Raw genomic sequence first — 57671 nt, 5'->3', positions numbered from 1 at the left:
GGAAGGACAGCGGGACCTCGCCAGGCTACGCGCCAATAATGCGCAAATCGCCCTCGGCAGCCGTATCCGGTCTACGGTCATCCGCCTCATTGATATCGCCCTGGCGTTGTTGGTCGGCGCGCTATAATCAGGACTGCGGCAACTGCTTGCGTTTATCTTCCGGCAGCGCATTTACCGCCTGTTGATAAGAGGCATCGACCAGATAATAGAGTTGTGAATCCGGCAGCGATCCGTCCAGATAGACCGTGCTCCAGTGCGCTTTATTAAGGTGCCGACTCGGTCGTACATCGCTGTGCTGCTGGCGTAACAACTCTGCCAGTTCCGGGCTGGTTTTGAGAGAGGCTGCCGGGCGTCCTTCAACTTCTTTTACCATCGCGAAAAGTACATCTTCCACTTTAATTTGCGTCGCTTTCCAGTCGCTGTGGACGCTCTGCTCTGCGCCAGGTTTTGCCATGCAGTATTGCAGTAATTCCGAAATGGTCATTATCATTCCCCTTGTAGTGTCGCGATGATTTTACGTGGACCGCCGTGAATACGGTGCTCTCCCAACCAGATACCTTGCCATGTTCCTAACTGTAAACGCCCCTGGCGTACAGGCAGCAGCAACGAAACGCCCAATACTGACGACTTAATATGCGAAGGCATGTCATCCGCGCCTTCGTAATCATGTTCATACGCCGCATTATCGGGAACGGTTTTCAGGAAATGGCGCTCCATATCAGCGCGCACGGTGGGATCGCAGTTTTCGTTTAACGTCAGCGAGGCCGAGGTATGTAGCAACAACAGATGCAGCAAACCCGTTTCGACAGGCGGTAAGCCAGACAATTTATCGGTAATTTCATCTGTTATCAGATGAAACCCGCGCGGCTTCTCGCTCAGTGTAATGGTGCGCTGATACCACATAGGCTGCTCCTTCCTAAAAACAAACGTCTCCTGAATAGTGTGCAGCAAGTCTGGAAAAGGTAAAAGCCAGCGGGGCAAGTTTGTGCAAAAATCATGCAAAAAAGGAGAGCCTGTCGCTCTCCTGATTTTTAGTACTCCGAGTTGACAATGACTTCCTCGCCAAACGCTCCTGCCTGCGGCAGCGGTTTGTAGGTGGAATTAGCCGCGCGCAGGATGCGAATACCGCGGATACCACAATCACGGGCCGCGGTAATATCGTTATCCGAATCGCCGTAGAAGATACGCATGTTCTTCTCCTGCAGCCACTGTACTTTCGTATTTTGTTCCGGTTTATCGCCGGCGAAAATCACCGGATTCATATTCGCCGCCGGAATATGGAAGTTATCCGCCAGCGTTTTCGACACGGTTTCCGTTTTCGTCTGACTACGACCAGTGACAAAGTAAATACTGTCGCCACGACGAACATGCATATCAATGAGCTGTCGGGCCACTTCTTTTGGAATACTGAACTCATCCCAGCCGTTGTTCATTTTTTCCCAAAAGGCCGGATTTTTCAGATAATCGTCGCTGTCCGGGGAGTAGGTTTTCTTTCCGCGCCAGAATCCGGGGCTGGAAAATAACACGGTGTCGTCAATATCAAAGCCGACCGCCATCGGCGGGCGTCCGGTGAGGCTGTTTTCAATCTGGGCGACAGAGACCCAATGGACAGGCGCTTGTTCCGCGAGTTTTGCAACATTAGTGCCCGGATTGAGCGTCGAAGGGGAAGATACTAACGCATTCGCGGAATGGTTTAGCGTAAACAATAAACAGACGGCACTCAGCGCCAGGGTTATTTTTTTCATGCTTTTCCCTTAAAATTCAAAATATTATAATTATTAAGATGAGTCTTTGCTCAAAAAACTATCTGACCATAACGCCAGTAACGGTCAAAAGGAAGGATTATCTGCGGTTTTGTTACGAAAAAAGAGGATGATCACAACAGCTATTGTCAGACCGGAGGGCACTGTTATCGCCGTCCGGCCTGAATATTACATGACAGCGGCAAATGCCTTCGCCACGCGGTGTACATTTGAAGCATTAAGCCCGGCGACACACATGCGGCCACTGGCAATCAGGTAAACGCCAAACTCATCGCGCAACCGCTCGACCTGCTCCTCGCTTAACCCGGTATAGCTGAACATACCGCGCTGCTGTAACAAGTAATCAAAGTTGCGGTCAGGCATCTCCGCCTTCAGCTCCTTCACCAGCGTCTGGCGCATCGATATAATGCGGTTACGCATCGCGTCGACTTCCGCCAGCCAGCTCGCTTTTAACGCCTCATCGCCCAGGACCGTAGCGACCACCTGAGCGCCGAAACACGGCGGACTGGAGTAAATTCGGCGCACCGTCGCTTTTAGCTGTCCCAGAACCCGCGCGGCGATTTCAGCATCTTCACACACCACGGACAGGCCGCCGACGCGCTCGCCGTACAGCGAGAAAATCTTCGAAAAAGAATTACTGACTAACGCAGGTAACCCGGCGCTGGCAATGGCGCGAATAGCGTAAGCATCCTCGTCCATGCCTGCGCCAAACCCCTGATAGGCAATATCAAGGAACGGAATCAGATCGCGCGCTTTCACTATTTCAATCACCGCATCCCATTGCGAAGGCGTTAAATCCGCCCCGGTCGGGTTGTGACAACAGGGGTGCAGCAGCACGATACTGCGCGCAGGTAACGTATTCAGCGTGGCCAGCAGATCGTTAAAACGGATGCCGTTAGTCGCGTCGTCATACCAGGGGTAAGTACTCACTTCAAATCCTGCCCCGGCAAATATCGCAATATGGTTTTCCCAGGTGGGGTCGCTCACCCATACGCCTGCGTCGGGGAAATAACGCTTAAGGAAATCCGCGCCCACTTTCAGCGCGCCGGAACCGCCTAATGTCTGGATAGTAGCCACGCGCTGTTGCTGAAGAACCGGGTGATCGGCGCCAAAGAGCAAAGGCGCGATAGTATGGCGATAAGTATTGAGTCCTTCCATCGGCAGGTACAGCGAAGCGCCATGCGGCTGCGCGTTAAGCCGGGCTTCGGCTTCGGCCACCGTTTTAAGCTGTGGGATAATCCCGTCTTCGTTGTAATACAGGCCAATGCTCAGATTTACTTTGTCGTGACGGGAGTCGTCTTTAAAACGCTCCATCAGTGAAAGAATCGGATCGCCGGCATAGGCGTCAACTTTTTGAAACACGCGATGGTTCTCCAGGTTTACAGAGGGCAGGAAATAACACAATAAACCGGAAGGACGAGAAGATCGAGAGGATGTTGTGGTGGATGCGCATATTACCGGATAGCGGCATGAACGTCTTATCCGGCCTACAGCCAATGCGCGATACAAGCCGGATAAGCGCAAGCGCCACCCGGCCCGCCGCGTATTTAATCAATATACTTCATCGCCACCCTTGAGGTCAGGCGCGTGATAAGTTCGTAAGCACTTACTTTTGTCATTTCAGCGATACGTTCAACCGGCAGACCTTCACCCCATAAGACCACCGGATCGCCCGCGTTATCCTGCGCGTTTGGCCCCAAATCTACGCAAATCATATCCATCGCCACCCGCCCGACAATCGGAACTTCACGACCATTGACCAGTACTGGCGTACCGGAAGGCGCCGCTCGTGGGTAGCCATCGCCATAACCCATCGCCACCACGCCCAGGCGCGTGTCGCGCTCACTCACCCATGTCCCGCCGTAGCCCACCGGTTCGCCCGCTTTGTGGTCACGCACCGCGATCAAACTGGAGGTTAAGGACATCACCGGCTGAAAACCAAAATCCGGCCCCCAGGGTTTGTGTTCCAGCGGCGATACGCCATACAAAATGATGCCCGGACGCGCCCAGTCAAAGTGAGACTGCGGCCACAGCAGGATACCGCCAGACGCGGCAATAGAGCGCTGACCGGGTTTACCCTGACAGAAGGCATTAAAAATGTCGAGCTGATGTTCGGTAGCGCCGCATTCCGGCTCATCCGCACGGGCAAAATGGCTGACGATATTCACCGGCTGGCGTACATTTTTACAGTGCGTCAGACGCTGGTAGAACGCCTCCGCCTCTTCGGGACGCACGCCGAGACGATGCATACCGGTATCCAGTTTCATCCAGACCGTTACCGGCTCCGCCAGCTCCACCGCCTCCAGGGCGGCAAGCTGCTCTTGATTATGTACGGCGGTATGCAGACATTGCGCGGAAATGGTCGGCAGATCGGCGGCGTCGAAAAAACCCTCCAGCAGCAGGATAGGCTGCGTGATCCCGCCCGCTCGCAGACGTAGAGCCTCTTCAAGACGCGCCACGCCAAAAGCGTCAGCATCAGGGAGCGTTCGCGCGGTCTCCAGAAGACCGTGTCCATAAGCGTTCGCTTTCACCACCGCAACCAGCTTACTGGCAGGCGCCAGTTCACGCAGACGTTGCAGGTTGTGTCGCAGAGCGCGGCGGTTAATGACGACTGTTGCCGCTTGCATTTGAATTCCTTGTTAAAAGAATGACGGAGAGTTACTCATCATCGTATTGCGGTCCCGCATAGTTATCGAAGCGCGACCACTGACCATTGAACGTCAGACGAACCGTACCGATAGGACCGTTACGTTGCTTACCAATAATAATTTCAGCAATGCCTTTTAAGTCGCTGTTCTCGTGATAAACCTCATCACGGTAGATAAACATAATTAAGTCGGCATCCTGTTCAATAGAGCCGGATTCACGCAGGTCGGAGTTCACCGGACGTTTATCCGCGCGTTGTTCCAGGGAGCGGTTAAGCTGCGATAGCGCCACGACCGGCACCTGTAGTTCCTTCGCCAGCGCTTTCAACGAGCGAGAAATTTCGGCGATTTCCAGAGTACGGTTATCAGAAAGCGACGGCACACGCATCAATTGCAGGTAGTCGATCATAATCAGACTTAACCCGCCATGTTCGCGGAAAATACGCCGCGCGCGCGAACGGACTTCTGTCGGCGTAAGACCTGAGGAGTCGTCAATATACATATTGCGTTTCTCCAGCAGAATGCCCATCGTGCCGGAGATTCGCGCCCAGTCTTCATCATCGAGTTGACCGGTACGAATACGTGTCTGATCGACGCGGGACAGCGAGGCCAGCATACGCATCATGATCTGTTCGCCGGGCATCTCCAGACTAAAGATCAGTACCGGTTTATCCTGCAACATCGCCGCATTTTCGCAGAGGTTCATCGCAAAAGTGGTTTTACCCATGGAGGGGCGCGCCGCAACGATAATCAAATCCGAACGCTGTAACCCTGCCGTCTTTTTATTGAGATCCTGATAGCCGGTATCCACGCCTGTAACGCCATCGTGCGGTTGCTGGAACAACTGCTCAATACGCGCCACGGTAGCGTCGAGGATCTGGTCGATGCTTTTCGGACCTTCGTCTTTGTTGGCCCGGTTTTCCGCGATCTGGAAGACGCGCGACTCCGCCAGATCCAGCAGTTCGTCGCTATTGCGCCCCTGTGGATCGTAACCGGCATCCGCAATTTCATGCGCCACCGCGATCATATCGCGGACCACGGCGCGTTCGCGCACAATGTCCGCATAAGCACTGATGTTCGCCGCGCTTGGCGTATTTTTAGACAACTCCGCCAGATAGGCGAAGCCGCCGACGCTGTCCAGTTGGCCCTGCCGCTCCAGCGATTCCGCGAGCGTAATCAGGTCGATAGGACTGCCGCTTTCCTGCAAGCGCCCCATCTCCGTAAAGATATGGCGATGCGGGCGGGTATAGAAATCTTCCGCCACCACGCGCTCGGCCACATCGTCCCAGCGCTCGTTATCCAGCATTAAACCGCCCAACACCGACTGTTCCGCTTCAATCGAGTGCGGCGGCACTTTTATCCCGGCAACCTGCGGATCGCGGTCGCGGGCATCAGTCTGTGGTTTGTTGAAGGGTTTATTTCCTGCCATAGTGAATGGAGTTACCGAGATAGTGATTGGGTCGAAAGATTACCACATTTCTTTTGGAGGAAGCATGGCAACGCGTATTGAATTTCACAAGCATGGTGGTCCGGAAGTGCTTCAGACCGTGGAGTTTACGCCAACGGAACCGGCGGAACACGAAATCCAGGTTGAGAACAAAGCCATTGGTATCAACTTCATCGACACCTATATCCGTAGCGGACTCTATCCGCCCCCGTCGTTGCCTGCGGGCCTGGGAACCGAAGCTGCGGGTGTGGTCAGTAAAGTCGGCAACGGCGTGGAGCACATTCGCGTGGGCGATCGCGTCGTCTACGCGCAGTCAACGCTCGGCGCTTACAGTTCCGTCCATAACGTCCCCGCAGATAAAGCCGCGATTTTACCTGACGCCATTTCCTTCGAACAGGCGGCAGCCTCTTTTCTCAAGGGGTTGACCGTTTTTTACCTGTTGCGCAAAACCTATGAAGTGAAACCCGACGAACCCTTCCTGTTTCATGCCGCTGCGGGCGGCGTCGGTCTGATCGCCTGCCAGTGGGCGAAAGCGCTGGGCGCGAAGCTTATCGGTACCGTCGGTAGCGCGCAAAAAGCGCAGCGGGCGCTGGACGCTGGCGCCTGGCAGGTAATTAATTACCGTGAGGAGAGTATTGTCGAACGGGTAAAAGAGATCACCGGCGGCAAAAAAGTCCGCGTGGTCTATGACTCCGTGGGGAAAGATACCTGGGAAGCCTCACTGGACTGCCTGCAACGTCGGGGACTGATGGTCAGTTTCGGCAATGCGTCCGGCCCCGTCACTGGCGTGAATTTAGGTATTCTGAATCAGAAAGGTTCCCTGTATGCCACGCGACCTTCACTACAGGGGTATATTACGACACGTGAAGAACTGACCGAAGCCAGCAATGAATTGTTCTCACTGATCGCCAGCGGCGTGATTAAAGTTGATGTGGCTGAAAATCAACGCTATGCGTTAAAAGATGCCCGTCGCGCGCATGAGGTGCTGGAAAGCCGGGCCACACAGGGCTCAAGCCTGCTGATTCCGTAATAGCTCTGCAAAGAAATTGGGCTTCCACCCGGGAAGCCCTTTCTTTTTTTGTTCGGCTGTATGTAGGGTACAGCGCGATGAATTCGTTACCTGCGCAATCATGACAGATTTAATAATCGATTCCTATTTGCCTGTGAGGGCAAAGTTCCAGGTTGTGACGAACCGCTCAATACCTTAGTAAAACCGACGGTTATTGCGCTGATACTGTGGGATTTTTGGCGTTTTTACTGCTTTGATCACCCACACCACAGCCACCGCCAGCAGTAGCCACGGTAACAGCTTGATCATCAGGGCGAACATTCCGCCCAGGAACATGACGGCAGTCGCTACAACCAGCGCGGCCAGAATGCCCAGCAAGGAGACGCCCGTCACCATTAACATCAGAAAAAAGCCAAGCACAAAAAGTAGTTCCAGCATAGTCGCTCCCCATAAAGATGGCATTGCCCGGCGGCACGGCGCTTACCGGGTTTGGTCAGGTAAGCTATTACAAAAATCATGCCAATATTTATGTTTTTGATATATAAAGAAAACGCCCTGCAAGACTGCACAGGGCGTGGTGAGATTGACTAATTTTTGGCGAACTTTTAACGCTTGTCTGCCACCAGTTTTAGCGCCTGCTCCAGTACAGCAACATCCGCGCCAGCTTTATGGGCGTTTTCGCTCAGATAGCGACGCCACTGTCGCGCGCCGGGGATACCCTGGAACAACCCCAGCATATGGCGAGTGATATGCCCCAGATACGCTCCCTGGCTCAATTCACGCTCAATATAGGGATACATCGCGCGAACCACCGCAACCGGGTCGGTATCGGTGGTATCGGCGCCAAAGATCTCCCGATCCACCGAGGCCAGTATACCCGGATTCTGATAAGCTTCGCGGCCAACCATGACGCCATCCATATGGCGCAGGTGCTCCTTCGCCTCTTCCAGAGATTTGATGCCGCCGTTAATGGACATGGTCAGGTGCGGAAAATCCCGCTTTAGCTGATAGACGCGCGGGTAATCCAGCGGCGGGATCTCACGATTTTCTTTCGGGCTTAAGCCAGAAAGCCAGGCTTTGCGCGCATGGATAATAAACATCTCGCATTCGCCCTGACCGGAAACCGTATTAATGAAATCACACAGGAACGCATAACTGTCCTGATCGTCAATACCAATGCGGGTTTTTACCGTCACCGGAATCGAGACGACATCACGCATGGCTTTAACACAATCGGCGACCAGTTGCGCATTGCCCATCAAACAGGCGCCAAACATACCATTTTGCACGCGATCGGAAGGGCACCCCACGTTGAGGTTAATTTCATCGTAGCCACGCGCTTCCGCCAGCTTTGCACAATGCGCAAGCTGAGCCGGATCGCTTCCACCAAGCTGTAGAGCGACCGGATGCTCTTCTTCGCTATAAGCCAGATAGTCACCCTTACCGTGAATAATCGCGCCCGTGGTCACCATTTCGGTGTAGAGCAGCGTCTGGCGAGACAGCAAACGCAGGAAATAGCGGCAATGTCTGTCCGTCCAGTCGAGCATAGGCGCGATGGAGAAGCGATAAGCAGGTAAAGCGGAGGACTGGGTTTCAGGCTGCATGGCGAATAAATAAGCATCCGGTTAAAAAAGGGGCGTTACTATAGCATAACGCTAAACCGGAGGCGTAGCGCCTCCGGTGAAAGCACCTCAGAATGTCATTGTAAGCTGCGCGCCTGCCCCCCAGGTTTCATCTTCGCCGTACAGTCCCATTAAATCGAAATGCACACGGTTAAAGGGCGCAAAGCCAAGACCGCCAGTAACCACATTGCTATCGTTATTTTTCACATCCGCACGATACCCTGCGCGCACCGCCAGCCATGACAACGGTCGAACTTCAGCGCCGACACCCACGTACTGTGAATTGTCTTCGCTCTTAAAGCCTTTCGTTTCCGTCAGATCGCCATCGGCGCTTACGGTCAGCAAATCGTTATGCCATGCGATGCCCGCGGTAACCAGGGGGCGGATTTGGTATGTATCTTTGTAGTTGGTGGTTTCTCCCGTCATACCATTAGTGATGTAAATATCTTTCGTATCGATATCGCGAGATACCAGATTTTGCCCGCTCAGCCCCAACGTCCAGTTTTCACCGATATCGGCAGCAAGCCCCGCATCAATGTTAAAACCCGTATCGTCATTGCGATAACGGCTGCTATTCCAGTCGCTACTGTCGTAGTTATAAATTGAGGTGGTGTAGTTATAGAGCCAGGTTTTTTGCAGTTTTGGCGTAACGCCAATGGAAACAGGCACCTCGCCCACCACAAACTGCTTCGCCAGCGCAATACCGTAGTCAGACACAATCGCTACCCGCCCCGACGCGGTAGAGTTTAAATGCTTTGTAATTTCGTCAGACCCCAGCAAAGCAGCGCGTCCTGCTTCACGAAGCGCAACACGTTCATCATGCTGGATATCGCGCAGATACTGAATATCGTTCTGATCAATGGACGAACTCACGCGCCCATGCGCATAACCTTTGGCGATAAACGCCACGGAAAGCGTTTGCCCTGGAATACTTACCGCCAACCCGGCGCCGGCATTGGCGCGGGCGGTTTTTCCGTTGAGATATTCCAGCTCATCGGCCAGGTCGCGCGCGGCGCCCTGAAATTGATTCAGCACGCCTCGCGGATTGAGCAGAATTTGCCCCAGCGTAAGGTTATCGACGACCTCATCGTAGTAATCCACTTTATCGCTGATATCGTCAATTTCATCCTGGAGATTGTCTTTATCCGTAATCTGGACGCCGACCGCAGGAAGGACAACAGTGATATTGTCTTCCGGTTTGGCTTTTGCCAGTAACGCCGGATTTAATAGTACTCCGCTGCCATAATTCGCGGACGCGACGCCCGTCCCGCCCATTGCGTCATTACGCGCTTCCGTCCAGGTATTGGCGGCGCTCGCCTGCTTTGCCATAAAAAGCGAGACCGCGATAGCAATCAGTGAAAGTTTGACGTTTTTGTTCACAGTTAGCCCATCTTATTATCAGGTGAAGTAATCCCTCCGCCACGCTTTACCGGACAGAGGCGAACTATTGCTGTGAAATAGTGATGTTAAATCCTGTTGTTATAATATCGACCCTCATTAGGTATAGATGAGAATACTGGCGCGGAAAAGCTTAGCAGGCGATATATTGTCGCGGGGTAATTTCAGAGTTTTAAGCAGCTCGTGGTAAAGTAACGGATTAGACTTTCATGCCATTCGAGGTGCTACATGGAAAAGACCACAACGCAAGAGTTACTGGCGCAAGCTGAAAAACTCTGCGCGCAGCGCAACGTGCGCCTGACGCCTCAGCGCCTCGAAGTGCTGCGCCTGATGAGTCTGCAACAGGGTGCCATCAGCGCATACGATTTGCTCGATTTGCTGCGCGAAACGGAACCACAGGCCAAACCGCCCACCATCTACCGCGCGCTGGATTTTTTGCTCGAACAGGGTTTTGTCCATAAAGTGGAATCCACCAATAGTTATGTGGTTTGCCACCTGTTCGATCAGCCGACGCACAGCTCGGCCATGTTTATCTGCGATCGTTGCGGCGTGGTGAAGGAAGAGTGTGCCGAGGGCGTGGAAGACATCATGCATACGCTGGCGGCTAAAATGGGCTTTGCGCTACGACATAACGTTATTGAGGCGCACGGTCTGTGCCCTGCGTGCGTAGAAGTGGAAGCGTGTCGCCATCCGGGCGACTGTGGTCACGATCACTCGGTGCTGGTGAAGAAAAAACCGCGTTAGCCTGAACGGAAAAACGGGCGGCAGTAGAGAGGGGCACGCCCGCATTCATAAGCAAACAGTGGGAAGCACATCCATGTACTCCTGGTAGGGGAAAACATATTACCAGCGATAGTTGTTACGGGTTTCCCAGTCAACAACCTCTTTTTCCGCCTGATCTTTCTGGTAACCGTAACGCTCCTGGATTTTACCTACCAGTTGGTCGCGTTTACCTTCGATAACGGTCATATCGTCATCGGTCAGTTTGCCCCATTGTTCTTTCATTTTACCTTTAAACTGTTTCCAGTTACCGCCGGCTTCGTCTTTATTCATCATCTTGTCCTCATCATTCGGTTAGGAATAGCAGGTGTTATTCGCCCAAATGCACTGCAATTTCTGCTGGACGTGATAATAATTGTAGGCAGGAATTCGGCCTTCGGTTTTATATTCAGAATTTTTAACCGTCACGATCTGGCAAACCATGTACCCTCGCGCCAGTGACGACGCCAGATAAGGCTCAACGACAGACCGCGAAGCGCCAGGAACACGGTTAATGCCAGCCATAAACCATGATTTCCTAATACCGGCAGGGCGAAGAGCGTCAGCGCGAATCCTCCCGCGGCGACTGCCATGCTATTGCGCATTTCGGCGGCGCGCGTCGCGCCAATAAACATACCGTCGAGCAGATAGCACCATACGCCCACCAGCGGTAATACCACCTGCCAGATAAGATACCGATCCGCCAGTAGCTGTATTTGCGGCAATGAGGTCAGTAACGCGACAATATGTTCGCCTGCCAGGGCATAGACTGTGGAAAACAATAAGGCCACAATCCCTGACTGACGACACGCTGCTCGCCAGACGTCCAGTAGCTTGCTACCGTCACGCGCGCCGTAAGCCTGACCGGAGTGCGCCTCCACCGCATAAGCAAAACCGTCCAGCGCATAGGCCGTAAAGGTGAGTAAGGTCATCAGGACTGCATTTACCGCGATAATATCGCTGCCCAGCCGCGCGCCTGACACCGTGATTGCGCCAAAACAAAGCTGAAGGAGCAATGAGCGCAGCATGATATCGCGATTGAGCGCCAAAAGGCGGCGCACGTTGCCGCGCCAGGCCTGTTTTAGCATATCCAGCGACACACCGCGGAGATGGAGAACTTTACGTACCATCATGAGGCCGATCAGTAACGTGGCATATTCTGCGATGACCGTCGCCAGGGCGGCGCCCTGCACGTTCATATGAAGTCCCATCACCAGCCACAGGTCGAGCGCGATGTTGAGAATATTGCCCACGACCAACAAGATAACCGGCGCCCGCGCATACTGAACGCCTAACAGCCAACCGAGCAGTACCAGATTCGCCAGTGACGCGGGAGCGCTTAGCCAACGAATTTCAAGGAAGCGTCTCGCCTGCACCAGGACAGCGTCGTTCCCGCCGACAATATGTAAAGCCAGCTCGATAAGCGGCGTGCGAAATAGCACAATCATCACGCCAGCGCCCAGTGCCAGCAATAACGGTTGAATGAGCGCCCGGGCTAACGCCTGCGGATTTTTGGCGCCAAATGCCTGCGCCGTTAGTCCAGTGGTGCTCATACGTAGAAATAGCAGCAGCATGAAAAGAAAGCTGGTGGCAGTCGCGCCCACCGCCACGCCGCCCAGGAAAACAGGGCTGTCCAGATGACCAATCACCGCCGTATCGACCAGCCCCAGTAAGGGGACGGTGATGTTAGAAAAAATCATCGGCAGCGCGAGACGCCAGAGAGCTTTATCAGAGGAGGTAAAAAGCGGCATGGAGAAAAGCCTGACAAGGAGTTAAACGAAACGAGCGCATTGCCGGATGGCGACGTAACGCCTTATCCGGCCTACAAATTAATCATCTCAGGAACTGCATTCCCGTAGGCCTGATAAGCGCAGCGCCATCAGGCTGCACGATTGCCGGATGACGGCTTACAAGGAGATTAAAAAGAGATTACAACCATTCCCCGTTGCGAATGACGCCTACCGCCAGCCCTTCAATCGTAAAGCTTTGTTCGCGCAGATCCACCACTATCGGTGTAAACTCGCTGTTTTCCGGCAGCAGCTCCACTTTATTGCCCTGCTTTTTCAGGCGTTTTACTGTCACTTCATCGTCAATGCGAGCGACAACCACCTGGCCATTACGGACGTCCTGCGTTTTATGTACCGCCAGCAAATCCCCATCCATAATACCGATGTCTTTCATCGACATACCGCTCACGCGCAGCAGGAAATCGGCGCTGGGTTTGAACAGTGAAGGATCGACCTGGTAATGGCCTTCAATATGCTGCTGCGCCAGAAGCGGTTCACCCGCCGCGACACGCCCGACAAGTGGTAATCCGTCCTCTTCTTCCTGTAACAGACGGATACCTCGCGATGCGCCGGAAACGATTTCAAGCACCCCTTTGCGCGCCAGCGCTTTAAGGTGTTCTTCCGCCGCGTTTGGGGAACGGAACCCCAAACGCTGCGCGATTTCCGCACGCGTCGGTGGCATACCTGTCTGGCTGATGTGATCCCGGATGAGATCAAACACCTCTTGTTGCCTGGCCGTTAACGCTTTCATTCCGCCCCCTGGGTGTATATACAGTCATGCTGTGAGTATATACAGTTAAAGGTGATTTTGGAACCACAAACGGCGCAAAAAACAAGAGATTTATAAAATTTGGAACCTTTATCGAAAATGTGACCATAACAGGATGCCCCAGGTCATCAGGGCAACGAAAATAGACAGTAGCACCGCAGCCGATCCCATATCTTTCGCACGGCCGGAAAGCTCATGGTATTCAGAACCGATGCGGTCCACGACCGCTTCAATAGCGCTGTTGAGGATTTCAACAATCATGATAAGTAAAACGGAACCTATCAATAATACACGGGTAATCGCATCCACATCCAGCCAGCAGGCGATGATGACGCCCAGCAATACCGCGAGGCTTTCCTGGCGAAACGCCGCTTCGTGAGTCCATGCGGCGCGAAATCCTTTCCAGGAATATCCTGCCGCTTTGATAATTCTGGTGAATCCAGTGGTATTATTGGCCATCAAAAGAACCTTTTTACATTATTAACGTCAATGACATTATACGGTTGCCCTGCACGATTCGGACTGCTGTAACGCAGCGCGAAGTATGACGGGATACAACAGAAATTCGCTAAACTTTCTGATATCCTTGCACCGCATTTGCATTATTAACCAGAGGCTTTACATCGTTTATGTCCGGCTGGCCACGAATTTACTACAAATTACTGAATTTACCATTAAGCATACTGGTAAAAAGCAAGTCTATTCCGGCGGAACCCGCCCAGGAATTGGGGCTCGATACTTCTCGCCCCATTATGTATGTCTTGCCATACAACTCAAAAGCGGACTTACTGACGCTGCGGGCTCAATGTCTGGCGCACGATCTCCCGGATCCGCTGGAGCCGCTGGAGATCGACGGCGCGCTGCTGCCACGCTATGTATTTATTCACGGCGGACCGCGTGTCTTTACCTATTACACGCCAAAAGAAGAGTCGGTGAAACTTTTTCACGATTATCTCGATCTGCATCGGAGTAATCCGGCTTTGGACGTGCAGATGGTGCCCGTTTCCGTGATGTTTGGCCGCGCGCCGGGTCGTGAAAAGGGAGAAGATAACCCGCCTTTACGTATGCTGAACGGTGTACAGAAATTCTTTGCCATCTCCTGGCTGGGTCGCGATAGCTTTGTCCGATTCTCGCCGTCCGTCTCATTGCGTCGCATGGCTGATGAACACGGCACCGATAAAATCATCGCGCAGAAGCTGGCTCGCGTGGCGCGTATGCACTTTGCTCGCCAGCGCCTGGCGGCGGTTGGCCCACGCCTGCCCGCCCGTCAGGATCTGTTTAACAAACTGCTGGCCTCGAAAGCGATCGCCCGCGCGGTAGAAGACGAAGCGCGCAGTAAAAAAATCTCTCATGAAAAAGCGCAGCAAAACGCCATTGCGCTGATGGAAGAGATCGCGGCGAACTTCTCTTACGAGATGATTCGTTTGACCGACAGGATTTTGGGGTTTACCTGGAACCGACTGTACCAGGGGATTAACGTGCATAACGCCGAGCGCGTACGCCAACTGGCGCACGACGGGCATGAAATCGTCTATGTGCCCTGTCACCGCAGCCATATGGACTATTTGCTCCTTTCTTATGTGCTGTACCATCAGGGGCTGGTTCCGCCGCACATTGCCGCCGGTATTAACCTTAATTTCTGGCCCGCTGGCCCGATTTTCCGTCGTCTGGGCGCGTTCTTTATTCGTCGCACCTTTAAGGGGAATAAACTCTATTCCACCGTCTTTCGCGAATACCTGGGCGAGCTGTTCAGCCGCGGTTACTCGGTTGAGTATTTTGTCGAAGGAGGACGTTCGCGTACCGGACGTTTGTTAGACCCGAAAACCGGCACCCTGTCGATGACTATCCAGGCGATGCTGCGCGGCGGTACCCGTCCAATTACGTTAGTGCCTATTTACATCGGCTATGAGCACGTCATGGAAGTGGGCACCTATGCGAAAGAACTGCGCGGCGCGACAAAAGAGAAAGAGAGCCTGCCGCAGATGCTGAAAGGCTTGAGCAAGCTGCGCAATCTGGGTCAGGGCTACGTTAACTTTGGCGAACCGATGCCGCTCATGACGTACCTGAACCAGCATGTGCCGGAGTGGCGCGAATCTATCGACCCTATAGAGGCCATACGCCCAGCCTGGCTGACGCCGACGGTAAATAGTATCGCCGCCGATCTGATGGTGCGTATTAACAACGCTGGCGCGGCAAACGCGATGAACCTGTGTTGTACCGCGCTGTTAGCGTCGCGTCAGCGCTCGCTCACCCGCGAGCAGCTCACCGAGCAGCTTGATTGCTATCTCGATCTGATGCGCAATGTCCCTTATTCCACAGACTCAACCGTTCCTGCCGCCAGCGCTGGCGAGCTCATCGCTCACGCGCTGCAGATGAATAAGTTTGAGGTCGAGAAAGACACCATTGGCGATATCATCATTCTGCCGCGCGAGCAGGCGGTGTTGATGACCTACTATCGTAACAATATCGCGCATATGTTGATTATGCCTTCGCTGATGGCGGCGATTATCACCCAGCATCGTCGCATTTCGCGTGATGCGTTGCAGCAGCATGTTGAAGCGCTCTATCCGATGTTAAAAGCGGAGCTGTTCCTGCGCTGGGAGCGCGAGGAGTTAGCCTCGGTCATTGACGCGCTGGCCAGTGAAATGCAGCGTCAGGGGCTAATTACCCTGCAGGATGATGAACTGCATATCAACCCGACGCATTCCCGTACGCTGCAGCTGCTGGCGGCAGGCGCGCGCGAAACGCTACAGCGTTATGCCATTACGTTCTGGCTGTTGAGCGCCAATCCGTCCATCAACCGCAGTACGCTGGAGAAAGAAAGCCGTACCGTGGCGCAACGTCTGTCTGTCCTGCACGGTATTAACGCGCCGGAGTTTTTCGACAAAGCGGTGTTCAGTTCACTCGTGTTGACGCTACGGGATGAGGGTTATATCAGCGATACGGGCGATGCCGAACCGGCAGAAACGATGAAGATATATCAGATGCTTGCCGATCTGATTACCTCTGATGTCCGTCTGACGATTGAAAGCGCGACGCAGGGCGAGTAAGCCAGTGCCTGAAATGCCCGATGGCGTAAGCTTATCGGGCAACTGATATGACGTATTGAAAATTTTGGCTTTGCAGGCCGGGTTCGCCCGGCATGACATCAGAAGTGCCAGTAACTCATCGCCAGCCCTAAAAATAGCACCAGGCCAACGTAGTTATTGTTCATAAAGGCTTTAAAGCAGGCTTCACGTTCACGGTTCGCAATCAGTTTTTGCTGGTAGACAAACAGCGCGCCCGCCACCAGCACAGCCCAGTAATATCCCCATCCCAGACCATTCAACCAGCCGATCAGCGCCATTAACGCCATGACGCCAAGCTGCAGAATCCCGATAATCAATGTGTCATAACGACCAAACAGGATCGCCGTCGATTTAATGCCTATCTTGATATCATCATCTCTGTCGACCATCGCATATTGCGTATCGTAAGCCACTGCCCAGAGAATATTGGCGAGGAACATCAGCCAGCAGCTCAACGGCAGGGATTCGCTCACCGCGGCGAACGCCATGGGGATTGACCAGCCGAAAGCGGCCCCCAGCACGACCTGCGGCAGGTGGGTGTAGCGTTTCATAAAGGGATAAACCCAGGCCAACGCCAGCGCCGCCACGGAAAGCAGAATCGTCATGGCGTTCAGCGTCAGCACCAACAGAAACGCCAGCAGCACCAGCACCACAAACAGGTTGCGCGCTTCTTTCTCTGTCACGGCGCCGCTGGGTAAAGGCCGGTTGACCGTACGTTTTACATGTCCGTCAAATTTACGATCGGCGTAATCATTCACCACGCAGCCCGCCGCGCGCATTAACCACACGCCAGCGACAAAAACCGCCAAAATCCACAGCTGAGGCATACCCGGCGTCGCCACCCATAGCGCCCAAAGCGTCGGCCAGAGCAGCAGCAACGCGCCAATAGGCTTATCTGTACGCATCAAACGGTGAAACGCCAGCAGCTTACTCTGCGTCAGACTCCACTCCATCTTTATCTTCCTCTCAGTACAGCGGCGATGCAGGTAAAAAAAGCTCGGTAAGCAACAGCGGTTTTCCGCTCAACCGCAGTCGAGAGCGGCGCCCCCACAGCGTTGCATCGCGTCCAATTTCAATAAAATCGCGGGTCAGTGTCGATGATGTAAATAGATAACGTCCAAGCGGGGTTTTACCCAGATGTTGTAAGACCTGTTCAGGTCCGCACAGCGTGGATTCCGGTACCACGGTACGTCCGGCAAGCCAGGGCTCGCCGTCAGCGCAAAGCAGTATCTCACGTAACCAGTAGCGGGATTCGGATGGCAGTAAACCTGATGCTTCCTCGACCTCACTTTGGCCGACAAACGCTTCCCGAATCAGCGTCACGCTTACCCGCTTTCCCTGCTGCTCAAAACGTTTAGTCATAGAATCTTCCAGCAACAGCCAGTCCAGCAAATGGGGTTCAAGCGCAGGAATCGCATCAAAATAGCGCAGCGCACGCAGTTGCGTTAACGCAGGGTGTGACATGCCTTACTCTCCGATTCATAACCTAAAGTCATTGTATCTCAGAAAAGACATTACGGGGGGCGCAATCACAATTAAGTGATCTGTTGCGCAACAAAAAAATAACAATTCGCATGAAATGACAAAAAAAGGTGCGCCAGGAGACGCACCAGTTGCTGCAAAATCAGCACTGTGGGGAAACAATTACCCCTTGCCTTTTACACTGCTGATAAAGGTGGAACGGGCAGATGTCGATCCCAGACGTTCGGCCTCATCAAGCAGTTTCAGCGCTTTATCGACGTCGCCTTTCGCTACGGCATCCTTAATCGCTTTATTAAAGTAGCTTTCCGTATCGTTCAACATCGGTTCGCTTTTCTTCGGCGCGACTGGCGCTGGCGCCGCGACCGGCGCTGCGGTATTGCCTACCGTTACCGGCCCGGTACCGGACGAGCCAAACAACGGCCCGACCAATACGCTGGAGCTGCTGTTGGTTTTTACCTTCAGTTTCACCACGCCGTCAGTGGTATGGCGAGCAACTGGATCGGGAATATCCGGGATAGAGTTACCGACGCCTTTGGCATAGGCTTTTGCCGGATCGAGCAGCGTAGTGGTTTGCTGAAGATCTTTTTCGGTCGTAAACACCAGAACATAGAGTTTCTGCTGCCCCAACGCAGGCGTCAGGCGCATCACGCCTTCCAGCCGGTCTGCGCTCATGACGCCCGGCTGCTGATAAGTAAAGTAACTGCTGGGGAAGAACGCCGAAGGCGTCATATTTTGGTCAAGAATCAACACGTTTGGCGCAAAAACGCTGGCTTGCTTATTGACCTCGCTGGTCAGAGTTAATGTCAGCTCGCCGATATTCGCCGGAACGCTATAAGCGGCGACCGGGCCGGTAATGCCGGCGACGTCAAGGCGCTGGCCGCCCGTCGCCAGTTGGGTAGACTGCGTTTTTGACTGATCTACAGGCGTCCAGGTTAATTGCTGTAGCGCAGCAGCAGGAATAGCGGGCGCGGCGCTGGTATTTTGCGGTACATAGTTCACTTCCGCCAGGCTGATACCCGGCACGCTGGCGAACAGCCCTGCGGTTAAACAGAGGGCGACGAGACTTTTCTTCATTTTCATTATTCTCACCTCAATAAGGCGGGTTCAGCGGTAGCCAGGCAATAGCGCGCCAACCCAAACATATCGCCGAATGGCGGCTGGCGCCTTATTCGGCTTACAAGCATCATCAGACCTGATGTTTCAGAGGGGCTTGCGCCCCTCGTTACGTCAGATGACCATCGTATTACCACCAGATTTCCATCTGGGCGCCGAAGGTCCACTCATCGCTATCGCCACGGCTGTTGGTGGAAATGCCGGAGTTAGTCGCTGCGGCATAACGGGAAATGTTATCGCCGTCTTTGATATAGCCCCATTTCTCATCCCATTTCGCGTAGGTAGCGAAAATACGGATAGCCGGACGCGACCAGATGCTGTCGCCCGCCTGCCACTGTTGCGCCAGGGTGATTTTATATTGATTGTTACGATCGCCGGTCTGCTGAGATTTCACGTTGTCGTAGCCGACTTCCAGCAGGGTACTCATGATTGGCGTCCACTTGTACATTGGACGTACGCCCACGGTCCACCACTCAGTACCCAGGTTATTATCCCAATCGATATTCTGGTACATACCGACGTACATCAAATCCCATTTATCACCAAGCGAGATGGCGCCATGATCCAAAATACGCCACATATTGCCATTATTATTGATGACCTTATTGGCATAATTAATTTTGGTTCCATCAGGCAATTCTTCAGTGAAAGATGAAGAACCGTCGGAACCGCGCGCCTGGCCTTTACCCTGCGTGGTCATGGCATCGGTGGCATATTGCACGACAAACTTGTTATAGCCTTTCAACATGCTTTGCGTGTGTTCGGCGGTGAACATCCAGCCGTCTTTCGATGCCCCATCAGCCAGCTTATAACCATCGGTCGTATTGGCGCGGCCGTAATCAACGCCCAGCTCCAGTACGCCGTCCGGGTTCGTTTGCAGACCAGCCAGACGTACGTCAAAGACGTCGTTAGCGGTATCTTTTACTTCATCATAAATATTCTGGCTGCTGAAGGTGTAAGAGCCGCCCGCTTCAGTAGACCGGGTCGCCGCCAGCGAAAGCTTACCGAAGCCCAGATCGATATTTTCGATACCTGCGCCAGGACCTGAAATATCCCAGTAGTAGAAGTCGATCATGTGTACGTCATGACGCTGATAGAAGCGCTTACCGGCCCAGATGGTAGAGCCCGGCAGCCATTCAATCAGGTTTTTACCCTGCACGTTCGCTTCGCGGAAGGCGGGATCGGTCGATTCCCAGTCGTTCTGCTGGTTAACCGAATAGGCGACGTTGGTGTCGAAATAGAAGCTCTTATCGCCCTCTTTCCACACTTCCTGGCCCAGTTTCAGTTCCGCATAGGTTTCACATTCGTTACCAAGACGGTATTTACTTTGGGCCCCCGTTGCCTGGAAACACTGTTGTTCGCCGCCGCTTCCCGTCCAGCCAATACCGGAACGGGCGTAACCGTGGAAATCGACAGCCATTGCCTGAGCGGACATTACGCCCGCTGCGACAGCAACCGCCAGTGGGAGTTTGCGCAGAGTAATCATCATTCTATCTCCTGAGATCATTGCTTTTCTTTAAACGCTGCCACCTTCTAAAACTGCGAATGGTTTTGCGTTTCGTTTTTTTATGGAGGCCTTAAACACCCGGCTCTTGATGCAGACGACGACATGCGCTGCCATCCTCGCGGAACAGATGACAGCGCTCTGGCGGCAGGCCGATAGCGAATGTGGCGCCCTCTTCTACCAACACCACGTCATTCTGGCGATAAACCAGGTTTTGACGGATGGCGGGGATCTGGATATGAATTTGTGTTTCGTGCCCTAACTGCTCGACCACCTGGACTTCGCCTTCCAGGGTGACATCGGCGATATCGCTCGGCAGCAGGTGTTCCGGCCGAATGCCTAAAGACATATTGGCGCCGACCTGCACGCCGCGACTTTCGACCGGCAGCCAGATTTGCTGGCGATTCGGCAGTTCGACCTGGACTTGTTCAATCGCGGTGGCGGTCACTTTCACCGGCAGGAAGTTCATCTTCGGCGAGCCGATGAAGCCCGCGACAAAGCGGTCCGCCGGATAGTGGTACAGCTCCAGCGGCTTACCGACCTGAGCGACGCGACCGGCGTCCAGCACCACGATTTTGTCGGCCAGGGTCATCGCTTCGACCTGATCGTGGGTGACGTAAATCATCGTGCGGCCCAGACGTTTATGCAGGCGAGAAATTTCAATACGCATCTGCACGCGCAGCGCGGCGTCCAGGTTAGAGAGCGGTTCATCCAGCAAAAACACACGCGGCTCCGCCACCAGCGTGCGGCCAATCGCTACGCGCTGACGCTGCCCGCCGGAAAGCGCTTTTGGCTTACGTTCCAGCAGATGCGCCAGTTGCAGCACTTCCGCCACCTGGTTGACGCGTTGATTCATTACCTCTTTTTTGGCGCCCGCCAGCTTGAGGCCGAAAGACATGTTTTCTGCAACGGAGAGATGGGGATAGAGCGCATAAGACTGGAATACCATGCCCACGCCGCGCTCGGCAGGCGGGATATCATTCATACGGGTTTCCCCGATAAACAGGTCGCCACTGGTGATGGTTTCAAGCCCGGCGATCATACGCAGCAAGGTCGATTTACCACAGCCTGACGGTCCGACAAACACCACGAACTCCCCGTCATGGATATCGAGGTTAATATCTTTCGATACCACCACGTCACCCCAGGCTTTCGTTACATTTCGTAGCTGTACGCTCGCCATGCCTTTCTCCCTTCGTTACAACCTGTCATTGACAGCAACATTCATGATGGCCTGACTATGCGCGATCCCTGACTGGGGTAAATCCTCCACCCCCCGGCTTTTTTATGGGGGAGGAGGCGGGAGGATGAGGACACAGCGCCTGAGACCACGGGCGCGGACAGAAAAGGAATTTCGTGATGCCGCCCGCAAAAATCGGCGTGTTTTTGTGTGCGCCAGCACGCATTACTCACATTTATGCAACACAGATCACATAAAGCCGGGGTGGGGCGTAGGGGTAGGGAGGATGGAAAGAGGTTGTCGTATAAAGAAACTAGAGACCGTTAAACCACCTCTGTGTACATCACCAAAAAGGATGGGAGATATGAAGATTAAAACTGGCGTAGGCATCCTCGCATTATCCGCACTTACGACGATGATGATTTCCGCCCCGGCTCTCGCCAAAATTGAAGAAGGTAAACTGGTTATCTGGATCAACGGCGACAAGGGCTATAACGGTCTGGCCGAGGTCGGTAAAAAATTTGAGCAAGACACCGGCATTAAAGTGACCGTTGAGCACCCGGATAAGCTGGAAGAGAAATTCCCGCAGGTGGCAGCCACCGGCGACGGCCCTGACATTATCTTCTGGGCGCACGACCGTTTTGGCGGCTACGCGCAGTCTGGTCTGCTGGCGGAGGTTACTCCGGATAAAGCGTTTCAGGACAAACTCTATCCGTTCACCTGGGATGCGGTACGCTATAACGGCAAGCTGATCGCCTACCCCATCGCCGTTGAAGCCCTCTCCCTGATTTATAACAAAGACCTCGTCCCGAACCCGCCGAAAACCTGGGAAGAGATCCCGGCGCTGGATAAAGAACTAAAAGCGAAAGGGAAGTCGGCGATAATGTTCAACCTGCAAGAGCCGTATTTCACCTGGCCTTTGATCGCTGCTGACGGCGGTTACGCGTTCAAATTTGAAAACGGCAAGTATGACGTGAAAGACGTTGGCGTCGACAACGCCGGCGCGAAAGCGGGCCTGACTTTCCTGATCGATATGATCAAGAACAAAAATATGAGCGCCGATACCGATTACTCCATCGCCGAAGCGGCCTTCAATAAAGGCGAAACGGCAATGACCATCAACGGTCCGTGGGCATGGTCGAACATCGACAAGAGCAAAGTCAACTACGGTGTCACCCTGCTGCCGACCTTCAAAGGTAAACCCTCGAAACCGTTCGTCGGCGTGCTGAGCGCGGGGATTAACGCTGCCAGCCCGAACAAGGAGCTGGCGAAAGAGTTCCTCGAAAACTACCTGCTGACCGATCAGGGTCTGGCAGCGGTGAACAAAGATAAACCGCTGGGCGCCGTGGCGCTGAAATCTTTCCAGGAGCAGTTAGCGAAAGACCCCCGTATCGCCGCCACCATGGATAACGCCCAGAAAGGCGAGATCATGCCGAATATTCCGCAGATGTCCGCCTTCTGGTATGCGGTACGTACGGCTGTGATCAACGCCGCCAGCGGCCGTCAAACCGTGGATGCCGCGCTGAAAGATGCACAAAGCCGTATCACTAAGTAATGCCGTGAGCCTGTGCCGGATGGCGGCATAAATGCCTTATCCGGCCTACAACACACCGTAGGCCTGATAAGCGCAGCGCCATCAGGCACATCTCCGGCCAGGAAGTTTCAACGCTGTAGAGGAAAACCCCCATGGATGTCATTAAAAAGAAACACTGGTGGCAAAGCGACCAGCTTAAATGGTCAGTAATTGGTCTGCTGGGCCTGCTGGTGGGTTACCTTGTAGTTTTAATGTACGTACAAGGGGAGTATCTGTTCGCCATCATGACGCTGATTTTAAGCTCTGCTGGCCTGTATATTTTTGCAAATCGTAAAACCTACGCCTGGCGCTACGTTTACCCTGGCCTCGCCGGCATGGGGCTGTTTGTGCTATTCCCGCTGGTGTGCACCATCGCTATCGCCTTTACTAACTACAGCAGCACCAACCAGCTCACCTTTGAACGCGCCCAGCAAGTGCTGATGGACCGTTCTTATCAGGCAGGAAAAACCTATAACTTCGGTCTTTACCCGAGCGGCGACGAGTGGCAACTGGCCCTCACCGACGGAGAAACGGGCAAACATTACCTGTCTGACGCATTTTCCTTCGGCGGCGAACAAAAATTACAGCTGAAAGAGACCGATGCCCTACCGGGCGGCGAACGCGCCAATCTGCGGATAATCACCCAGAACCGTCTGGCGTTGAACCAGATAACCGCCGTCCTGCCGGATGAAAGTAAAGTGATTATGAGCTCGCTGCGTCAGTTTTCCGGTACCCGTCCGCTGTACACACTGGCTGATGACGGCCTGCTTACCAATAACCAGAGCGGCGTAAAATACCGGCCAAATAACGATAGCGGTTATTATCAGTCGATCAACGCCGACGGAAGCTGGGGTGATGAAAAACTCAGTCCTGGTTATACCGTTACTATCGGCGCGAAAAACTTTACGCGCGTCTTTACCGACGAAGGGATCCAGAAGCCTTTTTTCGCTATCTTCGTCTGGACCGTGGTCTTTTCGGTCCTCACTGTGGTGTTAACTGTGGCGGTTGGGATGGTATTGGCCTGCCTCGTACAGTGGGAAGCGCTGAAAGGTAAAGCTATCTACCGCGTCCTGCTGATTCTGCCCTACGCCGTACCGTCGTTTATTTCAATTTTGATTTTCAAAGGGTTATTCAACCAAAGCTTTGGCGAAATCAATATGATGCTGAGCGCGCTGTTTGGCATTAAACCTGCCTGGTTCAGCGACCCCAACACCGCGCGGGCAATGGTGATTATCGTGAATACCTGGCTGGGCTATCCCTACATGATGATCCTGTGCATGGGACTGCTGAAAGCGATTCCGGATGACCTGTACGAAGCCTCCGCAATGGACGGCGCCGGTCCATTTCAGAATTTCTTTAAGATCACCTTACCGCTGCTGATTAAGCCGCTAACGCCGCTGATGATCGCCAGCTTCGCCTTTAACTTTAATAACTTTGTCCTGATTCAGTTATTGACCAACGGCGGGCCAGACCGTCTCGGCACCACCACGCCTGCCGGTTATACCGATTTGCTCGTCAGCTACACCTACCGTATCGCCTTTGAAGGCGGCGGCGGTCAGGACTTCGGTCTGGCGGCGGCCATTGCCACGCTGATCTTCCTGCTGGTAGGCGCGCTGGCAATAGTGAACCTGAAAGCCACGCGTATGAAGTTTGATTAAGGGAGATAATAACAATGGCTATGGTCCAACCCAAATCTCAGAAACTGCGTCTCTTCATCACGCACCTGGGGCTGCTGATTTTCATCGCAGCGATTATGTTCCCGCTGCTGATGGTCATCGCTATCTCGCTACGTGAAGGGAACTTCGCCACCGGAAGCCTGATCCCGGACAAAATCTCCTGGGAACACTGGCGGCTGGCGCTGGGTTTCAGCGTGGAACATGCGGATGGTCGGGTAACACCGCCTCCCTTCCCGGTCCTGCTGTGGCTGTGGAACTCGGTGAAAATCGCCGGTATTACCGCCATCGGCATCGTGGCGCTCTCCACCACCTGCGCCTACGCTTTTGCACGAATGCGTTTTCCAGGTAAAGCAACACTGCTTAAAGGGATGCTGATTTTCCAGATGTTTCCGGCGGTTTTGTCTCTGGTGGCGCTGTATGCGTTATTTGACCGCCTGGGACAATACATTCCATTTATCGGTCTGAATACGCATGGCGGCGTGATCTTCGCCTATCTTGGCGGCATCGCGCTGCATGTCTGGACGATTAAAGGCTACTTCGAAACTATCGACAGCTCGCTGGAAGAGGCCGCCGCGCTGGATGGCGCAACCCCGTGGCAGGCGTTTCGCCTGGTGCTGCTGCCGCTTTCCGTACCGATTCTGGCGGTGGTGTTTATTCTGTCGTTCATCGCGGCGATTACCGAAGTTCCGGTCGCCTCGTTGTTACTGCGCGATGTGGACAGCTATACGCTGGCCGTGGGTATGCAGCAATATCTCAACCCGCAAAACTATTTGTGGGGCGACTTTGCCGCCGCCGCCGTTCTTTCCGCTATTCCTATCACCCTGGTGTTCCTGTTGGCGCAACGTTGGCTGGTCAATGGCCTGACGGCAGGGGGTGTGAAAGGTTAAGTTTTATCGAAGTACCTGCCCGGCAACGGGCAATGCCACTGCCCTCAACTTATGTTATCCCCACTTATGGTCGTATTTTGGCGCTCTTCGGAGCGCTTTTTTTATGCGTTATAGACAGCGGCTAATTTATTGCCACGCCATACGTCCGTTACGGTGTGGCGACGCCTATTCTCGCCGTAGTCGGTTCGAATTACATAACCACAACGTGATAACCAACAGGAGGATCGCCGCCGAATAGAGTAATACATCCATTGGCGTTTTATGATCGACAATGATCAGACGCACAATCGCCGTGATCCCAATGTACACGAAATAGCGCAGCGGAAAGTGAAGGCCAGACTTAAAGTACTTCACAATCAGCGCAATAAATTCGAAATAAAGAAAGTAGATCACCAGCCCTTCCACCAGTTCATATTTGCTGGCTTGCTCAGGCACGAATAATGCATCCGCCAGATGAACCGTCTCTTTACCGAGAAAAACGACCAGGATCAGACCGAGGGTAAGCAGCCCCAAATTTAGTACGTTTTGTAAAATCGTGGCGATAAACTCAAGACGTGAGCGCGATAATGGCATCATAACAGCCCCCTCTTTCTCTGCGGCGAGGTTTCTGTATAACGCACAAATGTGACGGGCATCTATATTTTTTATTTATGTTTATATTTTGTTCAATAAGATAATTTGCCGGATAGCGCCGTAAACGCCTTATCCGGCCTGAGTATTAACGGAAATTTACGCTCCTGTCACTGGTCATATCATACAGGCCAAACTTACGGCCAAGCTGTTGACCACCGTCACGCGTCAGCGGCGTCCAGCCAATTGCCGCACGACTTCGGGTTGGGCCGGACGAGAAGAGATCCAGCGGCACGGAAACATATACGCCTTTGGTAAAATCCCCTTCCCCATATTCATCCGGCGACGCATCGGTAATCGTCGCGTAACCGCCGACAACGACGCCGCTATCGAAGCGTTTGGCGATCTCCAGCGTACCGCCTTTATCGCCCGCCAGATACTGACCTACGCTGGCTTTCACCAGCACATCCTGGGCGAACGACGGCGTCCAGTATGCGGTCAAATGTCCGGTCTTCACGCTGTAATCGGTAAACTTCATCATATCCTGCGCGCTACGCCAGTCACGCTGTTTCACGTAGTTGGCATCCAGGCCAAACGCCCAATTGCTGTCTACCGGGCGATACAGGACTTCCGCCCCGGCACCGCCAAACATGGTCTCCAGATAACCGCCATAGACCTGCCCATAGAAACCATTGCCAAAATACTGGAAGTAGTTGGCCTGTAGGTTATTCACATAAACATCATTCTGCACATACTCACGGACATGCGTACGCACCCGCGGCAGATGCGAATCCTTCGGCGGATTGGTGTAGTTAAATTTGTCGTAGTTGTTGGCGATATTGGCAAACACGCTGCCCGTGGTGAGCAGATGATCCGTGACCCACAGATCCGCAGTTCCCATTACGCCCAACTGATACATATAGAAGTTTTCCGGGCCGCCTACCGACTGATTCAGCACGGGATCAAGATGAAAATCAACGCGCGACTTGTCGATATACCAACCCTGTTCAGTACTCTCTGGCACGATCGGCTCCACGCGTTTTTGCGCCAGCGGAGTTTCATGTCCCAGCGGTTCGCCTTCCAGATGGCGTTTCAGGCTGGCGACATCGGTTTCAGTGGTGACCTGCGGCAGATTAAGGCGGTTTTCCGTCACGCGGATCGTGCGGATCCCCTCCGGCAGATCGTTCATGACGATCCGGTTAGCGCGCACGATCCCTTCACGGGAGTCGCGGTACTTCACCTGTTCACCGGTAACGTACAGCGTATCGCCTTTGACCTGGATTTTCGGGTCCGCCAGACCGGCATTATATTTCAATAACGTTAATTGATTAGCCACTACCGAATGTTGCAGGATGGCATCCTGCGGCTGTGGTCGGTATTGCGGGCGTGAATTGTCATGATACGCGGGACGTAAATCGTTGAAATTGGTGCGCAGCGTGACGCCAAACATAAAGGTGTTGCCGCGCTCGTAGCTGAGGTTAACGTCGGCCCAATCGGTGACGCGGTAAATGGCGCCGACGTTAAACTTGCTCTTCTGTTCCAGTTTACCCGCAAAATCCTGCTGATAGTTATTGCCTTCATACTCCAGCTTCAGGCGTAGCGGTTGCCACGGGGTCTGGTATTCCACGCCGCCAAACAGCGAGGCCGGGCCGTGAAACATATCGCTACCGTCGACGGAACCTGCCTCTTTATAGCTGTTATCACGCGAACAGAATTTACCACTATACGAACAGAAAGGATTAGACACATTGCCGCTGGTGCCAAGATAGCCCCAGCCGAGACCTAATGAAAAATCAAATGGCCCCCAGGCCTTACTCGCTACAATATATTCCGCATCAAACAGCCCCGTCCCGCCGATATCGCGCGCGCCAACCGCCACCTGCGGCATCCAGTAACTCTCTTCCCACAACCGCAGTTTCACATCAAACGCTTTATCTTTGTAAGTCTGGTCGCCGGAGAATGATTCCACGCTGCTGTACTTTTTCGTACGGACATCGGTATAGCGCAACGTGGTTTCCAGCCACGGGAAAAGCTGAACCGAAGCCGAGTAGTAGCGGTACTGATCGTTATCGCGATAGTTCAGGCTCATCTCCCCTTCACGCGCCATACGCGCTGTCGGCGTTTGCAGCAGGCCCACGCCGCCAAAGTCAGATTGTGAAGGCCCGACAGGGGCTGGATATGTTTCGGCATGGCAGGCCGCGCTAATACCCAGCGCCAGCACGCTGAGCAGATGTGTTTTTTTCATTATTCCGGTATCCGCTGCGTCAGGGTATGAAGAATGTCGGCATTTATCGCCTCCGGCGTGCCGCGCCAAAGGGAATCGGCAAAACCGACAAAAATAATGCTGCCGGGCATCGGCTCGATATGACGTTTATTCCAGTAAGCCACCGGCGCTTTTTGGCTGCGTCCATCAGGGTAAACCACCCAGGCATAGCTACGATCCGCGCCGCTGAGTAAGCGCTGACCCTCGAGATAACTGGCGACGTCCCGCCCAGGGACGAACGGCTGGCTGCCCGGCTGGCTAATCAAGCCAAAGAGCGTCACCTGCGTGGGTTGCGGCCCGACCCAGAGCGTGTAGTGACCTTGCAGCGGCGGGTTACCTCGTTCGCTCACCCGCACCACGTCAGGATCAAGATTCACGAATTGTCTGCCCGTCACCTTCACCGCCTGAATCTGTCGGCGTAGTGTGTTTATTGCCGCCGCCGCATCGCCATCTTCCTCAGCGCTGAGCGCCGCCAGTCGCCCGAGAAGTTCCTGCTGCTGTTGACGCGCCGTCACGGTCGCCTGTTCTTCGCCTATCACCGCCGCAGGCCACCAACTCGTTGCCAGGCGCGGCTGTCCGACTAAATCGAGCAGACGCTCAGCGTCTGTCAGCGTTTTAGGCTCGCTATTACCTTGGGTAAAAACGGTAACAGTGCCGCTGGCAAAGGCGGATGACGCGATAAAGGCCAGCGCCAGCGTGCTTATCGTCCTTTTCATCATGATTTTGCCGCCTTAATCAGCGTGGTTTTCACCGGAAAGTAATTCGCGCCCAGATACTGTTCCGTCTGGCGAATTTGGCCTTCGCTATCAATCCAGTAGCGATTACGCCAGCGCGTTTGATCGGTCGTCACTTCTTCATCCAGCACCCGCACGGCGGTCTCTTCACTGCCGACGCTAACGCTATCGGTCCCTCGCCATGTAAAAACGGAACGGGCGGTGGCGTAACGCACCTGGCGATGTTCGGTCCAGCCCAGGGTGCGAGTCCAGGTCGCACCATCGATAATCTGTCCTGGTTTCGCCAGCGGGTCGGCCGCCAGATTATTCACATCGATCAGGTTGTCGCCGCTGAGCAGAGTTTTGACCAGACGGCCATGCTGCGTCACGATCGTCGCGCCATCCTGCGTCACCCATTTCTGCTGCCCGTTTTCCGAGAAAGCGAGCACCACAAACAGTTGAGGACCGCCGTTAAGCTGCATGTACTGGCTGGCATAAGGCATGTTTTGAATATTGTCATCCGTTAGCTGTACGCCTGGCGTACCGAACAAACTGTCCCACAGTGAATCGCCCAGGCCTTTAGTGGTGGCCGAACACGCCTGTAATAGCAGGCAAATCAGGATAAGTGCGAGTCGCTTCACGACGCTTCTCCAGAGGGGCAAAATAACCACACCGGAGTGTGGTTATGGTTAAACGTACCGATACTACTGGGTACTGGTGGTCGTGGTGGTCGTGGTTCCGGTATTGGAACCATCGCCGCCGCCGGTTGCCGCTAACGCGACGCCCACCGCCGAACTTACGGTGCTAACGCTGGTGGCGGAGGAACTTCCCGCCGATACCGACGTCGCTGCCGACCCTGCCGCTTCACCCACCTGAACGGGGGCTGCCGAGACAGATGTCGCCGCAAGCGCGGTTATGGCAAAAATGCCATACAGTACTTTTTTCATCATAATTTCCCTTCATTGAATGAATGGAGATTTACCCAAAAGAATTTCGGGCGCTACCGAGTATACACAACCAAAGCAGGCGGATTATGTCCGGGAGAAATAACAGCGAGGTTTTAGGATAATTAAACTTTAAAGAAGTAACGCCTACATTATTTAATTAACAAGCAAATAAAATCAATAAGTTAAAATTAAACTAAAAGACATCGGCATCCGTATAATCTGAAAATAACGCAGAGTGATTTTCTGGTTATTGCTTATTTTAGGATTAAGCTCAATATAAAATTGTGGGGATAAAGACGGACAAGCGGAATTATCTTATAAAAAAAGCCGATGTGAATATCGGCCTTTTTATTATCTTATTCTCTTTTTGCCGGATGGCGGCGAAACGCCTTATCCGGCCCACAGACGCTATGCATTACGTAGACCGGATAAGCGCAGCGCCATCAGGCGCGCCAGGCTTTATAACGGTTAATCAGACCGTTGGTAGAGCTATCATGGGACGAAATAGCTTTATCATCGCCCAGCTCCGGCAGAATACGGTTAGCCAACTGTTTACCCAACTCAACGCCCCACTGGTCGAAAGTAAAGATGTTCAGGATGGCGCCCTGCGTAAAGATTTTATGCTCATACAACGCAATCAGCGCGCCCAGGCTGAACGGCGTAATTTCGCGCAGCAGTATAGAGTTGGTCGGGCGGTTGCCTTCAAACACTTTGAATGGCACAACGTGTTCAAGCTGCGCCGGATCTTTACCCTGATCGCGATATTCCTGCTCAACCACCTCGCGGGATTTACCAAACGCCAGCGCTTCGGTCTGCGCGAAGAAGTTAGACAGCAGCTTCTGATGATGATCGGATAGCGGGTTATGGGTGATAGCCGGGGCGATAAAATCACACGGCACCATTTTAGTACCCTGGTGAATCAATTGATAAAACGCGTGCTGACCGTTGGTGCCTGGTTCGCCCCAGATAATTGGGCCTGTCTGGTAATCCACGGCGTTGCCGTTACGGTCAACGTATTTACCGTTGGATTCCATGTTACCCTGCTGGAAGTAGGCGGCGAAACGGTGCATATACTGGTCGTACGGCAGAATGGCTTCGGTTTCCGCGCCGAAGAAATTGTTGTACCAGATGCCAATCAACGCCAGCAGAATGGGTAGGTTTTTCTCCGCCGGAGTGGTGGAGAAATGCTTGTCCATCGCGTGCGCGCCGGAAAGCAGCTCGACAAAGTTGTCGAAACCGACGGACAGAATAATGGACAGCCCGATGGCAGACCACAGCGAGTAACGACCGCCGACCCAGTCCCAGAACTCGAACATATTGGCCGTGTCGATACCAAATTCGCCGACCGCTTTGGCGTTAGTGGAGAGCGCAGCAAAGTGTTTCGCCACGTGTTTTTCATCGCCTGCAGTTTTCAGGAACCAGTCGCGCGCGCTGTGGGCGTTGGTCATGGTTTCCTGGGTGGTGAAAGTTTTCGACGCGACCAGGAACAGCGTGGTTTCAGGGTTCACTTTCTTCAGCACTTCAGCGATGTGCGTGCCATCGACGTTAGAGACGAAGTGCATGTTCAGATGGTTTTTATACGGACGCAGCGCTTCGGTCACCATGAACGGGCCGAGGTCGGAACCGCCGATACCGATGTTCACCACGTCGGTGATGGCCTTACCGGTGTAGCCTTTCCACTGACCGGAGATAATCGCTTGCGAGAAAGTTTTCATCTTCTCAAGTACGGCGTTCACTTCCGGCATCACATCTTTGCCGTCCACGATGATCGGCGTATTGCTACGGTTACGCAGCGCCACGTGCAGCACGGCGCGGTCTTCGGTGCGGTTGATCTTCTCGCCGGAGAACATGGATTTAATCGCGCCGGCCAGATCGGTCTCTTTCGCCAGATCCTGTAATTTTGCCAGCGTCTCTTCGGTGATGCGGTTTTTGGAGAAATCCACCAGCATCAGATCGTCAAACGTCGCGGAAAATTTAGCGAAACGGTCGCTATCGTTCGCGAAAAGCTCAGCGATCGTAACGTCTTTCATTTCATCGTAGTGTTTCTGGAGCGCCTGCCAGGCAGAAGTCTGCGTTGGATTGATGTTTTTCATTAGCAATACTCTTCTGATTTGAGAATTGTGACTGGGATCGATTGTAACGCCAGTCACAGAAAAGTGTGATTGTTTTAGTGCCGTTGCCCCAGGCACTGTCGAATGAGGATAAAAAGTATATACCCTAAATAATTCGAGGTGCAGAAAGGCGGCAAGTGGGTGAGTCGCCGGGCGCATAGATAAGCCAACATTCCTACAAACGGGTATCGGGGTTATAAGCGCTGTTACTGAGCCTAAACTCAGCATAAAAAATCCGCATAATCCCAACGTTGACAGTCCAGGCCACAACTTTTATTTATAAATACGTTACTTGCATTTGCGCCTGCACCGGTTTCTGTTCTGCCCTTGTGCCATGGTCGCGTTTTTCATTTCCTGACACGAGGTTGATATGACAGAGATCGTTGTTTCCAAATTTGGCGGTACCAGCGTCGCTGATTTTGACGCCATGAACCGTAGCGCGGATATCGTACTTTCCGACGCCAATGTTCGTTTAGTCGTGCTTTCCGCGTCTGCCGGCATCACTAATCTGCTGGTGGCGCTGGCCGAAGGGATGGAGCCTGGCGAACGTTTCGCTACGCTCGACGCCATCCGTAAAATCCAGTTCGATATCCTTGATCGTCTGCGTCATCCGAATGTCATTCGCGAAGAGATTGAACGCCTGCTGGAAAACATCACTATTCTGGCGGAGGCGGCATCGCTGGCGACATCGGCAGCCCTGACCGATGAACTGGTCAGCCACGGCGAGCTGATGTCTACCCTGCTATTTGTTGAGATCCTGCGTGAACGCGACGTACAGGCCCACTGGTTCGACGTGCGCAAAGTGATGCGTACCAGCGATCGCTTTGGTCGTGCGGAACCGGACGTCGCAGCGCTTGCGGAACTGGCCGCGCAGCAGTTGCTCCCGCGCCTGAACGAAACTTTGGTCATTACTCAGGGCTTTATCGGCAGTGAAAGCAAAGGCCGCACCACGACGTTAGGCCGCGGCGGCAGCGACTATACGGCAGCGTTGCTGGCTGAAGCGCTCCACGCCGCGCGGGTTGATATCTGGACAGATGTGCCCGGTATTTACACCACCGACCCGCGCGTGGTGCCCGTCGCGCAGCGAATTGATGAAATCGACTTTGAAGAAGCGGCGGAGATGGCAACCTTCGGCGCAAAAGTACTGCATCCAGCCACCTTACTCCCGGCCGTGCGCAGCGATATCCCGGTCTTCGTTGGATCCAGTAAAGATCCGCAAGCGGGCGGTACGCTGGTGTGCAATAAAACCCAAAACCCGCCGCTGTTCCGCGCGCTGGCGCTGCGCCGCAATCAAACGCTATTGACGCTGCACAGCCTGAATATGCTGCACTCACGAGGTTTCCTGGCTGAGGTGTTCGGCATTCTGGCGCGGCATAATATTTCGGTAGATCTGATTACCACTTCGGAGGTGAGCGTCGCGCTGACGCTGGATACTACCGGCTCCACCTCCACGGGCGATACGTTACTGACCCAATCCTTATTGATGGAGCTTTCCGCGCTGTGTCGGGTAGAAGTCGAAGAAGGACTGGCGCTGGTCGCGCTGATTGGCAACAACCTGTCAAAAGCCTGCGGTGTTGGTAAAGAAGTGTTTGGCGTCCTGGAACCGTTCAACATTCGCATGATTTGTTACGGCGCCTCCAGCCACAATCTGTGCTTCCTCGTGCCGGGAGACGATGCCGAGAAAGTGGTGCAAAAGCTACATCAGAACTTATTTGAATAATCGCCCTGACACGGCAGCGGGTGAGCGCTATCAGGCAATACGCTGCCGGATGGCGACGCAGGCGCCTTATCCGGCCTGTCGCAGCTCCCGGCGTATAGCGCTTGTCGCTATACGCCATACCCGATATTGCTTACAGCATACGCCGCTGGTGCTGTTTTTCCGTGTGGACCCGCTTAACGATTTTATAGATCCACTGCAGTGTCAAATTGTACTTTTTGGCCAGCTCCGCATAATTACGCCCATCGCACTCGCTGTAAATCTGATAATCCCGTTCCGAAGCCCGACCAGAGATACCTTTGGGGAAATAAATGCTTTGTCCGCCCCAGTTGCGCATCATTCTGTCAGCAATTTCCTGACCGGCATTTTCGGCTGACGCGCTATCAATATTCATGCTTTCAATAAGTACCTGCGACGCATGAAACGCCAGATCGTTAATAATCTCCGGAAGCCGAACCATTTCTTTTGATTTCTGAATCATATTTTATCTCCATATCCAGCACCATGCTCCCCGTGACGGCACCAAAAAGGGAAGCGTAAAAAACGGTGCAATAACTACCTATCAATATATTCAAAATATATATAAATATTTACTATCAACGGCATTTAATTATAAATTAAAAGAATGTTCAGTTTGCATAGCAAATGAAGTATTATAAAAAACCATCTTATAGTATTTTTACCAATTGATACGTGAATCTCCTACGATAATAACATTTATTTAACAAGCTAGCTTTCTTCATTGGAGGAAGAAAAAATCAAACTCTTACATTGCTTATTATTTTCCATATCTAAAAAAGGAAGTGGATTACGGGAATACTGGCGGCATGAGATTATTCGCAGGAATGAATTTTCATTATGTCGATTACTTATGCAGGCCAATAACAATCGCCGACGTAATTTTTTATTTTGGTGGCGTCTGGTAAATGAGATGTATATCTATGGTTCAAAAAAACAGAAAAAAACTGGATTATGGATTAATCGCAAGCTAAATTCCAAATTTGGAATTGATATAGAGCTGGGAGCAGTAATCGGCTATGGTTTGGATATTCCGCATCACATGGGGATCGTCATCACGAAAAAGGCTCGTATCGGTTGTAATTTATCGCTTAAGCAAAATACAACAGTAGGGAACAAGCAAGGTTTAAAAGAAGATGATTTCATTATTATTGGCAATAATGTAGATATAGGAGCCAACACCTGCATTATAGGCTCTATTACTATCGGTGATAATGTTACTATTGGAGCAATGTCATTTGTAAATAAGAGCATTCCAGCAAATAGCATATATATTACAAAAAAAACATCAGAAGTAATCCCAGTAATAAATCACAAAAAATGGGATTAATCTAAATCTTAAGATTGCAATATTTTATAGGCTTTTCTCGTCTGGTTAATAGACTAAAAATAAAACATTTCTTTTGTGAATGATTGTTAAGTTCATTCTCTGACCTGATGTCCACATCACTATTCTGATAGAGCGTTTAGTAAGGCCCGGTAGCGTAAGCGTCATCGGGCGATACGTTGCCGGATGGCGACGCAGGCGCGTCATCCAGCGGTTCCGCGCCAGGCACTGCCGGTGGAATACTGCTCAGGAATCCGTAACACCCTGCTCGTCCCATCAACATGGGCAGTTTTCCCCTATTTATGCACTCCTCATTTTGAACCCCGTCACAAAACCACACAAAACAACACAAAGCAAAAACATAAATTAATCATTATATTTTAATGAATTACCTTTAAAAATTGAGATCGCTTGTTATAAAACAACTTTTTCATTGTTGATTTATTTTGTTTTAGTTGGAATTATGATTGCACTACAACACAGATAACCCCCTTACCCTATTTGAGGCCGCTATGAAAAAAATTGCGATTATTGGAAGCAGTGGAGGCAACCTCTACAACCTGGGTGGCGCCGAGCCAGAGAAGTTACTCCAGGAGATTTATCAGCAGTGTGAGGCTGCGGGCGTGAATGTGGCCGCCGTACAGTTTATCGCGGCAGAAGCCTCGATGGACGTCGCCAAACCGGATACCCCGGCATCGGTTTATGCATTAACCACAGAAAACCAACAAAAACCACAGCGCATATTTCAGGGCAAACTTTCGGAGGTAAACACCTCGGTAGTAGAAAGCGATCGCCAAATCGCTGAGATGATCCGCCGCGGTGAGATCGATGGGATCGTGGTAATGAGCGCCGATCCGGTAAAAGCGAACCAAGCCGTTTTTGCCGCCGCCGTTGAGATGAAAACACCGATTGTCGGCACCGGGGGAACCTCCATGGCGCTGGTGGCGGCAAAGGGGGCGAATGTGGTCGCGACCTCCGGAACAACTGGCACCACCAGCCGTACCCGCGCCGTCTCCTTCGTGGCGTCGCTGTGTAAACATTGGGGTATCAAGTACAAACCACAGTTGGGTAGCGCTTCGCCCTCGCAGAGCGGTTCCGGAAAAAGCCTGCTCAAACGTTTTAACATTCGTAGCATCATGATCCCTGCGCTACCAGGCTTTATCGCCATGGCGATTGTACTCGCCCTGAGCCACATACCAGGACTGGAAAAACTTAACGATATCTTTGAAATATTACTAAAAGGTCTGCCGGTGTTAGTCGCGGTACTGGCGGCAAAACAGATTTCCGAACTGGATGAAGTTTCAATTGTGGCCGGGGTCGTCGCTGGCGTGCTTTCCGTAGAGGGCGGACTGATCGGCGGCATTATCGGCGGTGTAATGGCGGGGATTTTCGTCCGTTGGCTGTTCGAGCTGTGCCTGAACTGGCGCTTCCCAATGACTACCGTCAACATCGTCGCCGGTGGGATATCGGGCCTTGCCGCTGGGTTAATCATGCACTATCTGCTGAGTCCGCTGGCGCTATCTGCGGGTAATTACATCAAACTTGCTATCGAAAGCACGCTGGCATTCAGCCCAATTCTTGCCGGGCTGCTGGCTGGTCTGGTTATCTGGCCTGCCATTCTCGGCGGCGTCTATCACGCGGTGATCCTGCCGTTGGTGCTGCTGGAGATGGAAAAATCCGGCGTCAGCTTCCTCGGTGCGGTCGATATGGTCGGTCTGGTGATGGTGGCCGCAGGTATTAACCTTGCCAATGTGATCGCCCCGCGTGAAAAAAGCGAAGCTGCCGTTGCTACGCCGGGCCTGCTCATTAACCTGGGTTTTGGCACCTTTGTTGAATCCGCCTATCCCTTCATGTTCGCCAACAAAATTGTTTTTGGCTCCGCCATTTTTTGGGCCGGAATGGGCGGCATGATGCTGGGCTTTTTTAACGTCAAAGGCGTGGCCTATGTTCCGGCTTTCGCCTCACCGTTCTTATCCAGCAATGCGCTCCAGATGGCCATCGTAATGATTGCCACAATGGCGATGACCTGCCTTACCACCATTATTGCTAACCGTTTCAAACCTGTCGTACAGAGCGAATCAACAACGACAGCCGTTAATTAATGCACCAACACCAGAGGTACACCATGTTTAAAGGCGATATGAATAAAAAACGCGCCAAAGCGTTACAGAAAGTGAAAGAAGCCATCACGCTTCACGGTGGGCAAACTATCCTCAGCACAGGAATAACTGGCGACGATGCGCGCCTGGCGAAAGCCGTGTGTGAGGCTGGCGTTAAGCTTCTGGAGCCGAACCACCCCGCGTTGGCGCTGGCGCGTGGACACAAAGGCGTGAGCAACATGCACGCGGCGGAGCAGATTCGTCACGAAATCACCAATAGCCAGATGGCTGAGGCCGTACACGGTGTTCGTAATGTGGTCCCGGACGATATTTTTATCACCGTTGGTATCGCCGGCGGTTTTACCGAAACCTTACCGGTGCCGCTCAGCGAAACGGAAATTCTGGAGATTGCCCGCGCTGGAGCCGACGGTTTACATACGCATAAATCCGACTGGGACGATCTGCAGGACATCGTTAATCTCGCCCATCAATATGGTCTGACCGTCGATGCCTATATTGGCCATCCTGACGATCTGCATACTTTCGGTATTCCTGCACGCACGCCGGAAGAGGTCGCCAGCGTGGCGAAGCGGATGCAGGATATCGGCGTGGATATGATTGGTCTGATGACCGGCATGAGCTATGAAGGCGTAGCGGCAGGCGATATCCCGCAGATGATTAAAGATCGCCTGCGGGCGTTGGTCGGCGCGGTGGATGTTCCGACGCTGGCGGAAGGCGGGATTAACCTCGCCAACGCGAAAGCGTTTAAAGATACCGGAGTCAACATTCTGGTGGTCGGTACGGCTATCGACAACATGGTGTGCAACGCCGCCAAAGAAGCCGTTACGCCGTTTATTGTTCATTGATATCAGGGAACGAGAGATGTTGTTAATCACCGATCTGGATGGAACATTACTCACCTCGCAGAAAACAATCAGCCCGCGCACGTGTCAGGCGCTGATTGCGTTCCGCCAGGACGGTGGTCTACTGGCGGCATGTTCCGCCAGACCGGTCTCCTCAATGGTACGCCTGCTACGCCAACAACAGGTTGATACGTTGTTTAGCTGGTGCGCCGGTTTTAACTGCGGACACCTTCTGGAGATGGCGGAGCAGCGCATTATTCATGCTGCCCCGCTGACCGCCACAGACCTGTGGAATATTGACCAGCATATTTCTCTTTCCCGCTATCACCACCATTTTTTTAGTGCCGAAGCAATTTACCATCGTGACGATAGACTAATTGCGCCCTGGACAACATATGAAGCCCGCTTATTTGGGTTACAGCTTATAACTGAAACTGCAGAAAATATCTTTAATCGTCGCAATATATATAAAATTACACTTGTTGCCGCATCTTCGGAGATAGATACTCTGTGTACAGAAGTGAATAATCACCTGCCTTGTGGATATTATGCGGTTGTCACGGGAGAAAATTATATTGATATTCAAAGATCCGATGTAAATAAAGGGTGCATAATAGAACAATTAATTCATTATTTAAATATATCTTCTGACAAGGTGGTCGCGATTGGCGATCAGCAGAATGATGTCAGCATGTTTGCCGCCGCCGGAATCAGCATCGCAATGGGCAACGCGCCGGATGCAGTAAAGCGGCAGGCCGGCTATGTGACTGCCACGAATGATGAGGAGGGTATCGTCCATGCGTTGGAGTGGTTGCGTTGCCTTACGCATCCAGTTACCATGCGCCAAAGGTTGACGGCGGCGAAAGATAATGAATCCAATTAAAAGACGAAAACATATTCTTGATGAATTAAACAAATTCGGTGAAGTCACCGTTATTAAATTATCGGAAATGCTCAACGTCACCTCAGAAACCATTCGTCGCGATCTCTCCTTACTGGAATCTGAAGGCAAAATCACTAAGATTCATGGGGGCGCGGTCAAAAAGCAAGTTGTCCAGGAAGATGCGTTTAGCGCAAGAATAGAGGCGCATCGCGAAGAGAAAATAGCGATTGGCAAACTTGCCGCCGAAATGGTCAGTGAACGGGATACATTGTTTATTGACTCCTGTACAACTAACCTTATCCTGGCCGAGCAATTACCGCCTCTCGCTTTTTCCGTGATTACCAATTCAGCCCTGATTGCCGATAAAATTAAAGAGCATAACCTGCAGGCCCGCGTGTATGTATTAGGCGGCGAATATGATTACCATTTTCGCGCCAACCTCGGCGTCTCGGTGTGTCAGCAGATTAACGCAATTCACGCGGATATCTGTTTTATTGGCGCTGGCGGCATTTCTCCCCAGCATGGCGTGTTGGTGAAGAGCTTTGAAGAAGCCTACGTTGCCAAAGCCATGATTGCGATGAGCAAAAAATCAGTGATTCTCGCCGACCATACCAAATTTGGTCAGGACGGTGTGATGTGCATCGCAAGCGTAAAAGAAATCGATAACATCATCACGGATAAAGGATTTACGTCAACGGGTTATACGCCACAGGATTTCGCCGGAAAGCTGCGGATTGCTGACTGAGCGCTATCCGCCCGTTGCGTATTGCCGTAGACTAAATGCATCGGCTAACTGAGGGCACCCGTATGGCACTCCCCCGCATTACCCAAAAAGAGATGACCGAGCGCGAACAGCGCGAACTGAAAACGTTGCTGGACCGCGCCCGTATTGCACACGGTCGTCCGCTGACCAATTCTGAGACCAACAGCGTAAAAAAGGAGTACATCGATAAGCTGATGGCGCTGCGTGAGGCTGAAGCAAAAAAAGCCCGCCAGTTGAAGAAAAAGCAGGCGTATAAACCCGATACGGAAGCGTCATTCTCCTGGTCGGCGAATACGCCGACGCGCGGCAGACGTTAACGTCCTTTCTTCTTTCGTCCCGGCGAGGTAAAGCGCTTACCGCTTGATGCCGGGCGCGCTTTCTCATTGCTTTTTTCGATCGCAACGACCGGTCGCTTAATACCCGTGGTCTTCGGCTTCGCTTTGGCCTTTGGTTTGGCTTCGGAAGAGGAACGCTCAATCAACTTAAACAGATCGATCAGCTCATCGTCCGTCAGATCGCGCCACTCGCCCAGCGGAATCCCGCTCAGGCTGACGTTCATAATGCGCGTACGCTCCAGTTTCGTCACTTCATAACCAAAGTATTCACACATACGACGGATCTGACGGTTTAATCCCTGCACCAGGGTAATGCGAAAGACAAACGGCGCCTCTTTTTTCACCTTACATTTTTTGGTGACGGTACCCAGAATCGGCACGCCAGCGCCCATACCACGAATAAACTCGTCGGTAATCGGTTTATCTACCGTCACCAGATACTCTTTTTCGTGATCGTTACCGGCACGCAGAATCTTATTGACCAGATCGCCGTGGTTAGTCAGAAATATCAGCCCCTGCGAGTCTTTATCCAGACGACCAATCGGGAAGATACGTTTGCTGTGGTTCACAAAATCGACAATATTGTCGCGTTCGCCGTCTTCAGTGGTACTGACAATGCCAACCGGTTTATTCAGCGCAATCAGCACTAAATCATCCGCTTCTCGCGGCTCAATCAACCGACCATTTACTTTAACAACATCCCCGGCGACCACCTGATCGCCAATGGCGGCGCGTTTGCCGTTGATAAAAACATTGCCCTGTTCGATAAAACGGTCCGCCTCGCGACGCGAACAGATGCCGCTTTCACTAATATATTTATTAAGCCGGGTAGATGTGTCGGTCAGCATATTTACTCTCTGAGAAATTTTTCTACATAAACGTCGGGAATGTGACTTACCACATCAAATCGTCAGGAACTTTAAAATCGGCATACGGATCATCTTCGTCCTGCTCTTCCTGACTCAGCGCACTGTTTACGACAATACTGTCCGCATCTCGTTGTGCGATTTTATCGGCGACGCTCGCGGGAATAATCGCATATTCACATTCACCGCTGTTATTGATAACCAGACGCGCAATCGCGAGACGCCCATTAATCAGTTGCGTCTGAGTGAGTTTATCCACGTCTATTTTTTTGATGACGTTATTATCGGTGAAGTTAAAACCAATATCGCCTTTAGATACATTGATTCTATTCATTTCAATAAGTTGCTTAACCTGAGCTTTAAACTCTTTCGCTAAAACCGCTTGTTTTTGCTGTTCACTGAGTTGTTTATCACGCTCAAGTTGCGCCTTTTTATTTTCTTCCACCGCCTCTCTGGCCTCACGAGCCTGAACGCGTGATTTTTTAGCCGTGCGCTGGACTTTGGCCATTTTTTTGCTGGTCACTAATCCCGCTTGTAGCAGTTGCTCTTGTAAGGTCAGTTTTGCCATTTTCGTCTCTAAACGTGTTAAATAATTTTGCGGATTATACCTGTAATTTTTCAGGCTATACCAGATGGCAGATCTGGCCTGTCGTCACTTTTAGCGACCGCGCTTTGCCTGTGACACGCATAACATCATGAGCCATATCAGTAAGACATTAAATGGATAATGGTAGCATTATTACGTTTTGACATTTCCTGATGAGGTGGAGAAGTAATGGAACTGCTTTTATTAAGTAACTCGACGCTGCCGGGTAAAGCCTGGCTGGAACACGCTCTGCCGCTGATAGCGAATCAATTGAACGGTCGACGCTCAGCCGTGTTTATTCCGTTTGCCGGCGTCACGCAAACATGGGACGAGTACACGGATAAAACCGCAGAGGTACTTGCGCCATTAGGGATAAACGTCACAGGGATTCATCGTGTCGCCGATCCGCTTGCGGCGATTGAGAAAGCGGAAATCATTATTGTCGGCGGCGGAAATACCTTTCAGCTACTGAAAGAATCGCGTGAACGCGGGCTGCTGGCGCCGATGGCGGACAGGGTAAAACGCGGCGCGCTGTATATCGGCTGGAGCGCAGGCGCCAACCTTGCCTGCCCGACTATCCGCACGACCAACGATATGCCGATCGTCGATCCAAACGGTTTCGACGCGCTGGATCTGTTCCCGCTGCAAATTAATCCTCACTTCACTAACGCCTTGCCGGAAGGTCATAAGGGCGAGACCCGCGAGCAGCGTATTCGCGAACTGCTGGTGGTCGCGCCGGAACTGACAGTGATTGGTTTGCCGGAAGGTAACTGGATTCAGGTGAGCAACGGCCAGGCGGTTCTCGGCGGCCCGAATACCACCTGGGTGTTTAAAGCGGGCGAAGAGGCCGTGGCGCTGGAAGCGGGTCATCGCTTTTAATCCCAGGCCACATTGAATGCCGAATGGCGGGCCTACACGCATGTTCTCCGTAGGCCCCGCCATCCGGCATTTCACTTAATACTCGCCGCGTTCCTCGTCCTGATCCGGCTGTTCCAGTACGCTATAGGCGACCGAACAGAACAGTGAGTTAAGACGCTTCATATCGCCCAGCAGCCCTAAATGGAGCGAGCTGGTTTCAATACTTTGCACGTTCTGCTGGTGCAGGCGGTCGACATGCGCATGTGAGTATCGGCGATTAAGTATACGGAAGCGATGTTTACTGCGGCGCAACCGACGGGCGCTGGTGACATCGCCGGAGAAAAAGACCGACATCGCCAGTTGCAGATTACTGAGCAGTTGATCGTAAAGCGCATCCAGCTCTTTCAATCCTTCTTCTGAAAATGCCCGACGCGCCGCCAGCGACTTGTCGGCAATCTCACTGCCCATTCGCTCGATAATATCCGACGCCTGTTCGAGGTTCAGGGCCATCTCAATAATCTCCGCCCACCGGCGGGACTCCTCCGCCGCCAGCTCGTCTTTTGGCATTCGCGCCAGATAAAGCTTAATCGCGGTGTAGAGCACGTTAACGTCATCCGCCAGCTTGCGCAGCGCTTTCTCTTCACGCGGCTCGCCGTGCATGACCTTTTTTAGCCCTTCCATCATCTGTTCCATCGCATCGCCAATGCGCAACACCTCGCGGGCAGCATTAGCCAGCGCCAGCGTTGGCGTATCCAGCGCGCTGACATCCAGATGTTTCGGCTTCAGATGGGTATCCAGTTCAGGCTCATCACGAATAATTCGTTTACAAAAACGCGCCATCAGCTCGGCAAATGGCACCATCGCCAGGCAACGCACCAGGTTATAGAAAACGTGGAAATAGATCACCAGCTCTGACTTCGGTAGCGATAGCTCATCCATCAGATTCGCCAGCGGATGGACAAACGGCAGGATGACCAGGCTGCCGATCAATTTGAACAATAGGCTGCCGAGCGCTACGCGACGCGCGGCAGCATTGGCGGCGCTGTTATTGAGCATCGCCAGCAGCCCCGATCCCAGATTGGCGCCGATGACCAGGCACAACGCCACCGGGAACGATATAATCCCCGCCGCCGTCAGGGTCGCCGTCAGCAACACCGCCGCCAGGCTGGAATAACTGATAATAGCGAACATCGCGCCAATCAGCGCATCCAGCATAATGTCGCCCGTCAGCGACGCGAAAATGACCTGCACGCCATTAGCTTGAGTGATCGGCGTCACCGCCTGCACAATCAGCTCCAGCGCCAGTAGAATCAGGCCAAGCCCGATACCGACGCGACCCAGCTGCCCGGCGCGGGACTGCTTACGTCCCAAAAAGAAAATCACGCCGATAAAAATCAGCAGCGGCGACAGCCACGAGAGATCGAAGGTCAGGATACGCGCCATTAGCGCGGTCCCCACGTCGGCGCCCAGCACAATCACCAGAGCTGGCGTCAGGGCGACAAGATCCTGGGCGACAAACGACGTTACCAATAAAGTGGTGGCGTTACTGCTTTGTACCAGCGCGGTAACACCGATACCCGCACAAAAGGCGAGCGGTTTCTTTTCCACGCTGCGGCTGAGGACAGTGCGTAGACGCGCGCCAAACACGCGCATTACGCCAGTACGAACGATATGTGTTCCCCATACCAACAGCGCAACGGCAGAAAGTAGATGGAGCAAAGTTAACACGGCGTCAGGTTCTCCTTATCGTTATACGTTTTCCTGAAGCTCACTTGCGATAAATTGCCTGATGGCGCACAGCGTTAAGGCCTGCTGGCGTTGCACGCCACCGGGCTTACCATACGTAATACGGTATGCTGGATAAGGCGTTTACGCCGCCATCCGGCAAATTCAGCGTAGAGCCTTCCTTCAGTATAAGGGTTTAATTGTAAGAAAGAGACAAGGCACCCAATGAGTGCCTTGTATGTTGTAAGGAAAAGTGACGATTTTATGAATCAGTCCGCATCGTAACCCAGGTTCGGCGCCAGCCACCGCTCAACATCCTCAATGCTCATTCCTTTACGGAAAGCATAATCTGCCACCTGATCGCGTTGGATCTGCGCTACCGCGAAGTATTTGCTCTCAGGATGGCTGAAGTACCAGCCGGAGACCGACGCGCCAGGCCACATGGCGAAAGATTCGGTGAGCTTCATCCCGGTGTGTTTTTCGACATCCAGTAGCTGCCAGATAGTGCCTTTTTCGGTATGTTCCGGGCAGGCAGGATAACCCGGCGCCGGGCGAATCCCCTGGTAGTTTTCGCGGATTAATTCGTCGTTACTCAGGCTCTCGTTCGGCGCATATCCCCAGTAAACCTTACGTACACGCTCATGCAGATACTCGGCAAACGCTTCCGCCAGACGGTCGGCAATCGCTTTCACCATGATCTTGTTATAGTCGTCGTGTTGCGCTTCGAAGGCGTCCGCCAGCGCATCCTCCTCCAGACCGCCGGTCACCGCGAAAGCACCGATGTAATCCGCTTTGCCGCTCAGTTTCGGCGCGACAAAATCCGCCAGACAGTAGTTGGCAAAACCGACTTTCTCGGTCTGCTGGCGCAGGTGGTGGCTGACCGTCAGAACATGAGTACGGGTTTCATCGCGATAGATTTCGATGTCATCGCCGATGCGGTTCGCCGGGAACAGGCCCACCACGCCACGCGGATTCAACAGTTTCTCGGCGCTTAGTTTATCCAGCATATCATTGGCGTCTTTAAACAGACGCTGCGCCTCAACGCCCACCACCTCATCTTCCAGAATGCGCGGGTATTTGCCGGCCAGCGACCAGGTCATAAAGAACGGCGTCCAGTCGATGTAGTTGCGCAGAGTTTCGATACTGGCTTCCACCTCCTGCACGCCCAGACGGTGGGCTACCGGCGGGGTGTAGCGTTCCCAATCGAACGCCAGATCGTTATCGCGCGCCGCTTCCAGCGTGACCGGCGGCGTGCGCGGTTTTTTGCGGGCGTGCTGAATACGCACGGTTTCGTACTCTTTGCGGGTACGGGCGACAAAGTCATCGCGCTGGTTGTCGGAGAGTAGCGCCGCCACCACGCCCACGGTACGCGAAGCATTCTGCACGTAGACCGTCGGACCGCTGTAGTTCTGCTCGATTTTCACCGCGGTGTGCGCTTTCGAAGTGGTTGCGCCGCCGATCAGTAGCGGGATAGTAAAGCCCTGACGCTCCATCTCTTTCGCCACGTTGACCATTTCGTCCAGCGACGGGGTGATAAGCCCGGAAAGGCCAATCAGATCGGCATTCACTTCACGCGCCGTTCTGAGGATTTTCTCCGCAGGCACCATCACGCCAAGATCGACGATTTCGTAGTTGTTACATTGCAGCACCACGCCAACAATGTTCTTGCCAATGTCGTGCACATCGCCCTTCACGGTGGCAATCACCATCTTGCCGTTGCTGGAGCCTTTTTCTTTGCTGGCTTCAATAAACGGCTCCAGGTAGGCCACCGCTTGTTTCATCACGCGGGCGGATTTCACCACCTGCGGCAGGAACATTTTCCCTTCGCCGAACAGGTCGCCGACCACATTCATACCGTCCATCAGCGGCCCTTCAATCACCTCAATCGGGCGGGCGGCCTGCTGACGGGCTTCTTCGGTATCCTGCTCGATAAACTCGGTAATGCCTTTCACCAGCGAGTATTCAAGGCGTTTTTTCACGTCCCAGCTACGCCATTCCGCCTGCTGGGCGTTGGCAGCTTCGTCGGTTTTGCTGCCGCGGTATTTCTCCGCCAAATCCAGCAAACGCTCGGTGCCGTCATCGCGACGGTTAAGAATGACATCTTCAACCGCATCGCGCAGTTCGGCGGGCAGGTCGTCGTAAATAGCCAGCTGTCCGGCGTTGACGATGCCCATGTCCATGCCGTTGCGGATGGCGTAGTAGAGGAATACCGCGTGGATAGCCTCACGTACCGGGTCGTTGCCGCGGAACGAGAAGGACACGTTAGACACGCCGCCGGAGATCAGCGCGTGCGGCAGCTCGCGTTTGATGTCTTCACAAGCGCCGATAAAGTCCTGCGCGTAGTTGTTGTGCTCTTCAATACCGGTCGCCACGGCGAAGATATTCGGGTCGAAGATGATGTCTTCCGGCGGGAAGCCCACCTCTTCAGTCAGAATCCTGTACGCCCGACGGCAAATCTCGATTTTACGCGCGCGGGTATCGGCCTGCCCCTGCTCATCAAAGGCCATCACCACCACTGCCGCGCCGTAGCGACGCAGAAGCTTCGCATGATGAATAAAGGCTTCCACGCCCTCTTTCATCGAAATAGAGTTGACGATGCCTTTACCCTGAATGCACTTCAGCCCTTTTTCGATAACCTCCCATTTGGAGGAGTCGATCATGATTGGTACACGGGCAATATCCGGCTCACCGGCAATCAGGCTGAGGAAACGCACCATCGCCGCTTCGGCGTCGAGCATCCCCTCATCCATATTGATATCAATAATCTGCGCGCCGCTTTCTACCTGCTGACGGGCGACATCCAGCGCTTCGCTGTATTTCTCTTCTTTGATCAGGCGCTTAAATTTGGCCGAGCCGGTGACGTTAGTACGTTCGCCGACGTTCACAAACAGGCTATCGTCACCAATGTTCAGCGGCTCCAGGCCGGAAAGGCGGCAGGCCACCGGGATATCCGGCAGCTGGCGCGGCGGCAAACCGGCAACGGCGCGGCTCATCGCCGCAATATGCTCCGGCGTGGTGCCGCAGCAGCCGCCAACGATATTCAGGAAGCCCGCTTCTGCCCATTCGCGAATCTGTTTCGCCATGGTGTCGGCGTCGAGGTCGTACTCGCCGAAAGCGTTCGGCAGGCCGGCGTTCGGGTGCGCGGTGACGTAGCATTCGGCAATCCGCGACAGTTCCTGGACGTACTGGCGCAGTTCATCTGGCCCCAGCGCGCAGTTAAGGCCAAAAGTGAGCGCCTCGGCGTGGCGCAGCGAGTTATAAAAGGCTTCGGTCGTCTGGCCGGAGAGGGTACGGCCAGAGGCGTCGGTGATGGTGCCGGAAATCATGATCGGCAGATCAACGCCCAGCGCTTCAAACTCTTCTTTCACCGCAAACACCGCCGCTTTCGCATTCAGGGTGTCAAAGACGGTCTCAATCAGAATCAGATCTACGCCACCTTCCACCAGCGCTTTGGTGGATTCACGGTAGGCCGCCACCAGCTGATCGAAGGTGATATTACGAAACGCCGGGTCGTTGACGTCCGGCGAAATGGAGGCCGTGCGGTTAGTTGGACCAAGCACGCCCGCAACAAAGCGTGGTTTTTCTGGTGTTCGCGCCGTCCATTCATCGGCGCAGGCGCGCGCCAGTTTGGCCGCCGCATAGTTAATTTCCGCCGACAGGGATTCCATCCGGTAATCCGCCATCGCAATGGTTGTCGAGTTAAAGGTGTTGGTTTCGATGATATCCGCGCCAGCCTCAAAGTAGGCGTTGTGGATAGCGGCGATCACCTCCGGCTTGCTGAGTACCAGCAGGTCATTGTTGCCTTTCAGGTCGCAGGGCCAGTCGGCAAAGCGCTCCCCGCGGAAATCTTCTTCATGTAGACGATAGCTCTGGATCATGGTGCCCATACCGCCGTCCAGCACCAGAATACGTTCATTTAACTGCGCACGCAGTTGTTCAACTTTGCTGCTCACACTCGCTCCCGACAACGCTCCACGTAACGAGCCATACTGGCACAAAGCGTGCTGGCGGAAAAGAGAACAACGGGCAACATGAGACATGTTCAGCTTGCCACCCACTTCTGTCGCTTTGCCGGATGGCGGCGCAAGCGCCTTATCCAGCCTACAAATTACTTTGGCGGCTCCCAAAGCGTAGGCCTGATAAGCGAAGCGCCATCGAGCATCCTGTGATGTCACTCATCCGATCAGTTCAGGAACTCTTGCATTATAATTGAATAAAACGAAAATGATTTCCACGATACAGAAAAAGGAGTCTGCCATGGTTGCCCCTGTTCCCGCGAAACGCGGGAGAAAACCTGCCGCTACCACTGCACCCGTAACCGGGCAGGTTCAGTCATTAACTCGCGGTCTGAAGCTGCTGGAGTGGATTGCCGAGTCCAACGGCAGCGTGGCGCTGACCGAACTGGCGCAACAGGCGGGTTTGCCTAATTCCACGACTCACCGTCTACTCACCACCATGCAGCAGCAGGGTTTTGTCCGCCAGGTTGGTGAGCTGGGCCACTGGGCCGTAGGCGCACACGCGTTTATCGTCGGCAGCAGCTTCTTACAGAGCCGTAATCTGCTGGCGATTGTCCATCCGATTCTGCGCAAGCTGATGGAGGATTCCGGCGAAACGGTAAACCTTGCCGTACTCGACCAGAGCGACCATCAGGCTATTATTATCGACCAGGTGCAGTGTACGCAGCTGATGCGCATGTCCGCCCCTATTGGCGGCAAGCTGCCCATGCACGCCTCTGGCGCGGGCAAGGCGTTTTTATCACAGCTCAGTGAGGAACAGGTTACCAGTCTGCTGCACCGCAAGGGGTTGCACGCTTATACCCATGCGACGCTGGTGTCGCCGCTGCATCTGAAAGATGACCTCGCCCAAACACGCAAGCGCGGCTATTCCTTTGACGACGAAGAACATGCGCTCGGTCTGCGCTGCGTGGCCTCGTGTATTTATGACGAGCACCGCGAGCCGTTTGCGGCCCTCTCTATTTCCGGCCCCTGCTCACGCATTACCGACGATCGCGTCACCGAACTTGGCGCCATGGTGATTAAAGCGGCGAAAGAGGTGACGCTGGCCTATGGTGGAACTCGCTGAAATGAGCAGCCTGAAATTATACTGGCAGGAGAAGTACCCACAGGCCTTCTGTTGGTCTTTCGGTGATTCGCCGGCGCTGGCCGACGAGCTGGCGGCGCTAGTGGTCGCCGGTAAAAAGCGTGGCACCTGTAGCTCGCTGGTTAGCTATCAGAAAGAGCAGCCCCCTGTCACGCCCGGGTCATATCACATTGTGCTCAACGGCACAGGCGACGCCGTGTGCGTCATACGCACGCTGGCGCTCAGGCTGATCCGTTTTAACGAGATGAGCGCCGATCTCGCCGCACTGGAAGGCGAAGGCGATCTTAGCCTGGCGTACTGGCAAGCGGCACACCGGGCCTTTTTTGAGCGCGAGGGTAATTGGTCGCCGGAGATGGAACTGGTTTACGAAGAGTTCGCCGTACTTGAGATCGCGCCGTAACGCACGCTAAAGCGCTGGCGACGTCGATAGGCATACACATCTTCTACATGCCCTTCTTTAATACGCGTCTGTAGCGCGCGCCAGTAATCGGCGCGAAACAGGTCGGCATGCATCTCTTCAAACAATGGTCCGATACGCGGATCGGCACACAGCCAGTGGCGAAACTCCTCCGGGAAAACATCACCCGGCGAGACGCTATACCAGGGTTCGCTGGCCAGTTCGTCTTCCGGATAACGCGCTGGCGGAATATCGCGGAAATTCACTTCCGTCATGTAACAAATTTCATCGTAGTCATAGAACACCACGCGACCATGACGGGTAACGCCAAAGTTTTTAAACAACATATCGCCGGGGAAAATATTAGCGGCGGCAAGCTGGCGAATCGCATTACCATATTCTTCTATCGCATCGCGCAACTGCTGACCTTCTACCTGTTCCAGCCAGATATTGAGCGGCACCATGCGACGTTCAATATAGAGATGGCGAATGACGATATGTTCCCCAAAATCGGTAATCTTCTCTGGCGCTTCTTGCCGTAACAGCGCCATCAGCGCCGGATCAATTTGCCGTTTATCCAGTACGAAATTCTCAAACTCCTGGGTATCCGCCATACGACCGACGCGATCATGCTCTTTTACCAGTTGATAACAGGCACGCACATGGGCGGCGGACATCTCTTTCTGCGGGGCGAATTTGTCTTTAATGATTTTAAATACCCGGTCGAAACCTGGCAGGGTAAACACCAGCATCACCATGCCGCGGATGCCAGGCGCCTCAATGAATTTCTCATCGCTTTCAGCCAGATAACATAAATATTCGCGGTAGCTTTCGGTTTTCGCATGTTTCTGGCAGCCAATCGCCATATACAGTTCGGCAGTGGTTTTACCCGGCAGGATTTCACGCAACCACTCAACCAGCGCGGCAGGCAGCGGCGCATACACCATAAAATAAGAGCGGGCAAAACCAAACACAATGCTCGCTTCTGCCGTGGTGGTCAGGCAGGTATCGACAAACAGTTCCCCCTCATCAGTGCGATGAATCGGCAATAAAAACGGCAGCGTACCGTCAGGTGTGGTTAATTTACCTACCAGCCAGGCCGCTTTATTACGGTAAAACAACTCGTTCGCCACCTGGACATGGCAGCGAGGTAGCGCGTCCTCGCCCAGTGTTTCAGTCAGGTGAGCGATAATATAGCGGATATCCCGGCTTTTATTCTGCCAGGGCAGACGCAGCGGTAAATCACTGAGTATGCGCATCAACAGCGTCTCCCAACCGTGATCGGGAAAGAAGTCTTTGGCCAGCGGGCGCGGGATAGTACGGAAGCGACGCTCCGGTTGCGAACTGAAAATAAACAACCGCTCGGGTGTTAACGAGCGGTGGTCAAATAACCGGCAATAAACGGAGTTGAAAAAGCTCTCCGCAATCTCGAAGCGCGGGTAATCCGGCAACAGCCGGGTGTAATGCTCTTTAACGCGTAAAAGGAAATCCGCGTCGGTACTTTTGCCATCGGTAATACAGCGCAGTTGCTCCACCACCAGACCCACATGATGATCATAGAGGTGGATACGGCTTTTCATCGCCTGCTGGACGGAGTGCCAGTCGGCCTGTTCAAAACGCTGCTGCGCGCCGGAAGTCACTTCCAGAAATCGACCATACTGCGCGTCAAAGCCTTGCAGGATGGTTTGAGCAATCAGTAATTCCAGGCCACGCGGCATTTTTTTCCCTCATCCGGCACCACGTCATGCCGGATGGCGCGTTCGCTTATCCGGCCTACATTGCGTTGTAGGCCCGGTTAGCGCAGCGCCACCGGGCATAAATCAAAACTGCGATTCTTCGGTCGAACCGGTCAGCGCGGTTACCGAGGAGGTTCCACCCTGGATAATGGTGGTGACATTATCGAAGTAGCCGGTGCCCACCTCTTGCTGGTGAGAAACGAAGGTGTAGCCATCTTTCGCCGCCGCGAACTCGGCCTGCTGAACCTTCTCAACGTAGTGCTTCATCCCCTCGCCCTGTGCGTAAGAGTGCGCCAGGTCGAACATGTTGAACCACATGCTGTGGATGCCCGCCAGGGTAATAAACTGGTATTTGTAACCCATGTCCGACAACTGCTGCTGGAAGCTGGCAATGGTCTTGTCGTCCAGATTCTTCTGCCAGTTGAAGGATGGTGAACAGTTATAGGCCAGCAGTTTGCCCGGATACTTCGCGTGGATAGCATCGGCAAAACGACGCGCCAGTTCGAGATCCGGCGTAGAAGTTTCGCACCATACCAGATCGGCATACGGGGCATACGCCAGACCGCGGCTGATCGCCTGCTCAATGCCCGCATGGGTGCGGTAAAAACCTTCGCTGGTGCGTTCGCCGGTAATAAAACCGCTGTCATAGGGATCGCAGTCGGAGGTGATCAGATCTGCCGCATCCGCATCGGTACGCGCAATCACCAGCGTCGGGACGCCCATCACATCAGCGGCCAGACGCGCAGCAACCAGTTTCTGAATCGCCTCCTGCGTGGGGACCAGCACCTTGCCGCCCATATGGCCGCATTTCTTCACCGACGCCAGCTGATCTTCGAAGTGAACGGCCGCTGCACCGGCTTCAATCATCGATTTCATCAGTTCGAAGGCATTCAGAACGCCGCCAAAACCGGCTTCCGCATCAGCAACGATCGGCAGGAAGTAATCCACATAGCGCGGATCGTTGGGTTCAATACCGGATGCCCACTGGATCTGATCTGCACGACGGAAAGTGTTGTTGATCCGATCCACTACCGCCGGAACAGAGTTTGCCGGGTACAACGATTGATCCGGATACATGCTGGATGCCAGGTTGGCATCTGCCGCCACCTGCCAGCCTGAAAGATAAATCGCCTCAATACCAGCTTTCGCCTGCTGCAACGCCTGACCGCCGGTCAGCGCGCCAAGGCTGTTGATATAGCCTTTTTTCGCTTCACCGTGCAACAGCCGCCACATTTTCGCGGCGCCGAGCTGCGCCAGCGTGCACTCCGGGTTAACCGAGCCGCGTAATTTCACCACCTCCTCCGCGCTGTACGGGCGGGTGATGCCTTCCCAGCGCGGTTGTGTCCACTCTTTCTGTAATTCTTCGATTTGTTGAGTACGGGTTTTCATGTGCAGATGCTCCATATTGTTATGTGGTGAATTAAGCCAGTAAGCGATAGCCCGGCAGGGTGAGGAAGTCGATTAAGTCATCTGAGGTGGTGATTTGCTCCATCAGACGTGCGGCATCGTCGAAGCGCCCGCTGCTGTAGCGGTGCTCGCCCAGTTCGTCCTGGATTACCCGCATCTCTTCCGCCAACATTTCGCGGAAAAGCGCTTTCGTTACGGGTTTTCCATTGCTCAGCGTTTTCTCATGGTGAATCCACTGCCAGATAGAGGTTCGTGAGATTTCCGCCGTCGCGGCATCCTCCATCAGACCGTAAATCGGTACACAGCCATTGCCGGAGATCCACGCTTCAATGTACTGCACTGCCACGCGAATATTGGCGCGCATTCCCGCTTCTGTGCGTTCGCCTTCACATGGCTCCAGTAACTGCTCAGCGGTAATCGGCGCATCTTCATCACGGGTAATGAACAGCTGATTTTTGTGCTCGCCCAGTACCTCGTTAAAGACGGCCATTGCGGTATCCGCCAACCCGGGATGCGCAATCCACGTGCCGTCGTGGCCGTTGTTCGCTTCCAGCGCTTTATCCGCTTTCACTTTGGCAAGGACCTGATTGTTGCGTTCAACGTCTTTGCTCGGGATAAACGCCGCCATACCGCCCATCGCGAACGCGCCGCGCTTGTGACAGGTTTTGATTAGCAGGCGCGAGTAGGCGCTCAGAAACGGTTTGTCCATCGTTACCACCTGCCTGTCCGGCAAGACGCGATCCGGGTGATTTTTCAACGTTTTGATATAGCTGAAAATATAATCCCAGCGACCACAGTTGAGACCGACGATATGATCACGCAGCGCATGAAGAATCTCATCCATCTGGAAAACAGCCGGCAGCGTTTCAATCAACAGGGTCGCTTTGATCGTACCGCGCGGCAGGTTAAAGCGGTCTTCGGCGTAGCTGAAGACTTCGCTCCACCAGGCTGCCTCCTGCCAGGCTTGCGTTTTCGGCAGGTAAAAATACGGGCCGCTACCTTTAGCGAGCAGCGCTTTATAGTTGTGGAAAAAGTACAGAGCAAAATCAAACAGGCTGCCGGGAATGGCTTCCCCCCGCCAGGTAACATGTTTTTCTGGCAGATGTAGACCGCGTACACGACAAATCAATACGGCCGGATCGGGCTTGAGCTGATAGATTTTTCCGGCTTCGTTGGTATAGCTAATGGTGCCGTTCACCGCATCACGCAGGTTGATTTGACCATCAATAACTTTATTCCAGTCCGGCGCCAGCGAGTCTTCAAAATCTGCCATAAACACTTTCACATTTGCGTTCAGGGCATTAATCACCATTTTACGTTCAACCGGCCCGGTAATTTCTACTCGGCGATCCTGTAAATCCGCCGGAATACCACGAATCTGCCAATTACTTTCTCTAATGGAAGTGGTTTCCGAAATAAAATCAGGCAACTTACCGTTATCAATATCCTGCTGTTGCTGAATACGTGCAGCCAGGAGTTTATTGCGTTTTGGCGTAAAACGGGTGACTAACTCCGTCAAAAACTCGACTGCCTCAGCGGTCAGGACTTGCTTTTCCAGCTCGCCTTGCGGCCTGGTAAAGGTTAATTCATCAGTTGTGGTTGCCTGTGGATTCATCATGCAGCTCCTCTTTGTTGATCCAGATACATCCCCAATGCGAACGAAGGATCACTGTGCGCTTTTCGTTCAACACAACTAAGACTACTCAATTAAATTTCAAAATCAAAAAACAATTTCCATTTTTAATTTAATTATACATTAACCTATTGATAACAATATAAATTAAATTTAATTACATGATGAGGTGCGTTTCGGAAATAAAAAAGGCACCCAAAGGTGCCTGATTCAACATGCTGAAACGCTTTAGGATCGTCAGGAGCAGAAGATTAATCCAGGGTTGGATTCATGTGACGCAGATCATATGGCGTAATCTGGTAGACATAATAGTTGAGCCAGTTAGTAAACAGTAAATTACCGTGGCTGCGCCAGGTTGCGCGCGGTATGTTTTGCGGATCGTTTTTTGGGAAATAGTTGTACGGAACCTCCGGATTTAACCCGGCCTCAACGTCACGAAAATATTCACCCGCTAACGTATGGGCGTCATATTCAGGATGACCGGTGACAAACGCAATACGTTTATCTTTGCTGGCAAACAGGTACGCATCCCCCTCTTCTGTTTCGGCCAGAATTTCAAGATCCGTATAATCCCGTATTAGCGCCGCCGGGAAATCGGCATAGCGTGAGTGTGGCGCAAGAAACGAATCATCAAAACCACGCGTCAACAGAGCATGAGGATGAAGGATGTGATGTTCATAGACGCCGGAAAGTTTATCTGTACGGGTCTGCTTAGGGATACCATAAAGAATATTGAGTGCGGCCTGAACGGCCCAACAGACAAATAGCGTCGAAGTAACGTGATCTTTCGCCCATTCCAGCACCTGTCTAATCTGCGGCCAGTAAGCCACGTCATTAAACTCCACCAGACCCAGTGGCGCTCCGGTCACGATAAGCCCATCAAAGTTCTGATCGCAGATATCGTCGAAGTTACAGTAAAAGTTGTTCAGATGCTCGGCTGGCGTGTTCCTCGACTCGCGGGCATCTATCCGCAGCAGTTGAATATCGACCTGCAATGGCGAGTTCGATAGCAAACGCAGAAACTGATTTTCCGTTTCAATCTTCTTCGGCATCAGGTTAAGGATAAGTACCTTTAGCGGGCGAATTTCCTGACCTGATGCGCGAGAAGTCGTCATGACGAAGACATTCTCCTCACGTAAAAAATTGACGGCGGGTAGCTCGTCCAGCACGCGAATCGGCATAACCTGATAACCTCACGACATACGTTTAAACGTTTAGACATCCAGATAGCTGAAGATACTCAGAAATCAGGCGAATGTCGAGTCTGCAAGTTCAAGGTGAGAAAGTTTCACGACAGCATTTGCATTAGAATAGAAGTAAGCAAAAAAGGAGTGAAGATGATGATTAACATTCGCCGTTCAAGGCATGAGGAAGGGGAAAAACTGATTGCGATCTGGCGTCGCTCTGTCGATGCCACGCACGATTTTCTGTCAAACGCTTATCGGGCCGAACTGGAAGAACTGGTGAGCGATTTTCTGCCAGAAGCGCCACTATGGGTTGCCGTGACCGATCAGGATGAGCCGGTAGGATTTATGCTGCTTACCGGCGAACATATGGATGCGCTGTTTGTCGATCCGGACGTGCGTGGTCAGGGTATCGGTAAGATGCTGGTTGAACATGCGTTAACACTGGCGCCGGGGTTGACAACCAATGTTAACGAGCAAAATACACAAGCTGTTGGATTTTATAAGAAAATGGGATTTAAGGTGACGGGACGTTCGGAGGTTGACGATCTTGGGAAACCGTATCCATTGTTGAATTTAATTTATCCGTGAGTAGTGGCGCTGCCTGATAAGTGCATGCAGGCCGGATAAGGCGAAGCTGCCATCCGGCGGTGCCGGTTGCCTGATGGCGCTGCGCTTATCAGGCCTACATTTTTACAGTTACCACACACGCAAAAAAGCCCGTCCGTCAGGATGGGCTTCTTCACTTGTCTGATGCCTGGCAGTTTATGGCGGGCGTCCTGCCCGCCACCCTACGGGCCGTTGCTGCGCAACGAGTGCTCACCGACAGACTACAGATAAAACAAAAGGCCCAGTCTTTCGACTGAGCCTTTTGCTTAATTTGATGCCTGGCAGTTCCCTACTCTCGCATGGGGAGACCCCACACTACCATCGGCGCTACGGCGTTTCACTTCTGAGTTCGGCATGGGGTCAGGTGGGACCACCGCGCTAGTGCCGCCAGGCAAATTCTTTGTGCTCTGTACGCAATTCTTTATCGCATCAGCGGCGTTGCCTGCGCTCGTAAACTCAGTCACATACTTCTGTATGCGCCTTCCTTTCCTTCGCTTGCCGCCTTGCTGCTGCGCAAATTGTTGCGTACTCAACTCTGAATCAGTGCTGAAAATCGTCTCTCATCCGCCAAAACATCTTCGGCGTTGTAAGGTTAAGCCTCACGGTTCATTAGTACCGGTTAGCTCAACGCATCGCTGCGCTTACACACCCGGCCTATCAACGTCGTCGTCTTCAACGTTCCTTCAGGAGACTCTAAGTCTCAGGGAGAACTCATCTCGGGGCAAGTTTCGTGCTTAGATGCTTTCAGCACTTATCTCTTCCGCATTTAGCTACCGGGCAGTGCCATTGGCATGACAACCCGAACACCAGTGATGCGTCCACTCCGGTCCTCTCGTACTAGGAGCAGCCCCCCTCAGTTCTCCAGCGCCCACGGCAGATAGGGACCGAACTGTCTCACGACGTTCTAAACCCAGCTCGCGTACCACTTTAAATGGCGAACAGCCATACCCTTGGGACCTACTTCAGCCCCAGGATGTGATGAGCCGACATCGAGGTGCCAAACACCGCCGTCGATATGAACTCTTGGGCGGTATCAGCCTGTTATCCCCGGAGTACCTTTTATCCGTTGAGCGATGGCCCTTCCATTCAGAACCACCGGATCACTATGACCTGCTTTCGCACCTGCTCGCGCCGTCACGCTCGCAGTCAAGCTGGCTTATGCCATTGCACTAACCTCCTGATGTCCGACCAGGATTAGCCAACCTTCGTGCTCCTCCGTTACTCTTTAGGAGGAGACCGCCCCAGTCAAACTACCCACCAGACACTGTCCGCAACCCGG

The 57671-nt window shown here is 53.1% G+C and carries 56 protein-coding genes, 2 rRNA genes and 2 pseudogenes (1 of these 60 running past the window's edge); 20 read left to right on the top strand and 40 right to left on the bottom strand.

The genetic code is table 11. The features are described 5' to 3' along the window. On the top strand, positions 1-127 hold the 3' end of the coding sequence (locus tag ABVM99_RS22720) for a hypothetical protein (RefSeq protein WP_000146597.1). The gene continues 212 nt to the left of window position 1, outside the view; 127 of the gene's 339 nt are visible here — the last part of the coding sequence; its start codon lies off the left edge, out of view; the stop codon is at positions 125-127. Here the strand turns inward: ABVM99_RS22720 and ABVM99_RS22715 are convergent, their stop codons facing one another. From ABVM99_RS22715 to dnaB, 6 genes are all read right to left on the bottom strand, one after another. Then, positions 128-484, bottom strand: coding sequence for an MmcQ/YjbR family DNA-binding protein (locus tag ABVM99_RS22715; RefSeq protein ID WP_000155665.1), 357 nt, complete (start codon positions 482-484; stop codon positions 128-130). A gap of 2 nt (positions 485-486) precedes the next feature. After that, positions 487-903 (bottom strand): secondary thiamine-phosphate synthase enzyme YjbQ, encoded by a 417-nt coding sequence (locus ABVM99_RS22710; protein WP_000270393.1) that lies wholly within the window; start codon positions 901-903, stop codon positions 487-489. Positions 904-1031: 128 nt separating this feature from the next. Next, positions 1032-1745, bottom strand: coding sequence for an acid phosphatase AphA (aphA, locus tag ABVM99_RS22705; protein ID WP_000724435.1), 714 nt, complete (start codon positions 1743-1745; stop codon positions 1032-1034). A 186-nt stretch (positions 1746-1931) separates the two neighbouring features. Next, positions 1932-3125, bottom strand: a complete 1194-nt coding sequence (gene tyrB, locus ABVM99_RS22700) for an aromatic amino acid transaminase (RefSeq protein WP_000486914.1) — start codon at positions 3123-3125, stop codon at positions 1932-1934. Positions 3126-3310: 185 nt separating this feature from the next. Further along, entirely contained in the window at positions 3311-4390 is a 1080-nt protein-coding gene (alr, locus tag ABVM99_RS22695; RefSeq protein ID WP_001147297.1) for an alanine racemase, read from the bottom strand. 31 nt (positions 4391-4421) lie between these two features. Next, positions 4422-5837, bottom strand: a complete 1416-nt coding sequence (dnaB, locus tag ABVM99_RS22690; protein ID WP_000918353.1) for a replicative DNA helicase — start codon at positions 5835-5837, stop codon at positions 4422-4424. Positions 5838-5901: 64 nt separating this feature from the next. On the opposite strand from dnaB, the gene ABVM99_RS22685 reads away from it, so the two are divergent. Beyond that, entirely contained in the window at positions 5902-6885 is a 984-nt protein-coding gene (locus tag ABVM99_RS22685; protein ID WP_000235555.1) for a quinone oxidoreductase, read from the top strand. Between the two features lie 174 nt (positions 6886-7059). Here ABVM99_RS22685 and pspG read toward each other — a convergent pair whose 3' ends face one another. From pspG to ABVM99_RS22670, 3 genes are all read right to left on the bottom strand, one after another. Beyond that, the gene (pspG, locus tag ABVM99_RS22680) at positions 7060-7302 is read right to left on the bottom strand and encodes an envelope stress response protein PspG (RefSeq protein WP_000891414.1); all 243 of its coding nucleotides are present in this window, start codon (positions 7300-7302) and stop codon (positions 7060-7062) included. A gap of 167 nt (positions 7303-7469) precedes the next feature. Beyond that, on the bottom strand, positions 7470-8468 hold the full coding sequence (gene dusA / locus ABVM99_RS22675) for a tRNA dihydrouridine(20/20a) synthase DusA (RefSeq protein ID WP_023195266.1): 999 nt from the start codon (positions 8466-8468) through the stop codon (positions 7470-7472). An 87-nt stretch (positions 8469-8555) separates the two neighbouring features. Continuing rightward, entirely contained in the window at positions 8556-9866 is a 1311-nt protein-coding gene (locus tag ABVM99_RS22670) for a conjugal transfer protein TraF (RefSeq protein ID WP_023195265.1), read from the bottom strand. A 246-nt stretch (positions 9867-10112) separates the two neighbouring features. Between ABVM99_RS22670 and zur the strand changes: the two genes are divergently transcribed. Beyond that, positions 10113-10628, top strand: a complete 516-nt coding sequence (zur, locus tag ABVM99_RS22665) for a zinc uptake transcriptional repressor Zur (RefSeq protein WP_000416271.1) — start codon at positions 10113-10115, stop codon at positions 10626-10628. Positions 10629-10727: 99 nt separating this feature from the next. Here zur and ABVM99_RS22660 read toward each other — a convergent pair whose 3' ends face one another. The 5 genes from ABVM99_RS22660 to ABVM99_RS22640 all read right to left on the bottom strand — a co-directional run bounded on the left by ABVM99_RS22660 (position 10728) and on the right by ABVM99_RS22640 (position 13658). Beyond that, positions 10728-10937 carry a CsbD family protein gene (locus ABVM99_RS22660; RefSeq protein ID WP_001030592.1) on the bottom strand — a complete coding sequence of 70 codons (210 nt, stop codon included), beginning with the start codon at positions 10935-10937 and terminating at the stop codon, positions 10728-10730. A gap of 21 nt (positions 10938-10958) precedes the next feature. Beyond that, the gene (locus ABVM99_RS22655) at positions 10959-11072 is read right to left on the bottom strand and encodes a hypothetical protein (protein ID WP_001575282.1); all 114 of its coding nucleotides are present in this window, start codon (positions 11070-11072) and stop codon (positions 10959-10961) included. After that, positions 11069-12394: an MATE family efflux transporter DinF gene (gene dinF / locus ABVM99_RS22650; protein ID WP_001128113.1), complete on the bottom strand. Its 1326-nt coding sequence runs from the start codon at positions 12392-12394 to the stop codon at positions 11069-11071. The genes ABVM99_RS22655 and dinF overlap by 4 nt, the downstream gene beginning before the upstream one ends. Before the next feature lie 178 nt (positions 12395-12572). Continuing rightward, on the bottom strand, positions 12573-13181 hold the full coding sequence (gene lexA, locus ABVM99_RS22645) for a transcriptional repressor LexA (protein WP_000646079.1): 609 nt from the start codon (positions 13179-13181) through the stop codon (positions 12573-12575). Positions 13182-13289: 108 nt separating this feature from the next. Beyond that, the gene (locus tag ABVM99_RS22640) at positions 13290-13658 is read right to left on the bottom strand and encodes a diacylglycerol kinase (RefSeq protein ID WP_000002902.1); all 369 of its coding nucleotides are present in this window, start codon (positions 13656-13658) and stop codon (positions 13290-13292) included. Positions 13659-13828: 170 nt separating this feature from the next. On the opposite strand from ABVM99_RS22640, the gene plsB reads away from it, so the two are divergent. Continuing rightward, positions 13829-16249 carry a glycerol-3-phosphate 1-O-acyltransferase PlsB gene (plsB, locus tag ABVM99_RS22635; protein ID WP_000017360.1) on the top strand — a complete coding sequence of 807 codons (2421 nt, stop codon included), beginning with the start codon at positions 13829-13831 and terminating at the stop codon, positions 16247-16249. Between the two features lie 98 nt (positions 16250-16347). Here plsB and ubiA read toward each other — a convergent pair whose 3' ends face one another. The 5 genes from ubiA to malK form a co-directional block, all read right to left on the bottom strand. Then, positions 16348-17220, bottom strand: coding sequence for a 4-hydroxybenzoate octaprenyltransferase (gene ubiA, locus ABVM99_RS22630; protein WP_000455249.1), 873 nt, complete (start codon positions 17218-17220; stop codon positions 16348-16350). Positions 17221-17233: 13 nt separating this feature from the next. Beyond that, the gene (gene ubiC, locus ABVM99_RS22625; RefSeq protein ID WP_000019219.1) at positions 17234-17731 is read right to left on the bottom strand and encodes a chorismate lyase; all 498 of its coding nucleotides are present in this window, start codon (positions 17729-17731) and stop codon (positions 17234-17236) included. A 180-nt stretch (positions 17732-17911) separates the two neighbouring features. After that, a complete protein-coding gene (malM, locus tag ABVM99_RS22620; RefSeq protein WP_000782497.1) occupies positions 17912-18829 on the bottom strand; it encodes a maltose operon protein MalM in 918 nt (305 codons plus the stop codon). A gap of 163 nt (positions 18830-18992) precedes the next feature. After that, entirely contained in the window at positions 18993-20351 is a 1359-nt protein-coding gene (locus ABVM99_RS22615; protein ID WP_000973644.1) for a maltoporin, read from the bottom strand. Between the two features lie 88 nt (positions 20352-20439). After that, positions 20440-21549, bottom strand: coding sequence for a maltose/maltodextrin ABC transporter ATP-binding protein MalK (malK, locus tag ABVM99_RS22610; RefSeq protein ID WP_000179176.1), 1110 nt, complete (start codon positions 21547-21549; stop codon positions 20440-20442). Between the two features lie 361 nt (positions 21550-21910). On the opposite strand from malK, the gene malE reads away from it, so the two are divergent. Then, positions 21911-23101, top strand: a complete 1191-nt coding sequence (malE, locus tag ABVM99_RS22605) for a maltose/maltodextrin ABC transporter substrate-binding protein MalE (RefSeq protein WP_001651229.1) — start codon at positions 21911-21913, stop codon at positions 23099-23101. Here malE and ABVM99_RS22600 read toward each other — a convergent pair. Further along, positions 23050-23190: pseudogene (locus tag ABVM99_RS22600) on the bottom strand (hypothetical protein); the annotation flags it as partial. The gene malE and the pseudogene ABVM99_RS22600 sit on opposite strands and share 52 nt — an antisense overlap. A 42-nt stretch (positions 23191-23232) precedes the next feature. Here ABVM99_RS22600 and malF point away from each other — a divergent pair. Further along, positions 23233-24777 (top strand): maltose ABC transporter permease MalF, encoded by a 1545-nt coding sequence (gene malF, locus ABVM99_RS22595; RefSeq protein ID WP_000382570.1) that lies wholly within the window; start codon positions 23233-23235, stop codon positions 24775-24777. A gap of 14 nt (positions 24778-24791) precedes the next feature. Beyond that, the gene (gene malG, locus ABVM99_RS22590; RefSeq protein WP_001252081.1) at positions 24792-25682 is read left to right on the top strand and encodes a maltose ABC transporter permease MalG; all 891 of its coding nucleotides are present in this window, start codon (positions 24792-24794) and stop codon (positions 25680-25682) included. A 165-nt stretch (positions 25683-25847) separates the two neighbouring features. On the opposite strand, the gene psiE is transcribed toward malG, so the two are convergent. From psiE to pgi, 6 genes are all read right to left on the bottom strand, one after another. Then, on the bottom strand, positions 25848-26258 hold the full coding sequence (psiE, locus tag ABVM99_RS22585) for a phosphate-starvation-inducible protein PsiE (RefSeq protein WP_000982752.1): 411 nt from the start codon (positions 26256-26258) through the stop codon (positions 25848-25850). Positions 26259-26400: 142 nt separating this feature from the next. Next, the gene (locus tag ABVM99_RS22580; protein WP_023195264.1) at positions 26401-28497 is read right to left on the bottom strand and encodes a YjbH domain-containing protein; all 2097 of its coding nucleotides are present in this window, start codon (positions 28495-28497) and stop codon (positions 26401-26403) included. Continuing rightward, the gene (locus ABVM99_RS22575; protein WP_023195263.1) at positions 28497-29234 is read right to left on the bottom strand and encodes a capsule biosynthesis GfcC family protein; all 738 of its coding nucleotides are present in this window, start codon (positions 29232-29234) and stop codon (positions 28497-28499) included. Before ABVM99_RS22575 ends, ABVM99_RS22580 begins: the two co-directional genes overlap by 1 nt. Then, on the bottom strand, positions 29231-29869 hold the full coding sequence (locus tag ABVM99_RS22570; RefSeq protein ID WP_023195262.1) for a YjbF family lipoprotein: 639 nt from the start codon (positions 29867-29869) through the stop codon (positions 29231-29233). The genes ABVM99_RS22575 and ABVM99_RS22570 overlap by 4 nt, the downstream gene beginning before the upstream one ends. 63 nt (positions 29870-29932) lie before the next feature. After that, positions 29933-30175: an exopolysaccharide production protein YjbE gene (yjbE, locus tag ABVM99_RS22565; RefSeq protein WP_001541297.1), complete on the bottom strand. Its 243-nt coding sequence runs from the start codon at positions 30173-30175 to the stop codon at positions 29933-29935. A gap of 443 nt (positions 30176-30618) precedes the next feature. Further along, entirely contained in the window at positions 30619-32268 is a 1650-nt protein-coding gene (gene pgi, locus ABVM99_RS22560; protein WP_000790027.1) for a glucose-6-phosphate isomerase, read from the bottom strand. Between the two features lie 388 nt (positions 32269-32656). Here pgi and lysC point away from each other — a divergent pair, with 388 nt between their 5' ends. Continuing rightward, a complete protein-coding gene (gene lysC, locus ABVM99_RS22555; protein ID WP_000136392.1) occupies positions 32657-34006 on the top strand; it encodes a lysine-sensitive aspartokinase 3 in 1350 nt (449 codons plus the stop codon). A 130-nt stretch (positions 34007-34136) separates the two neighbouring features. On the opposite strand, the gene ABVM99_RS22550 is transcribed toward lysC, so the two are convergent. After that, positions 34137-34484: a Mor transcription activator family protein gene (locus ABVM99_RS22550; RefSeq protein WP_001651225.1), complete on the bottom strand. Its 348-nt coding sequence runs from the start codon at positions 34482-34484 to the stop codon at positions 34137-34139. Positions 34485-34806: 322 nt separating this feature from the next. Between ABVM99_RS22550 and ABVM99_RS22545 the strand changes: the two are divergent. Continuing rightward, positions 34807-35033, top strand: a pseudogene (locus tag ABVM99_RS22545) (hypothetical protein); the annotation flags it as partial. Next, positions 35010-35351, top strand: coding sequence for a serine acetyltransferase (locus ABVM99_RS22540; RefSeq protein ID WP_371045365.1), 342 nt, complete (start codon positions 35010-35012; stop codon positions 35349-35351). The pseudogene ABVM99_RS22545 and the gene ABVM99_RS22540, both read left to right, overlap by 24 nt. A 136-nt stretch (positions 35352-35487) precedes the next feature. Here ABVM99_RS22540 and ABVM99_RS22535 read toward each other — a convergent pair whose 3' ends face one another. Next, entirely contained in the window at positions 35488-35631 is a 144-nt protein-coding gene (locus tag ABVM99_RS22535) for a hypothetical protein (RefSeq protein ID WP_168422281.1), read from the bottom strand. Between the two features lie 229 nt (positions 35632-35860). Between ABVM99_RS22535 and ABVM99_RS22530 the strand changes: the two genes are divergently transcribed. Then, positions 35861-37450: a PTS sugar transporter gene (locus ABVM99_RS22530; RefSeq protein ID WP_000716849.1), complete on the top strand. Its 1590-nt coding sequence runs from the start codon at positions 35861-35863 to the stop codon at positions 37448-37450. A gap of 62 nt (positions 37451-37512) precedes the next feature. Here ABVM99_RS22530 and ABVM99_RS22525 read toward each other — a convergent pair whose 3' ends face one another. Then, positions 37513-37713 carry a hypothetical protein gene (locus ABVM99_RS22525; protein ID WP_353511663.1) on the bottom strand — a complete coding sequence of 67 codons (201 nt, stop codon included), beginning with the start codon at positions 37711-37713 and terminating at the stop codon, positions 37513-37515. A gap of 241 nt (positions 37714-37954) precedes the next feature. Here ABVM99_RS22525 and ABVM99_RS22520 point away from each other — a divergent pair, with 241 nt between their 5' ends. The 5 genes from ABVM99_RS22520 (at position 37955) to ABVM99_RS22500 (ending at position 40273) form a co-directional block, all read left to right on the top strand. Then, a complete protein-coding gene (locus ABVM99_RS22520; protein WP_350030264.1) occupies positions 37955-38065 on the top strand; it encodes a hypothetical protein in 111 nt (36 codons plus the stop codon). After that, on the top strand, positions 38041-38313 hold the full coding sequence (locus ABVM99_RS22515) for a hypothetical protein (protein WP_366541040.1): 273 nt from the start codon (positions 38041-38043) through the stop codon (positions 38311-38313). Before ABVM99_RS22520 ends, ABVM99_RS22515 begins: the two co-directional genes overlap by 25 nt. Before the next feature lie 16 nt (positions 38314-38329). Then, entirely contained in the window at positions 38330-39193 is an 864-nt protein-coding gene (locus ABVM99_RS22510; RefSeq protein ID WP_023195260.1) for a Cof-type HAD-IIB family hydrolase, read from the top strand. Next, complete coding sequence (locus ABVM99_RS22505; protein WP_001068171.1) at positions 39180-39938, top strand: DeoR/GlpR family DNA-binding transcription regulator; 759 nt, start codon at positions 39180-39182, stop codon at positions 39936-39938. The genes ABVM99_RS22510 and ABVM99_RS22505 overlap by 14 nt, the downstream gene beginning before the upstream one ends. 62 nt (positions 39939-40000) lie before the next feature. Next, positions 40001-40273: a DUF3811 domain-containing protein gene (locus ABVM99_RS22500; protein WP_001207628.1), complete on the top strand. Its 273-nt coding sequence runs from the start codon at positions 40001-40003 to the stop codon at positions 40271-40273. Here ABVM99_RS22500 and rluF read toward each other — a convergent pair. Genes rluF through ABVM99_RS22485 form a run of 3 tightly spaced genes read right to left on the bottom strand, consistent with a single transcriptional unit; the run spans position 40270 to position 41861 of the window. Next, the gene (rluF, locus tag ABVM99_RS22495) at positions 40270-41139 is read right to left on the bottom strand and encodes a 23S rRNA pseudouridine(2604) synthase RluF (protein ID WP_000954618.1); all 870 of its coding nucleotides are present in this window, start codon (positions 41137-41139) and stop codon (positions 40270-40272) included. The two genes, ABVM99_RS22500 and rluF, sit on opposite strands and share 4 nt — an antisense overlap. 46 nt (positions 41140-41185) lie before the next feature. Beyond that, positions 41186-41725 (bottom strand): DUF2058 domain-containing protein, encoded by a 540-nt coding sequence (locus tag ABVM99_RS22490; RefSeq protein ID WP_001096724.1) that lies wholly within the window; start codon positions 41723-41725, stop codon positions 41186-41188. Positions 41726-41780: 55 nt separating this feature from the next. Continuing rightward, positions 41781-41861: a hypothetical protein gene (locus tag ABVM99_RS22485; protein ID WP_031623067.1), complete on the bottom strand. Its 81-nt coding sequence runs from the start codon at positions 41859-41861 to the stop codon at positions 41781-41783. Positions 41862-41932: 71 nt separating this feature from the next. Here ABVM99_RS22485 and pepE point away from each other — a divergent pair, with 71 nt between their 5' ends. Next, on the top strand, positions 41933-42622 hold the full coding sequence (pepE, locus tag ABVM99_RS22480; protein WP_000421776.1) for a dipeptidase PepE: 690 nt from the start codon (positions 41933-41935) through the stop codon (positions 42620-42622). A 75-nt stretch (positions 42623-42697) separates the two neighbouring features. On the opposite strand, the gene ABVM99_RS22475 is transcribed toward pepE, so the two are convergent. Together ABVM99_RS22475 and metH are read right to left on the bottom strand one after the other, a co-directional pair. Beyond that, positions 42698-44329 (bottom strand): Na/Pi cotransporter family protein, encoded by a 1632-nt coding sequence (locus tag ABVM99_RS22475; RefSeq protein WP_000956811.1) that lies wholly within the window; start codon positions 44327-44329, stop codon positions 42698-42700. A 266-nt stretch (positions 44330-44595) separates the two neighbouring features. Beyond that, positions 44596-48279: a methionine synthase gene (gene metH, locus ABVM99_RS22470; RefSeq protein ID WP_023195259.1), complete on the bottom strand. Its 3684-nt coding sequence runs from the start codon at positions 48277-48279 to the stop codon at positions 44596-44598. A gap of 304 nt (positions 48280-48583) precedes the next feature. On the opposite strand from metH, the gene iclR reads away from it, so the two are divergent. Together iclR and ABVM99_RS22460 are read left to right on the top strand one after the other, a co-directional pair. Then, a complete protein-coding gene (gene iclR / locus ABVM99_RS22465; protein ID WP_000226434.1) occupies positions 48584-49408 on the top strand; it encodes a glyoxylate bypass operon transcriptional repressor IclR in 825 nt (274 codons plus the stop codon). A 10-nt stretch (positions 49409-49418) separates the two neighbouring features. Next, entirely contained in the window at positions 49419-49826 is a 408-nt protein-coding gene (locus tag ABVM99_RS22460) for an ASCH domain-containing protein (RefSeq protein WP_010989091.1), read from the top strand. Here ABVM99_RS22460 and aceK read toward each other — a convergent pair. The 4 genes from aceK to metA form a co-directional block, all read right to left on the bottom strand. After that, positions 49790-51541 (bottom strand): bifunctional isocitrate dehydrogenase kinase/phosphatase, encoded by a 1752-nt coding sequence (aceK, locus tag ABVM99_RS22455; RefSeq protein WP_023195258.1) that lies wholly within the window; start codon positions 51539-51541, stop codon positions 49790-49792. The genes ABVM99_RS22460 and aceK overlap by 37 nt on opposite strands. 102 nt (positions 51542-51643) lie before the next feature. Further along, positions 51644-52948, bottom strand: a complete 1305-nt coding sequence (gene aceA / locus ABVM99_RS22450) for an isocitrate lyase (protein ID WP_023195257.1) — start codon at positions 52946-52948, stop codon at positions 51644-51646. Positions 52949-52979: 31 nt separating this feature from the next. Next, positions 52980-54581 carry a malate synthase A gene (aceB, locus tag ABVM99_RS22445; protein ID WP_001069371.1) on the bottom strand — a complete coding sequence of 534 codons (1602 nt, stop codon included), beginning with the start codon at positions 54579-54581 and terminating at the stop codon, positions 52980-52982. Between the two features lie 269 nt (positions 54582-54850). Beyond that, the gene (gene metA / locus ABVM99_RS22440) at positions 54851-55780 is read right to left on the bottom strand and encodes a homoserine O-succinyltransferase (RefSeq protein ID WP_001122767.1); all 930 of its coding nucleotides are present in this window, start codon (positions 55778-55780) and stop codon (positions 54851-54853) included. Between the two features lie 156 nt (positions 55781-55936). Between metA and ABVM99_RS22435 the strand changes: the two genes are divergently transcribed. Beyond that, the gene (locus tag ABVM99_RS22435; RefSeq protein WP_000973244.1) at positions 55937-56374 is read left to right on the top strand and encodes an acetyltransferase; all 438 of its coding nucleotides are present in this window, start codon (positions 55937-55939) and stop codon (positions 56372-56374) included. Between the two features lie 294 nt (positions 56375-56668). Here ABVM99_RS22435 and rrf read toward each other — a convergent pair. After that, a 5S ribosomal RNA gene (gene rrf / locus ABVM99_RS22430) occupies positions 56669-56784 on the bottom strand. Between the two features lie 196 nt (positions 56785-56980). Further along, positions 56981-57671 (bottom strand): 23S ribosomal RNA (locus tag ABVM99_RS22425); the annotation flags it as partial.

It is taken from the genome of Salmonella sp. SJTUF15591 (assembly GCF_043356435.1).
Classification (GTDB): Bacteria; Pseudomonadota; Gammaproteobacteria; order Enterobacterales; family Enterobacteriaceae; genus Salmonella; species Salmonella enterica.
Note: the sequence above shows the minus strand (reverse complement) of the source record. Positions and strands in the feature narration are given on the sequence as shown.

Coding starts and splice junctions, on each gene's coding strand:
- ABVM99_RS22715 (WP_000155665.1), bottom strand. CDS start 484: ATGACCATTTCGGAATTACTGCAATACTGCATGGCAAAACCTGGCGCA.
- ABVM99_RS22710 (WP_000270393.1), bottom strand. CDS start 903: ATGTGGTATCAGCGCACCATTACACTGAGCGAGAAGCCGCGCGGGTTT.
- aphA (WP_000724435.1), bottom strand. CDS start 1,745: ATGAAAAAAATAACCCTGGCGCTGAGTGCCGTCTGTTTATTGTTTACG.
- alr (WP_001147297.1), bottom strand. CDS start 4,390: ATGCAAGCGGCAACAGTCGTCATTAACCGCCGCGCTCTGCGACACAAC.
- dnaB (WP_000918353.1), bottom strand. CDS start 5,837: ATGGCAGGAAATAAACCCTTCAACAAACCACAGACTGATGCCCGCGAC.
- ABVM99_RS22685 (WP_000235555.1), top strand. CDS start 5,902: ATGGCAACGCGTATTGAATTTCACAAGCATGGTGGTCCGGAAGTGCTT.
- pspG (WP_000891414.1), bottom strand. CDS start 7,302: ATGCTGGAACTACTTTTTGTGCTTGGCTTTTTTCTGATGTTAATGGTG.
- dusA (WP_023195266.1), bottom strand. CDS start 8,468: ATGCAGCCTGAAACCCAGTCCTCCGCTTTACCTGCTTATCGCTTCTCC.
- zur (WP_000416271.1), top strand. CDS start 10,113: ATGGAAAAGACCACAACGCAAGAGTTACTGGCGCAAGCTGAAAAACTC.
- ABVM99_RS22660 (WP_001030592.1), bottom strand. CDS start 10,937: ATGAATAAAGACGAAGCCGGCGGTAACTGGAAACAGTTTAAAGGTAAA.
- dinF (WP_001128113.1), bottom strand. CDS start 12,394: ATGCCGCTTTTTACCTCCTCTGATAAAGCTCTCTGGCGTCTCGCGCTG.
- lexA (WP_000646079.1), bottom strand. CDS start 13,181: ATGAAAGCGTTAACGGCCAGGCAACAAGAGGTGTTTGATCTCATCCGG.
- ABVM99_RS22640 (WP_000002902.1), bottom strand. CDS start 13,658: ATGGCCAATAATACCACTGGATTCACCAGAATTATCAAAGCGGCAGGA.
- plsB (WP_000017360.1), top strand. CDS start 13,829: ATGTCCGGCTGGCCACGAATTTACTACAAATTACTGAATTTACCATTA.
- ubiA (WP_000455249.1), bottom strand. CDS start 17,220: ATGGAGTGGAGTCTGACGCAGAGTAAGCTGCTGGCGTTTCACCGTTTG.
- ubiC (WP_000019219.1), bottom strand. CDS start 17,731: ATGTCACACCCTGCGTTAACGCAACTGCGTGCGCTGCGCTATTTTGAT.
- malM (WP_000782497.1), bottom strand. CDS start 18,829: ATGAAAATGAAGAAAAGTCTCGTCGCCCTCTGTTTAACCGCAGGGCTG.
- ABVM99_RS22615 (WP_000973644.1), bottom strand. CDS start 20,351: ATGATGATTACTCTGCGCAAACTCCCACTGGCGGTTGCTGTCGCAGCG.
- malK (WP_000179176.1), bottom strand. CDS start 21,549: ATGGCGAGCGTACAGCTACGAAATGTAACGAAAGCCTGGGGTGACGTG.
- malE (WP_001651229.1), top strand. CDS start 21,911: ATGAAGATTAAAACTGGCGTAGGCATCCTCGCATTATCCGCACTTACG.
- malF (WP_000382570.1), top strand. CDS start 23,233: ATGGATGTCATTAAAAAGAAACACTGGTGGCAAAGCGACCAGCTTAAA.
- malG (WP_001252081.1), top strand. CDS start 24,792: ATGGCTATGGTCCAACCCAAATCTCAGAAACTGCGTCTCTTCATCACG.
- psiE (WP_000982752.1), bottom strand. CDS start 26,258: ATGATGCCATTATCGCGCTCACGTCTTGAGTTTATCGCCACGATTTTA.
- ABVM99_RS22580 (WP_023195264.1), bottom strand. CDS start 28,497: ATGAAAAAAACACATCTGCTCAGCGTGCTGGCGCTGGGTATTAGCGCG.
- ABVM99_RS22575 (WP_023195263.1), bottom strand. CDS start 29,234: ATGATGAAAAGGACGATAAGCACGCTGGCGCTGGCCTTTATCGCGTCA.
- yjbE (WP_001541297.1), bottom strand. CDS start 30,175: ATGAAAAAAGTACTGTATGGCATTTTTGCCATAACCGCGCTTGCGGCG.
- pgi (WP_000790027.1), bottom strand. CDS start 32,268: ATGAAAAACATCAATCCAACGCAGACTTCTGCCTGGCAGGCGCTCCAG.
- lysC (WP_000136392.1), top strand. CDS start 32,657: ATGACAGAGATCGTTGTTTCCAAATTTGGCGGTACCAGCGTCGCTGAT.
- ABVM99_RS22550 (WP_001651225.1), bottom strand. CDS start 34,484: ATGATTCAGAAATCAAAAGAAATGGTTCGGCTTCCGGAGATTATTAAC.
- ABVM99_RS22535 (WP_168422281.1), bottom strand. CDS start 35,631: ATGTTGATGGGACGAGCAGGGTGTTACGGATTCCTGAGCAGTATTCCA.
- ABVM99_RS22530 (WP_000716849.1), top strand. CDS start 35,861: ATGAAAAAAATTGCGATTATTGGAAGCAGTGGAGGCAACCTCTACAAC.
- ABVM99_RS22520 (WP_350030264.1), top strand. CDS start 37,955: ATGCCTATATTGGCCATCCTGACGATCTGCATACTTTCGGTATTCCTG.
- ABVM99_RS22515 (WP_366541040.1), top strand. CDS start 38,041: ATGCAGGATATCGGCGTGGATATGATTGGTCTGATGACCGGCATGAGC.
- ABVM99_RS22510 (WP_023195260.1), top strand. CDS start 38,330: ATGTTGTTAATCACCGATCTGGATGGAACATTACTCACCTCGCAGAAA.
- ABVM99_RS22505 (WP_001068171.1), top strand. CDS start 39,180: ATGAATCCAATTAAAAGACGAAAACATATTCTTGATGAATTAAACAAA.
- ABVM99_RS22500 (WP_001207628.1), top strand. CDS start 40,001: ATGGCACTCCCCCGCATTACCCAAAAAGAGATGACCGAGCGCGAACAG.
- rluF (WP_000954618.1), bottom strand. CDS start 41,139: ATGCTGACCGACACATCTACCCGGCTTAATAAATATATTAGTGAAAGC.
- ABVM99_RS22490 (WP_001096724.1), bottom strand. CDS start 41,725: ATGGCAAAACTGACCTTACAAGAGCAACTGCTACAAGCGGGATTAGTG.
- ABVM99_RS22485 (WP_031623067.1), bottom strand. CDS start 41,861: ATGGCTCATGATGTTATGCGTGTCACAGGCAAAGCGCGGTCGCTAAAA.
- pepE (WP_000421776.1), top strand. CDS start 41,933: ATGGAACTGCTTTTATTAAGTAACTCGACGCTGCCGGGTAAAGCCTGG.
- iclR (WP_000226434.1), top strand. CDS start 48,584: ATGGTTGCCCCTGTTCCCGCGAAACGCGGGAGAAAACCTGCCGCTACC.
- aceK (WP_023195258.1), bottom strand. CDS start 51,541: ATGCCGCGTGGCCTGGAATTACTGATTGCTCAAACCATCCTGCAAGGC.
- aceA (WP_023195257.1), bottom strand. CDS start 52,948: ATGAAAACCCGTACTCAACAAATCGAAGAATTACAGAAAGAGTGGACA.
- aceB (WP_001069371.1), bottom strand. CDS start 54,581: ATGAATCCACAGGCAACCACAACTGATGAATTAACCTTTACCAGGCCG.
- metA (WP_001122767.1), bottom strand. CDS start 55,780: ATGCCGATTCGCGTGCTGGACGAGCTACCCGCCGTCAATTTTTTACGT.
- ABVM99_RS22435 (WP_000973244.1), top strand. CDS start 55,937: ATGATGATTAACATTCGCCGTTCAAGGCATGAGGAAGGGGAAAAACTG.